General features: G+C 73.2%; 52 protein-coding genes, 1 tRNA gene and 1 pseudogene (1 of these 54 cut by a window edge). 18 read left to right on the top strand and 36 right to left on the bottom strand.

Features of this window, described 5'->3' with window-relative positions:
- Positions 1-121 precede the first annotated feature (121 nt).
- The 4 genes from FVA95_RS03195 to FVA95_RS03205 all read right to left on the bottom strand — a co-directional run bounded on the left by FVA95_RS03195 (position 122) and on the right by FVA95_RS03205 (position 1,201).
- Positions 122-454: a hypothetical protein gene (locus FVA95_RS03195; protein ID WP_161992181.1), complete on the bottom strand. Its 333-nt coding sequence runs from the start codon at positions 452-454 to the stop codon at positions 122-124.
- Positions 454-609, bottom strand: a complete 156-nt coding sequence (locus FVA95_RS30700) for a hypothetical protein (protein ID WP_161992182.1) — start codon at positions 607-609, stop codon at positions 454-456. Before FVA95_RS30700 ends, FVA95_RS03195 begins: the two co-directional genes overlap by 1 nt.
- A 128-nt stretch (positions 610-737) precedes the next feature.
- Entirely contained in the window at positions 738-995 is a 258-nt protein-coding gene (locus tag FVA95_RS03200; protein WP_149662865.1) for a hypothetical protein, read from the bottom strand.
- Positions 992-1,201 (bottom strand): hypothetical protein, encoded by a 210-nt coding sequence (locus FVA95_RS03205; protein WP_149662866.1) that lies wholly within the window; start codon positions 1,199-1,201, stop codon positions 992-994. The genes FVA95_RS03200 and FVA95_RS03205 overlap by 4 nt, the downstream gene beginning before the upstream one ends.
- A 112-nt stretch (positions 1,202-1,313) precedes the next feature.
- Between FVA95_RS03205 and FVA95_RS03210 the strand changes: the two genes are divergently transcribed.
- The 3 genes from FVA95_RS03210 to FVA95_RS03220 all read left to right on the top strand — a co-directional run bounded on the left by FVA95_RS03210 (position 1,314) and on the right by FVA95_RS03220 (position 3,483).
- Positions 1,314-1,655 (top strand): GntR family transcriptional regulator, encoded by a 342-nt coding sequence (locus FVA95_RS03210; RefSeq protein WP_161992183.1) that lies wholly within the window; start codon positions 1,314-1,316, stop codon positions 1,653-1,655.
- A gap of 149 nt (positions 1,656-1,804) precedes the next feature.
- A complete protein-coding gene (locus FVA95_RS03215; protein WP_161992184.1) occupies positions 1,805-2,866 on the top strand; it encodes a helix-turn-helix domain-containing protein in 1,062 nt (353 codons plus the stop codon).
- Positions 2,863-3,483, top strand: coding sequence for an HD family hydrolase (locus tag FVA95_RS03220; RefSeq protein WP_149662869.1), 621 nt, complete (start codon positions 2,863-2,865; stop codon positions 3,481-3,483). The genes FVA95_RS03215 and FVA95_RS03220 overlap by 4 nt, the downstream gene beginning before the upstream one ends.
- A gap of 25 nt (positions 3,484-3,508) precedes the next feature.
- Here the strand turns inward: FVA95_RS03220 and FVA95_RS03225 are convergent, their stop codons facing one another.
- Positions 3,509-4,222: a GNAT family N-acetyltransferase gene (locus tag FVA95_RS03225; RefSeq protein ID WP_161992185.1), complete on the bottom strand. Its 714-nt coding sequence runs from the start codon at positions 4,220-4,222 to the stop codon at positions 3,509-3,511.
- 270 nt (positions 4,223-4,492) lie between these two features.
- Positions 4,493-4,574: transfer RNA gene (locus FVA95_RS03230), tRNA-Tyr, on the bottom strand.
- 96 nt (positions 4,575-4,670) lie between these two features.
- On the opposite strand from FVA95_RS03230, the gene FVA95_RS03235 reads away from it, so the two are divergent.
- Positions 4,671-5,162, top strand: a complete 492-nt coding sequence (locus FVA95_RS03235; protein WP_149662871.1) for a YajQ family cyclic di-GMP-binding protein — start codon at positions 4,671-4,673, stop codon at positions 5,160-5,162.
- Positions 5,163-5,341: 179 nt separating this feature from the next.
- On the opposite strand, the pseudogene FVA95_RS03240 reads toward FVA95_RS03235, so the two are convergent.
- The 3 genes and pseudogenes from FVA95_RS03240 to htpX form a co-directional block, all read right to left on the bottom strand.
- Positions 5,342-6,957 (bottom strand): annotated as a pseudogene (locus FVA95_RS03240) (amidase).
- Positions 6,854-7,768, bottom strand: coding sequence for a hypothetical protein (locus tag FVA95_RS03245; protein WP_149662872.1), 915 nt, complete (start codon positions 7,766-7,768; stop codon positions 6,854-6,856). Before FVA95_RS03245 ends, FVA95_RS03240 begins: the two are co-directional and overlap by 104 nt.
- A gap of 112 nt (positions 7,769-7,880) precedes the next feature.
- Positions 7,881-8,741, bottom strand: coding sequence for a zinc metalloprotease HtpX (gene htpX, locus FVA95_RS03250; RefSeq protein ID WP_149662873.1), 861 nt, complete (start codon positions 8,739-8,741; stop codon positions 7,881-7,883).
- 146 nt (positions 8,742-8,887) lie between these two features.
- Here htpX and FVA95_RS03255 point away from each other — a divergent pair, with 146 nt between their 5' ends.
- From FVA95_RS03255 to FVA95_RS03265, 3 genes are all read left to right on the top strand, one after another.
- Complete coding sequence (locus tag FVA95_RS03255) at positions 8,888-9,661, top strand: enoyl-CoA hydratase (protein WP_149662874.1); 774 nt, start codon at positions 8,888-8,890, stop codon at positions 9,659-9,661.
- Positions 9,662-9,777: 116 nt separating this feature from the next.
- Positions 9,778-11,721, top strand: coding sequence for a 2-oxoacid:acceptor oxidoreductase subunit alpha (locus FVA95_RS03260; protein ID WP_149662875.1), 1,944 nt, complete (start codon positions 9,778-9,780; stop codon positions 11,719-11,721).
- On the top strand, positions 11,718-12,788 hold the full coding sequence (locus FVA95_RS03265; protein ID WP_149662876.1) for a 2-oxoacid:ferredoxin oxidoreductase subunit beta: 1,071 nt from the start codon (positions 11,718-11,720) through the stop codon (positions 12,786-12,788). The genes FVA95_RS03260 and FVA95_RS03265 overlap by 4 nt, the downstream gene beginning before the upstream one ends.
- A gap of 80 nt (positions 12,789-12,868) precedes the next feature.
- On the opposite strand, the gene FVA95_RS03270 is transcribed toward FVA95_RS03265, so the two are convergent.
- Positions 12,869-14,068 carry a hypothetical protein gene (locus FVA95_RS03270; protein ID WP_149662877.1) on the bottom strand — a complete coding sequence of 400 codons (1,200 nt, stop codon included), beginning with the start codon at positions 14,066-14,068 and terminating at the stop codon, positions 12,869-12,871.
- A 143-nt stretch (positions 14,069-14,211) separates the two neighbouring features.
- Between FVA95_RS03270 and rarD the strand changes: the two genes are divergently transcribed.
- A complete protein-coding gene (gene rarD / locus FVA95_RS03275) occupies positions 14,212-15,153 on the top strand; it encodes an EamA family transporter RarD (protein WP_149662878.1) in 942 nt (313 codons plus the stop codon).
- Here rarD and FVA95_RS03280 read toward each other — a convergent pair.
- From FVA95_RS03280 to FVA95_RS03365, 18 genes are all read right to left on the bottom strand, one after another.
- Positions 15,129-16,106, bottom strand: a complete 978-nt coding sequence (locus tag FVA95_RS03280) for a polyprenyl synthetase family protein (protein WP_051050104.1) — start codon at positions 16,104-16,106, stop codon at positions 15,129-15,131. The two genes, rarD and FVA95_RS03280, sit on opposite strands and share 25 nt — an antisense overlap.
- A gap of 48 nt (positions 16,107-16,154) precedes the next feature.
- Complete coding sequence (nuoN, locus tag FVA95_RS03285; protein WP_149662879.1) at positions 16,155-17,768, bottom strand: NADH-quinone oxidoreductase subunit NuoN; 1,614 nt, start codon at positions 17,766-17,768, stop codon at positions 16,155-16,157.
- A complete protein-coding gene (locus FVA95_RS03290; RefSeq protein WP_149662880.1) occupies positions 17,765-19,420 on the bottom strand; it encodes an NADH-quinone oxidoreductase subunit M in 1,656 nt (551 codons plus the stop codon). The genes nuoN and FVA95_RS03290 overlap by 4 nt, the downstream gene beginning before the upstream one ends.
- Complete coding sequence (gene nuoL / locus FVA95_RS03295; protein WP_149662881.1) at positions 19,417-21,366, bottom strand: NADH-quinone oxidoreductase subunit L; 1,950 nt, start codon at positions 21,364-21,366, stop codon at positions 19,417-19,419. Before nuoL ends, FVA95_RS03290 begins: the two co-directional genes overlap by 4 nt.
- A gap of 10 nt (positions 21,367-21,376) precedes the next feature.
- Positions 21,377-21,676 carry an NADH-quinone oxidoreductase subunit NuoK gene (gene nuoK, locus FVA95_RS03300; RefSeq protein ID WP_060710483.1) on the bottom strand — a complete coding sequence of 100 codons (300 nt, stop codon included), beginning with the start codon at positions 21,674-21,676 and terminating at the stop codon, positions 21,377-21,379.
- Complete coding sequence (locus FVA95_RS03305) at positions 21,673-22,524, bottom strand: NADH-quinone oxidoreductase subunit J (protein WP_149662882.1); 852 nt, start codon at positions 22,522-22,524, stop codon at positions 21,673-21,675. Before FVA95_RS03305 ends, nuoK begins: the two co-directional genes overlap by 4 nt.
- Positions 22,521-23,060 (bottom strand): NADH-quinone oxidoreductase subunit NuoI, encoded by a 540-nt coding sequence (nuoI, locus tag FVA95_RS03310; protein WP_149662883.1) that lies wholly within the window; start codon positions 23,058-23,060, stop codon positions 22,521-22,523. Before nuoI ends, FVA95_RS03305 begins: the two co-directional genes overlap by 4 nt.
- Positions 23,061-24,344 carry an NADH-quinone oxidoreductase subunit NuoH gene (gene nuoH, locus FVA95_RS03315; RefSeq protein WP_020623090.1) on the bottom strand — a complete coding sequence of 428 codons (1,284 nt, stop codon included), beginning with the start codon at positions 24,342-24,344 and terminating at the stop codon, positions 23,061-23,063. It abuts the gene before it with no gap.
- Complete coding sequence (locus tag FVA95_RS03320) at positions 24,341-26,782, bottom strand: NADH-quinone oxidoreductase subunit G (RefSeq protein ID WP_149662884.1); 2,442 nt, start codon at positions 26,780-26,782, stop codon at positions 24,341-24,343. Before FVA95_RS03320 ends, nuoH begins: the two co-directional genes overlap by 4 nt.
- Positions 26,779-28,161 carry an NADH-quinone oxidoreductase subunit NuoF gene (gene nuoF, locus FVA95_RS03325; RefSeq protein WP_149662885.1) on the bottom strand — a complete coding sequence of 461 codons (1,383 nt, stop codon included), beginning with the start codon at positions 28,159-28,161 and terminating at the stop codon, positions 26,779-26,781. Before nuoF ends, FVA95_RS03320 begins: the two co-directional genes overlap by 4 nt.
- Before the next feature lie 4 nt (positions 28,162-28,165).
- On the bottom strand, positions 28,166-28,933 hold the full coding sequence (gene nuoE, locus FVA95_RS03330; RefSeq protein WP_149662886.1) for an NADH-quinone oxidoreductase subunit NuoE: 768 nt from the start codon (positions 28,931-28,933) through the stop codon (positions 28,166-28,168).
- Positions 28,930-30,276: an NADH-quinone oxidoreductase subunit D gene (locus tag FVA95_RS03335; protein ID WP_149662924.1), complete on the bottom strand. Its 1,347-nt coding sequence runs from the start codon at positions 30,274-30,276 to the stop codon at positions 28,930-28,932. Before FVA95_RS03335 ends, nuoE begins: the two co-directional genes overlap by 4 nt.
- A gap of 29 nt (positions 30,277-30,305) precedes the next feature.
- Positions 30,306-31,052 carry an NADH-quinone oxidoreductase subunit C gene (locus tag FVA95_RS03340; RefSeq protein ID WP_240051247.1) on the bottom strand — a complete coding sequence of 249 codons (747 nt, stop codon included), beginning with the start codon at positions 31,050-31,052 and terminating at the stop codon, positions 30,306-30,308.
- Between the two features lie 122 nt (positions 31,053-31,174).
- Positions 31,175-31,882 (bottom strand): NADH-quinone oxidoreductase subunit B family protein, encoded by a 708-nt coding sequence (locus FVA95_RS03345; protein ID WP_083695297.1) that lies wholly within the window; start codon positions 31,880-31,882, stop codon positions 31,175-31,177.
- 7 nt (positions 31,883-31,889) lie between these two features.
- Positions 31,890-32,255, bottom strand: coding sequence for an NADH-quinone oxidoreductase subunit A (locus FVA95_RS03350; protein WP_020622119.1), 366 nt, complete (start codon positions 32,253-32,255; stop codon positions 31,890-31,892).
- A gap of 775 nt (positions 32,256-33,030) precedes the next feature.
- Positions 33,031-33,723, bottom strand: a complete 693-nt coding sequence (locus FVA95_RS03355) for a demethylmenaquinone methyltransferase (RefSeq protein ID WP_149662887.1) — start codon at positions 33,721-33,723, stop codon at positions 33,031-33,033.
- A gap of 29 nt (positions 33,724-33,752) precedes the next feature.
- Positions 33,753-34,328: a hypothetical protein gene (locus FVA95_RS03360; protein ID WP_149662888.1), complete on the bottom strand. Its 576-nt coding sequence runs from the start codon at positions 34,326-34,328 to the stop codon at positions 33,753-33,755.
- 75 nt (positions 34,329-34,403) lie between these two features.
- Positions 34,404-35,564: a glycosyltransferase family 1 protein gene (locus tag FVA95_RS03365; RefSeq protein WP_020622122.1), complete on the bottom strand. Its 1,161-nt coding sequence runs from the start codon at positions 35,562-35,564 to the stop codon at positions 34,404-34,406.
- A gap of 167 nt (positions 35,565-35,731) precedes the next feature.
- Between FVA95_RS03365 and FVA95_RS03370 the strand changes: the two genes are divergently transcribed.
- Positions 35,732-36,568: an inositol monophosphatase family protein gene (locus tag FVA95_RS03370; RefSeq protein WP_149662889.1), complete on the top strand. Its 837-nt coding sequence runs from the start codon at positions 35,732-35,734 to the stop codon at positions 36,566-36,568.
- A gap of 26 nt (positions 36,569-36,594) precedes the next feature.
- Here FVA95_RS03370 and FVA95_RS03375 read toward each other — a convergent pair whose 3' ends face one another.
- Entirely contained in the window at positions 36,595-37,089 is a 495-nt protein-coding gene (locus tag FVA95_RS03375; RefSeq protein WP_139318916.1) for a DUF3592 domain-containing protein, read from the bottom strand.
- Positions 37,090-37,185: 96 nt separating this feature from the next.
- Here FVA95_RS03375 and FVA95_RS03380 point away from each other — a divergent pair, with 96 nt between their 5' ends.
- The gene (locus FVA95_RS03380; protein ID WP_149662890.1) at positions 37,186-38,442 is read left to right on the top strand and encodes an isochorismate synthase MenF; all 1,257 of its coding nucleotides are present in this window, start codon (positions 37,186-37,188) and stop codon (positions 38,440-38,442) included.
- Between the two features lie 33 nt (positions 38,443-38,475).
- On the opposite strand, the gene menD is transcribed toward FVA95_RS03380, so the two are convergent.
- Entirely contained in the window at positions 38,476-40,164 is a 1,689-nt protein-coding gene (menD, locus tag FVA95_RS03385) for a 2-succinyl-5-enolpyruvyl-6-hydroxy-3-cyclohexene-1-carboxylic-acid synthase (protein WP_149662891.1), read from the bottom strand.
- A 242-nt stretch (positions 40,165-40,406) separates the two neighbouring features.
- Here menD and FVA95_RS03390 point away from each other — a divergent pair, with 242 nt between their 5' ends.
- The 3 genes from FVA95_RS03390 to FVA95_RS03400 all read left to right on the top strand — a co-directional run bounded on the left by FVA95_RS03390 (position 40,407) and on the right by FVA95_RS03400 (position 44,201).
- Positions 40,407-41,699: an MFS transporter gene (locus FVA95_RS03390; protein ID WP_161992186.1), complete on the top strand. Its 1,293-nt coding sequence runs from the start codon at positions 40,407-40,409 to the stop codon at positions 41,697-41,699.
- A gap of 100 nt (positions 41,700-41,799) precedes the next feature.
- Positions 41,800-42,534 (top strand): dienelactone hydrolase family protein, encoded by a 735-nt coding sequence (locus tag FVA95_RS03395; protein WP_149662893.1) that lies wholly within the window; start codon positions 41,800-41,802, stop codon positions 42,532-42,534.
- A 20-nt stretch (positions 42,535-42,554) separates the two neighbouring features.
- Complete coding sequence (locus tag FVA95_RS03400) at positions 42,555-44,201, top strand: ABC-F family ATP-binding cassette domain-containing protein (protein WP_149662894.1); 1,647 nt, start codon at positions 42,555-42,557, stop codon at positions 44,199-44,201.
- Positions 44,202-44,266: 65 nt separating this feature from the next.
- Here the strand turns inward: FVA95_RS03400 and FVA95_RS03405 are convergent, their stop codons facing one another.
- From FVA95_RS03405 to FVA95_RS03420, 4 genes are all read right to left on the bottom strand, one after another.
- Complete coding sequence (locus FVA95_RS03405; protein ID WP_164514832.1) at positions 44,267-44,584, bottom strand: adhesin; 318 nt, start codon at positions 44,582-44,584, stop codon at positions 44,267-44,269.
- Between the two features lie 187 nt (positions 44,585-44,771).
- The gene (locus FVA95_RS03410; RefSeq protein ID WP_149662896.1) at positions 44,772-45,596 is read right to left on the bottom strand and encodes an aldo/keto reductase; all 825 of its coding nucleotides are present in this window, start codon (positions 45,594-45,596) and stop codon (positions 44,772-44,774) included.
- 76 nt (positions 45,597-45,672) lie between these two features.
- Complete coding sequence (locus tag FVA95_RS03415; RefSeq protein WP_149662897.1) at positions 45,673-46,518, bottom strand: patatin-like phospholipase family protein; 846 nt, start codon at positions 46,516-46,518, stop codon at positions 45,673-45,675.
- A 44-nt stretch (positions 46,519-46,562) separates the two neighbouring features.
- Entirely contained in the window at positions 46,563-49,493 is a 2,931-nt protein-coding gene (locus FVA95_RS03420; RefSeq protein WP_240051242.1) for an FAD-binding and (Fe-S)-binding domain-containing protein, read from the bottom strand.
- Between the two features lie 137 nt (positions 49,494-49,630).
- Between FVA95_RS03420 and FVA95_RS03425 the strand changes: the two genes are divergently transcribed.
- Positions 49,631-50,524, top strand: a complete 894-nt coding sequence (locus tag FVA95_RS03425; protein WP_149662898.1) for an aminoglycoside phosphotransferase family protein — start codon at positions 49,631-49,633, stop codon at positions 50,522-50,524.
- Between the two features lie 17 nt (positions 50,525-50,541).
- The gene (locus tag FVA95_RS03430; RefSeq protein WP_020627403.1) at positions 50,542-51,444 is read left to right on the top strand and encodes a 1,4-dihydroxy-2-naphthoyl-CoA synthase; all 903 of its coding nucleotides are present in this window, start codon (positions 50,542-50,544) and stop codon (positions 51,442-51,444) included.
- 4 nt (positions 51,445-51,448) lie between these two features.
- Here FVA95_RS03430 and FVA95_RS03435 read toward each other — a convergent pair whose 3' ends face one another.
- The gene (locus FVA95_RS03435) at positions 51,449-51,736 is read right to left on the bottom strand and encodes a hypothetical protein (protein WP_149662899.1); all 288 of its coding nucleotides are present in this window, start codon (positions 51,734-51,736) and stop codon (positions 51,449-51,451) included.
- Positions 51,737-51,912: 176 nt separating this feature from the next.
- Here FVA95_RS03435 and menE point away from each other — a divergent pair, with 176 nt between their 5' ends.
- The 3 genes from menE (at position 51,913) to FVA95_RS03450 (ending at position 56,130) form a co-directional block, all read left to right on the top strand.
- A complete protein-coding gene (gene menE, locus FVA95_RS03440) occupies positions 51,913-53,136 on the top strand; it encodes an o-succinylbenzoate--CoA ligase (RefSeq protein ID WP_193564286.1) in 1,224 nt (407 codons plus the stop codon).
- 226 nt (positions 53,137-53,362) lie between these two features.
- Complete coding sequence (locus FVA95_RS03445) at positions 53,363-55,123, top strand: hypothetical protein (protein WP_149662900.1); 1,761 nt, start codon at positions 53,363-53,365, stop codon at positions 55,121-55,123.
- A gap of 134 nt (positions 55,124-55,257) precedes the next feature.
- Positions 55,258-56,130, top strand: a complete 873-nt coding sequence (locus FVA95_RS03450) for a 1,4-dihydroxy-2-naphthoate polyprenyltransferase (RefSeq protein ID WP_149662901.1) — start codon at positions 55,258-55,260, stop codon at positions 56,128-56,130.
- A gap of 171 nt (positions 56,131-56,301) precedes the next feature.
- On the opposite strand, the gene FVA95_RS03455 is transcribed toward FVA95_RS03450, so the two are convergent.
- Positions 56,302-56,335 carry the 3' portion of a DUF4229 domain-containing protein gene (locus FVA95_RS03455; protein ID WP_149662902.1) on the bottom strand. Its footprint extends 476 nt past the window's final position, so 34 of the gene's 510 nt are visible here — the last part of the coding sequence; its start codon lies beyond the right edge, outside the window — the gene reads right to left on this strand; the stop codon is at positions 56,302-56,304.

Below are 56,335 nucleotides of genomic sequence, written 5' to 3' on the forward strand. Positions count from 1 at the left end.
CCCGGGCCCCGCCCCTGGCCGTACTCGACAACCAACCCATCGCCCTGCTCCTCATCTCGTCTGTCCTATGTGGATCATGTGGGTGCGCCCGTCCGGTCCCGACCGGCCCGCACCCGCGGGGTCAGCGCGTAAAGCGCAGGACCCGCTTGACCGACGTCACCCGCACCGTCGAACGAGGGAAGAACCCCTCACCCGGTTTCGCACCGGGCTCGACATCCCCGCGCCGCACAGCGGCCCACCGCTGATCCGCAGTACCCGACTCGTCGAACACCGCCAGCGCACCCGAAGGCACCGACCGCGCCACCTGCACCCGCATCACCGGCTGCCCCGGGTTCAGCCCCAGGAACAGATCCCCCGGCCGCAACCGCGCCATCGCCACCAACTCGCAGTGCGCGGTCACCTTCCGCCCGGCCAATCGCGTCACCACGACCAGCTCGCTCGGCTGCCACGCCATCACCGACCACCCCCGGTGATCCCGACCCGCCGCGCCGTGCCCGCGGTCAGATACGACATCGGCGCCGACCGCTCGGTCTCCACCACACCGGCGCTGCCGTCGAGGTGGCGCAGCCGCACCCGCACCTGCCCCTGCGGCCGCCACTCGATCGCCACGACTTCCGTCCACGCCCCACCTGCGGGTCCGTAGGCGTAGATCCACCACCCGGGCCGAACGAGCCGCACCGGACGTTCCTGCGCCGCCTTCGCCGCCGCACGCTCCACCGACCGATCCAGCCGGGCGCTCACCGCGCACCCACCGGGGGCTCCTCAGCGCCGAGCAGAACCAGCTCCGCCCGCTCCCGCGCCGCCACGACCTCCACCACCGCCGACAGATAAGCGCCGTTCACACGCAGACGACGCCACTCCCGCCACCCCACGACCGCGCCACTCAACGCCTCGGCAGCCTCGACCCCCGCCGCCCCGGCACCGAACCGGTGCCAGAACTCGCCTCGCACCTGGTCCAGCACCCGACGACGGTGCGCACCCACGACCCGCATCACGCCGCCTCACCTCCGATGAGATGCCTGGCGCGGCGGGGCAGGTGGAGAACCTGTGCGGTGGGCAGGCTCGGAACCTCGTGCACCCGAGCGATCTCGTTGCCCAACAGCGCGTCAATGACGTCCGAGGTCAGGCCGTCAGGAGCCCAGCCCTCGGGCGCGCTATCGAGCCGTCGGAGCGCGGCCATGTCGCGGCGTTCGGTGTACATCTGCCATCCTCTCGATTGCATCAGTGCACACTAAGGTGCTCTGTGGTGTTCGATATGTCAAGGGGCGTTTGTGGTGCTGTGCGGTGGCTTAGCTGGCCGCTACCGTGGCTTGGTGGCGGTCGATCAGGGAGGCGCTCAGTCGCTGAGCGCAAAGGTCAGGTCGGACCTCGTCCGACGCATCCGAGCGGGCGAGTTCCCGGTGGGGGCCAAGATTCCGTCCCTGCGGGCACTCGCTGAGCACTACGGCGTCGCCGAGCTGACTGCACACGCCGCAGTGAAGGAGATGCAGCACGCGGGGGTGTTGGAGTCCGCCGCCGGTCGCGGGACGTTCGTCCGGGCACTGCCGGACGACGCTCCCGAGGATCTGCGCAGGATCGTGGCTCGCCTCCAAGGCGAGGTCGCCGAGCTACGCGAGAGGGTCGAGGCGGTCGAGGCGGTCGAGGCCAAGAGATAGCTGCTACTCACGGATTCTCCGATTCATCCCCGTCGCCGGGGCCCAGTGCCTATCGTCTGTCGGACAACCAGAACGGTATTGCCAGGTCAGGGCAGACACCCCTGACCACAAGTACGAGTTCGACGCGGCCGAACGTGAGGAAGCACGGAGTGAAGGACCGAACCCCTACTCCCGGTGCGAGTGAGCTGATCGGGCGACTCGGAGGGGCCGTTCTGGGCGCCATCCGTGGCCGCGTCGGACTCACTCAGGAGGGGTTCGCCGAGCAGCTCGGCGTGGGCGTCAGCACCCTGCAGGCGTGGGAGTCGGGTCGGCGCCCGTTGGTCAATGCGAGCTTCGCGGAGATCCAGCGCGTCAACCGAGGACTCCGGGCCCACAACCCGGACCCTTCGCTCCTCGTCGTATTCGAGAAGGCACTCGTGGCGGACTCGATCTACGGAGAGCTGGCGACTGTCGGGAGCCCTGAGCACCCGCTGTCGGTCATCGTTCCCGACCGCACCCTGACCGAGCTGCTCGCCTGGCCGCTCACCGGCGAGGTCCCCCGGCAGCTCAGCGAGATCCGCACCCGGCTGTACGTGCCCAGCACGGTGCAGGACGCCGTCGCTCAGGACCTGTGTGATGCTGCGGACCAGGCTGGAACCGGCACCGAGCGGACGGCCATGTTGCGTCGGCAGGTGAAGTTCTTGGTCGCGTCGAACAGCTCCACGCAGGGGTGGCTCCGGCAGCAGACGACCAGCGATACCCGAGCCATACCCGACCTGAGCGCGTGGTCCCCGTCATGGGCTGTGGCTCGCTCCCAGGCCGTCGCAAGTGCCCATTCCGGCGACCTGGATCCGCTGCGCCGGTTCATCGACCAGGGACTGGCGAGCGACGACCTCATCGCCGCGAATCTCAATTACTGGGCCTACTGGGTTGGCGAGCACGACACGTATTGGACCGACGATCGAGACATGGTCAGTCAGCGGGCGACGTGGTCCGGGGACCGGCTCCTGGCGTCGCTCGTGACTGGGGTTGCAACGGCCCCTTACCGGGAGCTGTGCGCGCATGCCCTGTGGGCGCTACTGAGGGCACGGCGAGACCTGCTCCGCAGCTCTGAGCAGGCGAGGCACATCGGCCGGGCGGTGGAGATCGCGCTTAGCGACGAGGCTGGTCTGACCGGTAAGGTTCGACAGCGCATGGAGCAGGTGGCCTACCTCGTGGAGAGTGCGATTTGAGCAACGAAATGCACGCTGTCGCCAAGTTCGCATACGAGGCCGGCCAGCTTCAGCGACTCCCCCGCTCCGGGTGGCTGCTCGCAGGAATCAAGAATCCCGAATCGGTAGCCGAGCACAGCTTCCGTGTGGGAATTCTCGCCTACGTCATTGCCACTCTCGAAGGCGCAAACGCAGACCGCGCGGCAGCACTGGGCCTGTTCCACGACATGCCGGAGACCCGGATCGGTGACGTCCCCAGCGTGGGGAAGCCGTACGTGCGGACGCCCCCGGCTCAGGATGTCGCCCACGACCAGGTGGCGGAGCTGCCGCCGGTCCTCGCCGAGCACATCGCCGCCCTGATCGACGAGCACGAGCGTGCGAAGGAACCGACGGCGACGCCAGAGGCACGCTGCTCCCGCGACGCCGACAAGATCGACTGCCTACTCGCCGCACGCGAGTGCCAGGCCCAGGGCAACCAGCAGGTTCAACCGTTCGTTGACTCCATGGCAGCGGCCGTGGTGACCGAGACCGGAAAGCGTCTCGCGGTCGCGGCGCAGGAAGTCCCGCCCGGCGAGTGGTGGGCCAACTTCGCCGCCAACTTCGCGAAGAACAGCGAGGCCGCCCGGGCGGCACGGTGACCCCCCGACGCCACCCCACGCTGTCTCAGCTGTCCCGTGAGGCGTCGATAAGCGCAGATCCGTCGTTAGTGTAAGGCTCTTCGAACGCGGTGATGGAAAAACGGGAGCGTGCCTCGACCAGGAGGCGTCGAGCGATTCCCCGGCGTCGCCAGGCCACTGCAGTCCAGATATGGGCGACGGTCTCGTAATCGCCGTCGTCGTCACGGTCGTGCACGATGACGAAACCGGTGAGACGGCCGCTGAAGACCGAGAAGCCCTCCTCCTCGGCAGCGTAGGCCGAGGCCGGAGCCAGCATCACCAGCCAGATTCCAGCCTTATCCGGCGGGAAGTCCCACTTGCACTCCCGCTTGTAGATGAGCCCGGCCTTACCCAGAGCGCTGTCTGCCCAGCTTCCGTCTTCGCCCTTCAAGGCATCCGCGCCGATGTCGATCTCACCGAAGTCTTGGTACCCACCGCCAAGGTCGACACCGGTTGCGACCAGGTTCCAGCTCTCGTCACAGTCCGGGCCGATCCAGGAAACCCGGGGGCCGATCTGGGCGGTGACGGCAAGTTCGGCCTCTCGAACCAAGTGGGGCCACTGCGAGAGCAGTTCGAGCACGTGGCCGGAGCTATCGAAGTCCGGGGCGGTCGACGGGAGCAACGCGGCCAGGGCCACGGATGCTGACCGGTAGGCGTTCTCGATGTCAGGAGTAGGCGGGAACTTGTAAGTGGTCGGGCTTCCCCACTCTTCTTCTGTCACTCCGTCACTACACCAGCCCTGACCAGCACAAACAAGAAGGACAGTCTGAGTGACAGGCTCGGTGGGGCTGTCACTCTGTCACTCTCCCAGTCCCGGCCGTACCGCGACGGTCCGCCGGGACCCTCGAAGCCATCGACCGCCGTGTGGGCTTGGCCCACGGAGGGCCCACAGACGGCCGCATTCGGCCGTAGATCCCCGGACACACCCGGACAACGAAAAAGACCCCCGGTTCCAGCGTTTCCGCTGGTCGGGGGTCTCTTTCACCTGCTGTGGCTGGTCCAGGATTCGAACCTGGGAAGGCTACGCCGACGGATTTACAGTCCGCTCCCTTTGGCCGCTCGGGCAACCAGCCGGGGTGCATCTCGGTCTCGCTGAGTGCGTAAACGAGGATACGACACGACCTGAACGACCCCGCCGAGGGGTCCCCGACCGACCCGGAGGAGAGACGATGGCCGACCCGTCGTTCGACGTCGTGAGCAAGGTGGACCGCCAGGAGGTCGACAACGCACTGAACCAGGCCGCGAAGGAGCTGTCGCAGCGCTTCGACTTCCGCGGCACCAACACCACGATCGCCTGGGCCGGCGAGGAGGCTCTGACCTTCGAGTCGGAGACCGAGGAGCGGCTGCTCGCCGGGATCGAGGTCTTCAAGGAGAAGCTGATCAAGCGGCAGATCTCCCTGAAGGCGTTCGAGGCCGATGAGCCGCAGATCTCCGGCAAGACCTACAAGGCGAGCGGCAGGATCCTCCAGGGCATCGCGCAGGACAAGGCCAAGGAGATCAGCAAGGCCATCCGCGACGAGAAGCTCAAGGGCGTCCAGGCGCAGATCCAGGGCGACCAGCTGCGCGTCTCGGGCAAGAAGAAGGACGACCTGCAGGCCGTCATCGCGCTGCTCAAGTCCAAGGACTTCGGCATCGCGCTGCAGTTCACCAACTACCGGTGACCAACCGGCCCTGAGCTGCGGAAACCCAGGCTCAGGTCGTGCCGGGTACAGACCGGCACGACCGAGCGCGGAATCCACCAACGTCCGGATCTGGTCGACGGCGTCCGGCCAGTACCCGACGTCGGTGTTCAGGGCGACCGTCGGCGTGGCCTGGCCCACCGTGGCCTGGCCCGGCTCGTCTAGGCCGGAGTCGCCGGCAGCAGGTGCGCCCACGGCCGCGCCCGCTCCAGCTGCGCCGCCAGCGCCAGCAGCAGCGGCTCCGAGCCCGGCCGCCCGACGAACTGCACGCCCAGCGGCAGCCCGGACGCCGTCCGGTACAGCGGCACCGACGACGCGGGCCGCCCGGTCAGGTTCGCCAGCTGGGTGAAGGGCACCGGGGCGAAGTTGGCGTCGACCAGGCTCTCCACCAGCCCGAGCCGTCCGAACAGGCCGGACGCGCCGGTCCGCAGCAGCGCCTGCGCCCCGATCCGGGCCGCGGCCGGCAGCCCCAGCTCCCCGATCGGCCACGGCGGCCGGGCCAGGGTCGGGGTGAGGAGTAGGTCGTAGCGCTCGTGGAACGTGGCCAGTGCGCGGGTGTGGTCCTGGCGGCGGGCGAGCGCGGCGAGGTAGTCCGGCGCCGGGGTGGCACGCCCGATCGCGGCCATCACCCGCGTCTCCGTCTCGAAGGCGTCGTCGCCGCAGCCGGACAGCGCCCGCGCCGAGGCCACCTGGGCCGAGATCGTGGAGAACCAGGTGGTGAGGAAGTCGGTGGCCAGCGCCCGGCCGTCGAGGGCGGGGGCGGACTCCTCCACGACGTGCCCGAGCGAGGTCAACAGCTCGGCGGCGTCGGTGGCCGCAGCCACCGCCTCCGGGTCGACCTCGGTACCCAGCGGCGACGCGGTGGCCAGCCCGATCCGCAGCGGCGCCGGGTCGTCCCGGACGGCGTCGGCGTACGGGCGCTCCGGCGGGCGCACGACGTAGGGACCCTCCGGTTCCGGCCCGGCCGTCACGTCGAGCAGCGCGGCCGAGTCCCGCACGGTCCGCGACAGCACGCCCTGTACCGCCGCGCCGTGGAAGCCCTCCGCGACGTCCGGCCCCGACGGTGTCACGCCGCGGCCGGGCTTGAGCCCGAACAGCCCGCAGGCGGCGGCCGGGATGCGGATGGAGCCACCGCCGTCGCTCGCGCCGGCCGCGGGGACGATCCCGGCGGCGACGGCCGCGGCGGACCCCCCGGAGCTGCCGCCGGGGGTGCGGGCGGGGTCCCACGGGTTGCGGGTCGGCCCGCCGAGCGCGGGCTCGGTGACGGCACGGCCCCGAACTCGGGCGTGGCCGTCCGTCCGAACACCACGAACCCGGCCGCGGTCCAGCGCCGGACCACCGTCGACGTCTCGGGTCGCGGGCGGTCGGCGAGCGGGCGGGAACCGGACGCCGTCGGGACCCCGGCGATGTGCTGGGCGAGGTCCTTCACCAGGAACGGGACACCCGCGAACGGCCCGCTCAGCGGGCCGCGTGCGCGGGAACGGGCGGCGTCGTCGAGCCGCAGCCGGATGGCGTTGATGCCCGGCTCGACGGCGTCGGCGCGGGCGACGGCGGCCTCCAGCAGGTCGGCTGCGCTCACCTCACCCGCGGCGACGAGCGCGGCCAGCCCGACGGCGTCGTGGTTGCGGTAGTCGTCCCAGGAGATCCCCACGGCCGGGATACAAACAGATCGGTCAGGGGGTGGACACCGGGGCGGGCGCCGGCGCAGGGGACGCGTCCGAGGTACCGGTGACCCCGGCGACGATGCCGAGAGCCAGGACGACCGCGGCCGCGGCACCCAGGACGGCCGCCAGCATCGGCCGGGTGCGAGCCGGGAAGTCGGGCAGCCGGAACCCACCGGAGGTCCGGGTCGCGCCACCCTCGGGGAGCGGGGCCTGACGGACCGGCTCGGGAAGCGGTGCCTGGTGGACCGGCTCGGGGTGCCGCGGGGCGGCCTGGGCCGGGGGCCCCGACGGGAACCGCACGGGCGGGCGCCGGCCCGCCGGGTGCCGGCCCGTGAGGGGATGCCGGGCCGTGGGCGGGCGGGCCGGGTGTCGCGGGCCCGCCGGGGCGTACTGACCGGGGACCTGACCGCCCGGGGCCTGGCGGGGCGGAACGTGGCCGGGGACGTAGCCGCCCGGGACCTGCTGTGGCGGGACGTGGCCGGGACGCCGACCGCCGGGACCGGGTGCGTCGCGGGGGCGCGGGACGACGGGCAGCGCGGTGGTCGGTGCGTCGTCGGAGGACCCGCCGCCCGGCGCGGTGTGCGGCGCCACGGGGCGGGAGGAGCGGGGTTCCGGCGGCGTCGTCCCCGCGGCGGGGGTGGGTGCGGCCGGAGCATCGGGGTCCGGGTCCGGGTCCGGGGCCGGGTCGGAGGGGGTCGTGGCGTCCGCATCGGCGACCCTCGGCGCGACCGGGGTGTCGGTGTCCGAGGACGGTCGGGCCGACGGCAGCGCGACCTGCTCGTCCGGGCCGGCCTCGGTGACCACGTCGTCACCCGGGCGGGCCGGTGACGGGACCTCGACCGGGCCACCCTGGAGCGGCACCGACGGGGTCTCACCGGTGTCGGTGAGCGCGTGGCGGGGCTTCTGGGACGGGGTCTCGCTCATGGGTCCTCTTCCGCAGGGGGAGCTCTGCTCTGAGAGCTTCATCGCTCCCGGCACCCCGAACCGTTACGGAACAGCGACCCGGGGTCGCGCAACCTCCCCCGGAACGGTCCGGTCAGCGGCGGGCCATCTGCTGGAGCCGCGCGATCCGGTCCTCGATCGGCGGGTGGGTGGAGAACCACCTCGCCATCTTCTCGCCGGGCCGGAACGGGTTCGCGATCATCAGGTGCGACTGCGCCGTGAGCTGCGGGTCCGGAGGCAGCGGGGCGGCCGCGGTGCCGTACTTGAGCTTGTGCAGCGCCGAGGCCAGGCCCAACGGGTCCCCGGTGAGCTCGGCCCCCGAGGCGTCGGCCTGGTACTCCCGCGACCGGCTGACGGCCATCTGCACCACGCCGGCCGCGATCGGGCCGAGGAGCGCGACCAGGATGATCGCGATCGGGTTCGGGCGGTCCTCGTCGTTGCCGCCGAAGATCGAGGCGAACATCGCGAAGTTCGCGAGGAACGACACCGCCGAGGCGAGCGCTCCGGCGATCGAGGAGATCAGGATGTCGCGGTTGTAGACGTGGCTGAGCTCGTGGCCGATGACCGCGCGCAGCTCGCGCTCGTCGAGGAGGTGCAGCAGACCGGTGGTCACGCACACCGCGGCGTGCCGTGGGTTGCGGCCAGTGGCGAACGCGTTGGGTGCGTCGGTCGGGCTGATGTGCAGCGACGGCATGGGCTGGCGGGCCCGCTGGCTGAGCTCGCGGACGATCCGGAACAGCTGGGGGTACTCGGCCTCGGTGATCGGCTGGGCGTGCATCGACCGCAGCGCCATCTTCGCCGAGTTGAAGTAGGCCCACCCGTTCACCGCGAACGCGACGACCAGGGCGATGACCAGTCCGCCGCGGCCGCCCAGGACCCCGCCGATCGCGAGGATCAGGGCGCTCATCGCGCCGAGGAGGACGGCCGTCTTCAGACCGTTCATGTGGCTGTGCACGCCGGGGTCACCTTTCCGTGCGGTCCTGCGGGGCTCACCTTCCTCAACGGACGAACCGGGCAGCGCGTTCCCGGGTGTGACCCGGGCCCGGCCCGGGGCACCCCGTCACGTGCGGGAGGCCGACCCGGCGTGGAAGAGTCGGGCCCATGAGCGACGGCGATGTCACGACAGAGGTCCGGACCGAGGTCACCGACGGTGTCGCGGTGCTCACCGTCTCGAACCCGGCACGACGCAACGCGCTGAACCTGGACCTGTCGCAGAAGCTCGTCGCCGCCGTCGAGGCCGCGAACGCCGACGACTCGGTCGGCGCGATCGTCGTCACCGGTCGGGCGCCCGCGTTCTGCGCGGGCGGCGACCTCGCGGAGCTGCAGCAGGCCGACCCGGCGACGCTCAAGCGCGTCTACTCCGGGTTCCTCGCCATCGCCTCCTCCCCGCTGCCGACCCTGGCCGCGGTCAACGGCGCCGCCGTCGGCGCGGGGATCAACCTCGCCCTGGCCTGCGACGTCCGGCTGGCCGGCCCGACCGCACGGTTCGACGTCCGCTTCATGCAGCTGGGCCTGCACCCCGGCGGCGGCTACACGTGGATGGCCCAGCGCGCTCTCGGCGCCCAGGGCAGCGCCGCGATGACCCTGTTCGGCGACGTCCTCGACGCCCGCGAGGCCGAGCGCGTCGGTCTGGTCTGGCGTGCCTACGACAGCGACGAGGACCTGATGGCCGGCGCCCGTGAGCTCGCGGGCCGGGCCGCCGCCGCGCCGCGGGACCTGATCGTCACGACCAAGGCGACGATGCGGATCACCTCCCGACTCGACGCGCACGCCGACGCCACCGACATCGAGGTCCGCGCCCAGGCCGAGACCGTGCACTCCGAGGCGTTCGCGGAACGCGTCGCGGCGCTGCAGAAGAAGATCAGCAGGAAGTGACGAACGTAATCCGGGTTATGTGACGTGATCCCGGGTCTCCGGACAGGGGGACGAACCGGGAGTTAACCTCGATGTATCGAGGGACAATTCGACGCCGAACTGGGGACCATCAGCCCATGACGACCAGCGACACTCCCGTCGAGGCACGCGACTCCGAGGTCGTGCAGCGCGACCGGGTGGTCATCCGGTTCGCCGGCGACTCCGGTGACGGCATGCAGCTGACGGGTGACCGCTTCACCTCCGAGACCGCGAACTTCGGCAACGACCTGTCGACGCTGCCGAACTTCCCCGCGGAGATCCGGGCTCCTGCCGGGACGCTGCCGGGGGTGTCGTCGTTCCAGCTGCACTTCGCGAACTACGACATCCTCACTCCGGGGGACCGCCCGGACGTGCTGGTGGCGATGAACCCGGCGGCGTTGAAGGCCAACATCGGCGACCTGCCCCACGGCGGCGTGCTGATCGTGAACACCGACGAGTTCACCAAGCGGAACCTGACCAAGGTCGGGTACGCGGCGAACCCGCTCGAGGACGGCTCACTGGAGCCCTACGCGGTGCACGGGGTCGCGATGGCGACCCTGACCCGGGGCGCCCTGGAGGAGACCGGGCTGTCCAAGAAGGACGCCGAGCGGGCGAAGAACATGTTCGCCCTGGGTCTGCTGTCGTGGATGTACCACCGGCCCTCGGAGTCGACCGAGCGGTTCCTGCGGGAGAAGTTCGCGAAGAAGCCCGACATCGCCGAGGCCAACATCCTGGCCTTCCGCGCCGGGCACGCCTACGGCGAGACGACCGAGGCGTTCGCGGTCACCTACGAGGTCGCCCCGGCCCGGCTGGCGCCGGGGACCTACCGGCAGATCACCGGGAACGTCGCGCTGGCCTACGGGATCATCGCCGCCGGGCGCACGACGAGCCTGCCGGTGTTCCTGGGCACCTACCCGATCACCCCGGCCTCGGACATCCTCCACGAGCTGTCCAAGCACAAGGCCTTCGGCGTGACCACCTTCCAGGCCGAGGACGAGATCTCCGGCGTCGGCGCCGCACTGGGCGCGGCGTTCGGCGGCGCGCTCGGCGTCACCACCACCTCGGGTCCGGGGATCGCGCTCAAGGCCGAGACCATCGGCCTGGCCGTGGCCCTGGAGCTTCCGCTGCTGGTGATCGACGTGCAGCGCGGCGGCCCCTCGACGGGGCTGCCCACCAAGACCGAGCAGGCCGACCTGCTCCAGGCCCTGCACGGGCGCAACGGCGAGGCCCCGCTCCCGGTGATCGCCCCCTGCACCCCTGGCGACTGCTTCATCGCCGCGGTCGAGGCCGCCGCGATGGCGGTGCGCTACCGCACCCCGGTGATGCTGCTGTCCGACGGCGCGCTGGCCAACGGCTCCGAGCCGTGGAAGATCCCCGACGTCGAGACCCTGCCGACGGTGGACCCGGGGTTCGCGACCGAGCCCAACGCCCCCGACGGGTCCGGCGAGTTCTGGCCCTACCTGCGTGACCCCGAGACCCTGGCCCGGCCGTGGGCGATCCCCGGCACCGCGGGTCTGGAGCACCGCGTCGGCGGGCTGGAGAAGGCCGACGGGCGCGGCTCGATCTCCTACGACCCCGACAACCACGACCGCATGGTCCGGCTGCGCCAGGCCAAGATCGAGGGCATCGAGGTGCCCGACCTCGTGGTCGACGACCCCGACGGCGACGCGGACTTCCTCGTCGTCGGCTGGGGGTCGACCTTCGGCCCGATCAACGCCGCGGCGCGGCGGGTGCGCAAGCTCGGCCACTCGGTCGCCACCGTGCACCTGCGCAACCTCAACCCGATGCCGGCCAACCTCGGCGAGATCCTGGGCCGCTACCGCACGGTGCTCTGCCCCGAGATGAACCTCGGCCAGCTCGCCATGCTGCTGCGCGCCCGCCACCTGGTCGACGTCAAGAGCTACACCAAGGTCGCCGGGCTCCCCTTCGGCGCCGAGGAGCTGCAGGACGTGTTCCTGGACTACCTCACCGGCAAGCACCCGGAGTCCGCGGCCGACACCACCCCACGGCCCGCCAACGAGACCACTGGAGCGCAGGCATGACCGCCACCGATCTCGGTCTGCCGTCCATCGGCGGCCTCGACGGGGTCCCGACGACGGACGCGAAGCAGACCGCGAAGGACTACACCTCCGACCAGGAGGTCCGCTGGTGCCCCGGCTGCGGCGACTACGCCGTTCTCGCCGCGGTCCGCCAGTTCCTGCCCACCCTGGGCATCAAGCGCGAGAACACCGTGTTCGTCTCCGGGATCGGCTGCTCGAGCCGCTTCCCGTACTACCTCAACACCTACGGGATGCACTCCATCCACGGCCGCGCCCCGACCATCGCGACCGGGCTGGCGACCTCGCGGGAGGACCTGTCGGTGTGGGTCGTCACCGGTGACGGCGACGCCCTGTCCATCGGCGGCAACCACCTCATCCACGCGCTGCGCCGCAACGTCAACATCAAGATCCTGCTGTTCAACAACCGGATCTACGGCCTGACCAAGGGCCAGTACTCGCCCACCTCCGAGGTCGGGAAGGTCACCAAGTCCACCCCCATGGGCTCGCTCGACCACCCGTTCAACCCGATCTCGCTGGCGCTGGGCGCCGAGGCGTCGTTCGTCGGGCGCGCCCTGGACTCCGACCGCAAGAGCCTCACCGCCGAGCTGCAGGCCGCAGCCGAGCACCGCGGCTCCGCCCTGGTCGAGATCTTCCAGGACTGCCCCATCTTCAACGACGGCAGCTTCGACGTCCTGCGCCGCGGCGACAACGAGAACCGGCTCATCCCCCTCACCCACGGCGAGCCGATCACCTTCGGCGCCCCGGGTGAGGACGGACGCGGCTCGCACGCGGTCGTCCAGGACGGGTTCGGCCTCGCCGTCGTCGAGACCGCGTCGGTCGACCCCGCGACGATCGTGGTCCACGACCAGACCGACCACGAGCTCGCCTTCGCCCTGTCCCGGCTCTCGGACCAGGACCTCACCCACACCGTCACCGGGGTCTTCCGCAACACCGACCGCCCCACCTACGACGACGCCGCACGCGCCCAGGTCCAGGCCGCCAAGGACGCCAAGCCCGACGCCGACCTGCAGGCCCTGCTCAACGGCCGCGACACCTGGACCATCGTCTAGGACCGGCCCGCGACCGACGACGGCCGCGGCACTCCCTCCAGGGAGTACCGGGGCCGTCGTGCGTCCACCGGTGTCCGGGCTCAGCGGGCCCCGGGGCGTTCGTTCCACGCGATGAACCCGGCCGCCCGGGCGGCACCCTCCGCGGTGAAGTAGAGGTCCGCCCGCGTACGGACGTAGTACGGCGACTCGGGCGGATGGAACCGCCGCGACCCGCTGTGCACCTTCACCCGGTGCGTCTCGGGCGGGTCGCCGCCGTCGGCGGGTGCGAGCACCGAGTCCGGGTACGGGCCGGGCCGCACGCCGGGCGGCAGCGGCTCGGACGCCGCCGACGGGCCGATGATCAGGGAGTCGAGCGCCGCCAGCGCCGAGCCACCGGCGGGCTGCCGCGTCCGCGACGGGATCGGCAACGGTGCGGGCGGGCCGTCGTCGTCCGACGCGGGGGCCGGCTCGGGCAACGGGGCCGGTTCGACGTCGTCGCGCAGGGCGTGCCGGCCGGACGGCTCGTCGTCGTCCTCGGCCGACCCGTCCTGCGACGCGGGGTTGCTCTCGGGGCGGGGAAGGGGCACCGCGGGGGCCGTGGCACCGTCCGGTGCTCCGGCGCTGCCGTCCGGTGCCTCCGCGACCGGTGCGGCGGGGGCTGCCGCGCCGTCCTGGGCCGCGTCGCCGTCGGCCGGGCCGTCCTCGGCCGGGGCCTCCTCGGTCGGACCGCTCTCGGCCAGATCACCCTCGGCCTGTTCGTCGTGAGCAGCGCTGTCGTGCCCGTGGGCCAGGTCGTCGTGGGCCGGGGCGTCCTGGGCTATGGCAGCGGCGCCGTCGGTCGCGGGTCCCTCCGTCGCGGGTCCGTCCGTCGCGGGCCCGTCAGCCCCGGTGGGGCCGCTCCCGCCCGCGGCGGCGGTCCCGCCCGCGGCGGCCGGCGAGGGACCGGGCGCCTCGGAGCCGGCCGGCACGTCGCCGGTCACCCCGGGGTGGGCTGCCGGGGGGACGACCTGCTCCCCCGCACCGTCGGCCACGGCGGACGGTGGCGGTGCGCTGTCCGACGGCGGTGTGGTCGCCCTGGTCGCCCCGGCCGCGGCGACCGGGTCGGCCTCCCCGACGGGGTCGAACAGCCCCACGGTCCCGGGTCCGCTCCCCGGGCCGGGCCCGTCGGACGCCTCCACCGTGTCGGGCGCACCCGTGGCCTCCGGACCGCCCTCGACGGCCCCTGCGCGGCGGCGGGACACCAGCACCCCTGCCGCCACGAGTACCACGAGCACCGCCAGCAGTACCCACATCCAGCCCATGCCGGACCTCCGTCCGCCCGGGACCCTCCCGGACCGCTGTCGCCGTGCTTGGTATCACGGATCGTGCCCGCCCCGCCGTCACCGCGCGCGGTGGCACACCCGTACCGGATCATCGTGCCCGTGACCCACCACCCGAAGCGACCATGACCGCTGCCCGTTCCCCCGAACGAACCACACCCGAACGGAGTGAGCGGAACCCCGCCGGGCTCGCCGCGGGCGTCGGCGCGTACGTGCTGTGGGGTCTGTTCCTGGCGTTCTGGCCGCTGCTGGACCCCGCGGCGCCGCTGGAGGTCCTCGCTCACCGCGTGCTGTGGACCGCCGTGCTGATGGCGGTGGTGCTGACCGTGCTGCGCGGCTGGGGCGACGTGCGCGGGCTCGGTCCCCGCGGGTGGCTCGCGACAGCCGCGGCCGCGGTGTTCATCGCGGTGAACTGGGGTCTGTTCATCTGGGGCGTCTCGGTGGGGCTGGTCGTCGAGTCCGCGCTCGGCTACTACATGACCCCGCTGGTCGGGGTGCTGTTCGGCGTCCTCGTCCTGCGGGAACGGCTGCGGCCCGCGCAGTGGGTCGCGCTGGGGCTGGCGGCGACGGCCGTCGTGGTCATCGCCGTCGGCAACGGCACGGTGCCGTGGCTGTCGATGGCCCTGGCCTGCTCGTTCGGGATCTACGGGCTGTTCAAGGCAACCGCGCCGCTGCCCGCCGCGGCCGGGCTGACCGCGGAGGGCCTCGTACTCGTCGTACCCGCCGCGGTGTTCCTCGTCGTCCTGGAGCTCTCCGGCGGCGGCACGTTCACCGGGCACGGGCCGTGGCACCTGCTGCTCATGCTGTCCGCGGGTCCGGTGACGGCGCTGCCGCTGCTGCTCTACGGCGCCGCGGCGCGACGGCTGCCGCTCACGACCCTCGGGGTGCTGCTCTACGTCAACCCCACGCTGCAGTTCCTGTGGGGCGTGCTGGTCGTCGGACAGCCGATGGCCCCGGCCCGCTGGGCGGGGTTCGCCCTCGTCTGGCTGGCGCTGGTGGTGTTCACCGTCGACCTGCTGCGACGGCGACGCCCACCGGCGGCTCAGCCCACCCGCTCCACCGTGTAGTCGGTCAGCGTCCGCAGCGCCTCGATCGCCGGGCACGGCGGCAGCACCGCCAGCTCGGCACGCGCGCGGTCGGCGTACCCGGCGACGGTCTCGCGGGCCTTGACCAGCGCATCACCGGAGCGGAGCAGCTCCAACGCCTCGGCCACCTCGTCGTCGTCGCTGATCGGGGCGGCCAGCAGCTGCCGCAGCCTGCGCGCGTCGGCGGAGTCGTCGCCGTCGCGCAGGGCGTAGAGCATCGGCAGGGTGTGCACGCCCTCGCGCAGGTCGGTGCCGGGCGTCTTGCCCGAGTCGTCCGACGGCGACGCGATGTCGATGATGTCGTCGGAGATCTGGAACGCAGCCCCGATGACCTCACCGAAGGTCCGCAGCGCCTCGACGTGCTCGGTCGGCGCACCGGAGAACATGCCGCCGTAACGGCCCGAGGTCGCGATGAGCGACCCGGTCTTCTCCGCGACCACCCGCAGGTAGTGCTGCACCGGGTCGTCCGACGCCTTGGGGCCCCGGGTCTCGCGCATCTGGCCGGTCACCAGCAGGGCGAACGTCTCGGCGATGATCCGCACCGCGTCCGGGCCGAGGTCGGCGACCAGCCGCGACGCGTGCGCGAACAGGAAGTCCCCGGTCAGGATCGCGACCGAGTTGTCCCAGCGCGAGTTCGCGGACTCCGCGCCCCGCCGCATGGACGCCTCGTCCATCACGTCGTCGTGGTACAGCGTCGCCAGGTGGATCAGCTCCACCACGGCGGCCGCCGTGATCACCTCGTCGCGTTCGGGATGCGGTCCCACCTGGGCCGCGAGCAGCGTGAACAGCGGCCGGAACCGCTTTCCGCCGGCCTCGATGAGGTGCAACGAGGTCTCGGTGACGAACTCGTAGTCGCTGTGCACCTCGCGGTGCAGCAGGTCCTCGACCCGCTTCAGCCCGTCCGCCGTGGCCTCGGCCAGGACCGGATCGGCCATCCGGATCCCGGCCACGCTCTGTGTCTCCACCCCCACAGCGTACGAATCTCAGCCCGCGAACGCGCCGCTGGCGGCCCATTCGAGGACAGGTGTGGGAAGAATCCCGAGAACGAGGGTCGCCAGCGTGCCCAGTGTGATGGCCACGGTGGTGAACGCCCCGGGCACGACGACGGCCGGACCGTCCTCCGCGGGCTCGGAGAAGTACATGAGCACCACGATGCGCAGGTAGAAGAACGCGGCCACCGCGGACGCGACCAGCGCGATCACCACGAGCGGCACCATGCCGTCCGCCGACGCCGCCGAGAACACCGCGAACTTGGCGGTGAAACCGCTGGTCAGCGGGATCCCGGCGAGCGCGAGCAACAGGAACGTCATGATCCCGGCAACGAGCGGGGACCGCTTCGCCAGGCCCGCCCAGGCCGCCAGGTCCGAGGCCTCGCCGTCGCCGGTACGGACCAGCGAGATGATCCCGAAGACCGCGACCGTCGTGAAGCCGTAGGCCAGCAGGTAGAACATCAGGCCCGAGGTGCCCTGCGGGGTCAGCGCCATCGCGCCGAGCAGGATGAACCCGGCGTGCGCGATCGAGGAGTAGGCGATCATGCGCTTCACGTCGGTCTGGGTGAGCCCCAGCACCGCGCCGACGACCATCGACACGACCGCGACCACCCACAGCACGCCGCGCCACTCCCACACGGTGCTGCCGAAGCCGACGTAGAGCACCCGGGCGATCGCGCCGAACGCGGCGACCTTCGTGCAGGCCGCCATGAACGCCGTGACCGGTGTCGGGGCGCCCTGGTAGACGTCCGGGGTCCAGGTGTGGAACGGGGCCACCGAGCCCTTGAACAGCAGCCCCACCAGCAGCAGCGCCAGACCCGCGAACAGCAGCGTGTCCGAGGCCAGGGTGCCCGCGGCGGCCTGCGAGATCGCCGAGAGGCGCACCGAGCCCGCGTAGCCGTAGAGCAGCGCGATGCCGTAGAGGAAGAACGCCGAGCCGAACGCACCCAGCAGGAAGTACTTGACCGCGGACTCCTGCGACAGCAGCCGGCGGCGGCGCGCCAGCCCGCACATCAGGTACAGCGGCAGCGACAGGACCTCGAGCGCGATGAACATCGTCAGCAGGTCGTTCGCCGCGACGAAGGCCATCATGCCGCCGAGCGCGAACAGCACGAACGGGAACGGCTCGGTCTGCATCGTCGGCGCCTCGTCGGGCGCCCCGTAGGAGCGGTCGACGTGCTCACCGCCGACCGGGGTGGCCGGGCCGCCGCCGGAGCGGACCGCGGCCCGCTCGGCGGCCGAGGCGACGAACACCCCGCCCGGCTCCACGGACCGGTCCGCGATCAGCAGCAGGCTGGGGATCGCGAGGACGATCAACGTGCCCCACAGGAACAGCGACGGCGCGTCCACCGACAGGGCGGTGCCGAAGGTCAGCACGGCGGCCGGGGACCCGAGCGCGTACCCGGCCAGCGCGACGAGCGCCGCGACCAGGGTCAGACCGGTCAGCAGAACCTGCACGGGCCAGCGCTGGTGCCGCGGGAGGAACGCCTCCAGCAGCACCGACACGCAGGCACCCGCGAACACGATCCACAGCGGCGCGGTGGCCGCCCAGTCGACCGCGGGCATCTCGATCGGGGCCACCTGGGCGGGGAGAACCAACGAGCTCATCGAGCGATCCCTCCAGCGACGACCGGGTCGGGCAGGCCGAGCTCGGTCATCGTCGCCGTCACCGACGGGTTGATCAGGTCGAGCACCGGGCCCGGGTAGAAGCCGAGCACCACGATCGCGACGATCAGCGGCGCGAGCACGCCGATCTCACGGGCCGTGAGGTCGGGGAAGCCGGAGCCCGTGCGCTGCGCGGCGACCGCCGGGTCGATCATCGACCCCGGGCCGCCCGCGCCACCGCGCTCCAGCGCCGCCATGACCGCGGTGTCGCGCACCGGGCCCTGCATCGTGCGCTGGTAGAACCAGAGCACGTAGAGGGCGGCGAAGATGATGCCGACCGTCGCGATCACGGTGAACACCGGCCGGTTCGGGAACGACCCGACCAGCACCAGGAACTCCGAGACGAACGAGTTCGTGCCGGGCAGCGCCAGCGAGCTCATCCCGGCCAGCAGCAGGCAGCCCGCCATCACCGGCGCGATCTTCGCGACGCCGCCGTAGTCGGCGATCAGGCGCGAGCCGCCGCGGCTGATCAACACGCCGACCATCACGAACAGCATGCCGGTCGAGAGACCGTGGTTGACCATGTACAGCGTCGCGCCGGCGAAGGCCTGGCTGGAGAACGCGAACACCCCGAGCGCGATGAACCCGAAGTGCGCCACCGAGGTGTAGGCGACGAACCGGCCCATGTCGGTCTGGGCGACCGCCAGCAGCGCGGCGTAGACGATCCCGGCGACGGCGAGCACCAGCACCAGCGGCGCGAGGACCTGGCTGGCCTGCGGGAACAGCGGCAGCAGGTAGCGCAGGAAGCCGTAGGTGCCGACCTTGTCGAGCACGCCGACCAGCAGCACCGCACCGACGATCGGTGCCTCGGCACCCGCGTCGGGCAGCCAGGTGTGGAACGGCACCAGCGGCGCCTTGATCGCGAACGCGACGAAGAAGCCGAGGAACAGCCAGATCTGGGTCGACTCCGGCACGCTCGACGCCATCGCCTGCAGCTCGGCCCAGGTGAACGTGCCCTGGCCCAGCTGCTGCTCGCTGACGACGAACAGCCCGATCAGCGACGCCAGCATGATCAGGCCGCCGAGCAGCGAGTACAGGAAGAACTTGACCGCCGCGTACTGCCGTCGCGGCCCACCGAAACGGCCGATCAGGAAGTACATCGGGACCAGCATGGCCTCGAAGAACACGTAGAAGAGGAAGACGTCGGTCGCGGCGAAGACGCCGACCAGCGTCGCCTGGGTCGCCAGCAGCAGCGCGAAGTACCCGGCGGCCGAGCGGCCCTCGGGCAGCTTCTCCGCCCACGCGAACAGCATCAGCCCGGGCACCAGGAACGCGGTGAGCCCGATCAGCGCCAGCGCGATCCCGTCGACGCCGAACGCGATGTGCGTGCCGAAGGCGGGGATCCAGGACATCGAGAACTCGAGCTGGAACCGGGCGCCGGCCTGCGCCGCGGGGATGGAGTAGAGCGCCCACGCGACGACGACGAGCACCAGCTCGAGCAGCGCCGTCGCCATCGCGACCGCCTTGGCGGCCCCGGTGTTGGCACGCAGCGGGTACATGACCAGCGCGCCGAGCACCGGCACCAGCAGCAGGACGATCAGGAACGGGTTGCCCCCGGAGCCGGGGACGATGGGAGCCGTGTCCAGGGGAGTCATGAGACGAACCTCACCGCCAGCATCGCGGCGACGACGATGACCGCCCCGCCGAGCATCGAGAGTGCGTACGACCGGACGAAGCCGGTCTGGAGTCGGCGCAGGCGGCCGGACCCGCCGCCGAACGCCGACGCGGTGCCGTTGACGGCCCCGTCGATGCCGCGGTCGTCGAACCAGGCCAGCAGCCCGGTCAGCGCGATGCCGGGCCGCTCGATGAACGCCTCGTTGAAGGCGTTCGCGCCGAGGTCCGCGCGGGCCGCGGCGACGACCGGCGACACCCGCTGCGGGCGCTGCACCGGCACCGGGGAGCGTCCGACGAACAGGTAGCCCGCCAGCACACCGAGCAGCGAGACGCCGACCACCAGCCACGGGATCACCGCGTGCGGCAGGGCACCGCCCTCGAGCTCGACGCGCTCCCCCACCACCGGGGCGAGCCACTCCGGGATCAGCCCGTAGAGCACGCCACCGCCGAAGACGGAGCCGAAGGCCAGCACGATCATCGGGACGGTCATCGTCGCCGGGGACTCGTGCGGGTGGTAGTCGCGGCCGTCGGTGGACTGCACCGTGCGCCAGCGCTCCGCACCGAAGAACGTCATGATCATCAGGCGGGTCATGTAGAACGCGGTGAGACCGGCCGCGAGCGTCGCGAGCCCGCCGAACACCCAGCCCTGCCAGCCCTCCTGCGCGAACGCGGCCTCGATGATCGCGTCCTTGGAGAAGTAGCCGGACAGGAACGGGAAGCCGATCAGCGCGAGGTAGCCGAGGCCGAAGGTCACGAAGGTGACCGGCATCTTGCGCCACAGGCCGCCGAACCGGCGCATGTCGACGTCGTCGTTCATGGCGTGCATGACCGACCCGGCGCCGAGGAACAGCCCGGCCTTGAAGAAGCCGTGGGTCAGCAGGTGCAGGATGCCCAGTGCGTACCCGGCCGGCCCGAGCCCGACGGCGAGGATCATGTAACCGATCTGGCTGACCGTGGAGTAGGCCAGGACCTTCTTGATGTCGTCGTAGGCACAGCCGATGATCGCGCCGATCATCAGCGTGACGACACCGATCAGCGCGACGACCAGCCGTCCGGTCTCCGACAGGTTGTAGATCGGCGAGGCCCTGGCGATGAGGTAGACGCCCGCGGTGACCATCGTGGCCGCGTGGATGAGGGCCGAGACCGGGGTCGGGCCCTCCATCGCGTCCGGGAGCCAGGACTGCAGCGGGAACTGGCCGGACTTGCCGCAGGCGCCGAGCAGGAGCAGCAGCGTGATCGCCAGGACCGTGCCGCTGCCGACCTCGCCGATGCGCGCGAACACCTCCGCGTACTGCAGCGTCCCGAGCTCCAGCCAGAGCAGGAAGATCGCGATCGCCAGGCCGACGTCGCCGACCCGGTTCATCAGGAACGCCTTCTTCGCCGCCGTCGCCGCCGACGGCCGGTCCTGGTAGAAGCCGATCAGCAGGTACGACGCCAGACCGACGCCCTCCCAGCCGAGGTAGAGCATCACGAAGTTGTTGCCGAGGACCAGCACCAGCATCGCGGCGACGAACAGGTTCAGCTGCGCGAAGAACCGCCGCCGGTTCGGGTCGTGGCTCATGTAGCCCACCGAGTAGAGGTGGATGAGCGCCCCGACCCCGGTGATCAGCAGTACGAACGTCAGCGACAGCGTGTCGATCCGGAGCCCGAAGTCGACCTCCAGCGCGCCGGAGGACATCCAGGACCACAGCGACCGCTCGCGCAGCCGCTCGTCGGCGGGGAGGCCGAGGGTCTGCAGGAAGATCGTCACACCGACGACGAAGGCGCCGACGACGGTCGCGACGCCGAGCCAGTGGCCCCAGGCGTCGGCCCGCCGTCCGGCGAGGAAGAGCACGAGGGCACCGGCTGCGGGGAGCGCGATCAGCAACCAGGCCAGCGAGGCGGCGCCGGTCGCCTGCGGGGCGGCCTGTGCGAGAAGGACGGTCACCTGCGCGCTCCTAGTACTTCAAGAGGTTCGCGTCGTCCACCGACGACGACTGGCGGGTGCGGAAGATGGCCGTGATGATCGCGAGCCCGACGACGACCTCACAGGCGGCGACGACCATCACGAACAGGGCCATCACCTGGCCGTCGAGGTTGCCGTTGATGCGCGAGAACGTGACCAGGGTCAGGTTCACCGCGTTCAGCATGAGCTCGATGCACATGAACACGACCACGGCGTTGCGCCGCACCAGGACGCCGACGGCGCCGATGGTGAACAGCAGCGCCGAGAGCAGCAGGTAGTACTCGGGCCTCATCGGTGCTCCCCGGTCTCGGCGGCCTCACCGGAGGCGGCGGTCCGGTCGGGCGCGGGACGGCCGGTCAGCGCGTGCGCGTCCGGCGTCGTCGTGTCGGGCACGTCGACCGCGACCGACTCGATGATCTCCGACAGCGACTCCGGGGCGATCGAGCCGTCCGGCAGGATCGCCGGGACCGCGACGGAGTTCGCCGTCGCGTAGACGCCGGGGCCGGGCAGCGGGGAGATGCGGGCGTGCTCACCCCGCAGCCGCTTCAGCACCGTCGCCCGCTGGCCGATCTTGGTGTGCTGGCTGCTCTGCGAGCCGGACAGCACCATCGCGCCGAGCGCGGCGACCATCAGCAGGGCCGCGGTCAGCTCGAACGCCAGCAGGTAGTCGGTGAAGATCAGCCGGCCGAGGCCGGGGACGTTGCCGTTCCACCCGAGCCCGCCGGCCGCCAGCCCGGCCGGGGTGACGCTGGTCAGGCCGCGGGCGAGCCCACCGACCAGCAGCGCGGCCAGCGCGACGCCGAACACCAGTGCCGCGGCGCGCTGCCCGCGCAGGACCTCGATGACCGAGTCCTTGGAATCCCGTCCGACCAGCATGAGGACGAACAGGAACAGCATCATCACGGCGCCGGTGTAGACGATGATCTGCACGAACCCGAGGAACGGGGCGGACTGCACCAGGTACAGCACCGCGATCGAGAACATCGTCAGGACCAGCAGCAGCGCGGCGTGCACCGCGTGCCGGGCGAAGACCAGGCCGAGCGCGCCGGCCAGCGCCACCGGTCCGAGGATCCAGAACGCGACCGCCTCGCCGGTGCTCACCTCGCCCGCGGCCTGGGCGAGCACCGCGGTGGTGCTCATCGCGCCTGCTCCTTGGTCTGGTCCTGCGCGCTGACCTTCGCGAGCGTCGGGCCGGAGACGTAGTAGTCCTGCTCGTCGTCGCCGAGGCGCATGGGGTGCGGCGGCTGCTCCATGCCCGGCAGCAGCGGCGCCATCAGCTGCTCCTTGGTGTAGATGAGGTCCTGCCGGTTGTCGTCGGCCAGCTCGTAGAAGTTCGTCATCGTGAGCGACCGCGTCGGGCAGGCCTCGATGCACAGGCCGCAGCCGATGCAGCGCAGGTAGTTGATCTGGTAGATCGCGCCGTAGCGCTCACCCGGCGAGTACCGGGCCTCGTCGGTGTTGTCCCCGCCCTCGACGTAGATGGCGTCGGCCGGGCAGGCCCAGGCGCACAGCTCGCAGCCGACGCACTTCTCCAGCCCGTCCGGGTGCCGGTTGAGCTGGTGGCGGCCGTGGTAGCGCGGTGCCGCCGGCGGGAAGTCCTCGGGGTACTCCTCGGTGACGACCTTCTTGAACATCGTCGAGAAGGTGACGCCGAAACCCTTGAAGAAGTCGAACATCTAGCGCGCGTCCTTTCCGGCCGTGACGGCCTTCCGACGCTTCGGGGGTGAGTCGGGGACTACCAGGTCCAGCGGCGGGACGGGGTAGTCCGACGCCGGTTCGACCGGTGGTGCCTCGGTCTGCCGGTCGGGCAGCAGGAACGCCACCGCCAGCACGACGGCCAGCACGAAGCCGATCAGCGACAGCAGCAGCACGTAGTTGTCCGAGCCGGTGTTGACGAAGGCCCGGATGCCGAAGATCGCGACGATCCAGACCAGCATGACCGGGACCAGGACCTTCCAGCCCAGCTTCATGAACTGGTCGTAGCGGAACCGCGGCAGCGTCCCGCGCAGCCAGATGAACACGAACAGGAACAGCAGCACCTTGATGATGAAGGCGACGAACTGCATCCAGCCGTAGGCGTTGAGGAAGCTCAGGGGCCAGGGCCACATGCCGCCGCCGAGGAACAGCGTCACCGCCATCGCCGAGACGGTCACCATGTTCACGTACTCGGCGAGGAAGAACAGCGCGAACTTCAGCGACGAGTACTCGGTGTGGAACCCGCCGACCAGCTCCGACTCGGCCTCGGGGAGGTCGAACGGGGCCCGGTTGGTCTCGCCGACCATCGCGATCACGAAGACCACGAAGCTCGGCAGCAGCAGCCAGAAGTACCAGCCCGACGCCTGCGCCCCGACGATCGTCGCGGTGGACAGCGAGCCGGAGTAGAGGACGACGCCGACCACGGCCAGGCCCAGCGCGATCTCGTAGGAGATGACCTGGGCGGCCGAGCGCAGCGCGCCCAGCAGCGAGTACGGCGAGCCCGATGCCCAGCCGCCGAGCACGATGCCGTAGACGCCGATCGAGGAGCAGGCCAGCACCACGAGCACGCCGACCGGGACGTCGACGAGCTGGAGCACCGTCGGCTCGCCGAAGATCGTCACCTCGCCGCCGAACGGGATCACCGAGAAGGCGACGAACGCGGGGATCGTCGAGATGACCGGGGCGATGAAGTAGACCTTCTTGTCGGCCATCGCCGGCATGATGTCTTCCTTGAACGCCAGCTTCAGACCGTCGGCGAGGCTCTGCAGCCAGCCGCCCGGGCCGGTCCGGTTCGGGCCCGGACGGTGCTGCATCCGGCCGACGACCTTGCGCTCCCAGTTGATCATGAACAGGGTCAGCACGACGCCGAGCGCGAACAGCCCGACGACCTTGATCAGGATCAGCCAGATCGGGTCGTCGGCGAGCAGCGCCTGGGTGTGCGTGAGCTGGTCCACCGGGGTGGGCGGCACCTGGGACAGGTTCACGACGCGCTTCCGTTCCCGGCCGGGCCGACCGTCACGAGGTCACCGTGGCCCACCCCGAGCGTGGGGCGGACGTGCGAGCCGGGCGAGCAGGCCGGCAGCCAGACGACGCCGTCGGGCAGGTCGGTCAGCGCGACCGGCAGGGTGATCGCCCCGCGGTCGGTGCGGACCGTCGCCTCGGCGCCCTCGACCAGCGCGAGCCGCTCCGCGGTGGCCGCGTTGACCTTGACGTAGGGCCGCCGCGCCGTGCCGGCGAGCGCGGGCTCGTCGACCTGGAGGCTGCCGTCGTCGATCATCTGGCGGGAGGTGGCGAGGACCGCCTGACCGTAGCCGGGACGCCGGGCCCGGCCCGCCGTGTGATCCGGTGCGACGCCGCCGGGGCGGCGCGAGCCGAGCCGCTCCAGCTCCCCCGCCGCGGCGGCCGGGGTCTGGGTGAACAGGTCCGCGTCCATCTCGACGCCGAGGGTGTCGAGCACCCGGCAGTCCGGGAGCACGCCGGTCGCGTCCAGCGCGACGCCGAACTCGCGGCGGCGGCCCTCCCAGTTGACGTAGGCGCCGGAGCGCTGGGCGTCCGGGGCGACCGGGAGAACGACGTCGGCGAGCTCGGTGACCGCCGAGGTGTGGATCTCCAGGCTGACCAGGAAGCCGACCGCCTCCAGGGCGTGGGCCGCGGCCGTCGGGTCGGCCATGTCCGCAGGGTCGACCCCGCCGACCACGAGCGCGGCCAGCTCACCGGACGCGGCAGCGGCGAGGATCGCGTCGCCGTCGCGGCCCGGGGCGGACGGGACGGGGGCGCCCCAGACCTGCTCCAGCTCGGCGCGGGCGGCGGCATCGGTGACGAGCCGGCCGCCGGGCAGCAGGGTGGGCAGCGCGCCCGCCTCGACCGCACCGCGGTCCCCGGCCCGGCGCGGCAGCCAGCCGATCGCCGCACCGGTGCGGGCGGCGAGCGCGGACACCGCCGAGTACAGGCCCGGCGACTCCGCGGCCCGGTCCCCGACCAGGATCACCGCACCCGGCTGCTCCAGCGCGGCGACGACGTCGGCGCCCGGGTCGGCGACGACCGCAGCCTCCGCGCCGGGCACCGCGTGCAGCACGGTGGCGCCGGTCTTCTCCGCGCCGTAGCTGGTGAACGGGCCGACCTGGAAGTGACGCAGGCCCTTCTTCCGGTACGCCTTGCGCAGGCGGAGGAAGACGATGCCCGACTCCTCCTCCGGGTCGGTGCCGACGGTGAGCACGGCCGGGGCGTTCTCGATCGCGGTGAACGTGACCGAGTCCTCGGGCGTCCCGCCGACGACGTGCGCGGCGAGGAACTCCAGCTCCTCGTCCGAGTGCGGCCGGGCACGGAAGTCGATGTCGTTGGTGCCGGCGACGACGCGGGCGAACTTGGCGTAGGCGTAGGCGTCCTCGACGGTCAGCCGTCCCCCGGGCAGGACGCCGATCCCGCCGGCCGAGCGGGCCGCGAGCAGCCCCTCCGCGGCGACGGCCAGCGCCTCGGTCCAGGAGGCCTCGGTCAGGGTGCCGTCCGCGCGCCGGACCAGCGGCCGGGTGATGCGCCCCTGGCTACCGGTGTAGCGGAAGGCGAACCGGCCCTTGTCGCAGAGCCACTCCTCGTTGACCTCCGGGTCGTTGCCGGCGAGGCGGCGCAGCACGGTCCCGCGCCGGGAGTCGGTGCGCATCGAGCAGCCGGAGCTGCAGTGCTCGCAGGTCCCCGCGGTCGAGCGCAGGTCGAACGGGCGCGACCGGAACCGGTAGGCGGCACTGGTCAGCGCGCCGACCGGGCAGATCTGGATCGTGTTGCCCGAGAAGTAGGACTGGAACGGCTGGTCCTCGGCGATCCCGATCTGCTGCTTCGCCCCGCGCTCGAGCAGGTCGATGAACGGGTCGCCGGCGATCTCCTCGGAGAAGCGCGTGCAGCGCTGGCAGAGCACGCAGCGCTCGCGGTCGAGCAGCACCTGGCTGGAGATCGGCAGCGGCTTCGGGAAGGTCCGCTTCTTCTCCACGAACCGCGAGTCCGCCCGGCCGTGCGCCATCGCCTGGTTCTGCAGCGGGCACTCGCCGCCCTTGTCACAGATCGGGCAGTCCAGCGGGTGGTTGATGAGCAGCAGCTCCATCACACCCTGCTGGGCCTTGTCGGCCCGCTCGGAGGTGGCTTGCGTCTTCACCACCATCCCGTCGGCGACGGTCATGGTGCAGCTGGCCTGCGGCTTCGGCATCGGCCGGCCGCCCATCTCCACCTCGACCAGGCACTGGCGGCAGGCGCCTGCCGGGTCGAGGAGCGGGTGGTCGCAGAACCGCGGGATCACGATGCCGAGGCGCTCGCAGGTGCGGATCAGCAGCTCGCCCTTGGGGGCGTCGACGACCTGGCCGTCGATGGTGAGGCGGACGTGGCCCTCGGGGACGGGTGTCTCCTCGGTGGCGTTCCGCTCCGGTGTCAGCGTCATGCGGGGGCTCCGGTCAGTGCTGTTCCGTTGGTCCGTTCCGCGAGCTCCACGTCCGCCAGCTGCTCCGGGCGGTCCACATCGGGCTGCTCCGCGATGAGGTCCAGGAACTCCTGGCGGAAGTACTTGATGGCGCTGGTGATGGGGCTCGTCGCGCCGTCGCCGAGGGCGCAGAAGGAGCGGCCGAGGATGTTGTCGCAGACGTCGAGCAGGGTGTCGATGTCGGTCGAGGTGCCGTCGCCACGCACCATCCGCTGCAGCACCTGGACCAGCCAGTAGGTGCCCTCGCGGCACGGGGTGCACTTGCCGCAGCTCTCGTGGGAGTAGAACTCGGTCCACTTCATGACCGCCCACGGCACCGAGACGGTCTCGTTGAAGACCTGCACCGCGGTCGTCCCCAGCATGGAGCCGGCCTCGGCGGCGCCCTCGAAGTCCAGCGGGACGTCGAGGTGTTCGGCGGTGAACAGCGGTGTCGACGAGCCGCCCGGGGTCCAGAACTTCAGCGGGATCCCGTCCTTCATCCCGCCGGCGAGCTCCAGGAGCTCCCGCAGCGTGATGCCGAGCGGCGCCTCGTACTGGCCGGGCCGCTCGACGTGCCCGGAGACCGAGTAGATCTTCGGGCCGGGTGACTTCTCGCGCCCCATCGAGCGGAACCAGGCCGCCCCGCCGTTGACGATGGCGGGGACGCTGGCGATGGTCTCGACGTTGTTGACGACGGTCGGGCAGGCGTAGAGCCCGGCGGTCGCCGGGAACGGCGGCTTGAGCCGGGGCTGCCCGCGATGACCCTCGAGCGAGTCGAGCAGCGCCGTCTCCTCACCGCAGATGTAGGCGCCCGCGCCGGCGTGCACCACGATCTCCAGGTCGAACCCGGAGCCGAGGATGTCGCGGCCGAGGTAGCCCTTCGACTTCGCCTCGCGGACGGCGGCGCGCAGCCTGCGGATGCAGTGCAGCGCCTCGCCGCGGACGTAGATCGCGCAGAAGTTCGCGCGGATCGCGTAGCTGGTGACGATGCAGCCCTCGATGAGCGCGTGCGGGTCGGCCATCATGGTCGGGATGTCCTTGCAGGTACCCGGCTCGCCCTCGTCGGCGTTGATGACCAGGTACTTCGGCTTCGCGCCGGGTCCCTTTCCGCTGCCGTCGTCCTGCGGGATGAACCCCCACTTCATGCCGGTGGGGAACCCGGCACCGCCGCGGCCGCGCAGCCCGGAGTCCTTGACCAGCTGGATGAGCTGGTCGGGATGGGCGGCGAACGCGGTCCGCAGGGAGGTGTAGCCCTCCAGCTGCTCGTAGGTGTCGATCGACCAGGACCGCGGCGACAGCCAGCGCCTGGTCAGGACGGGCGTGATCGGGTCCGGCTTGCGCACGGGCTCGGTGGTGCTCATGCGATCACTTCTTCTCCGGTAGCGCGGGCATCGCCGGCGGCTCGTCGGGCAGCGCGGGAGCGGTCCAGCCGTTCTCCTGGGCCATCCGGGCCCCGCGCACCGACTCGATCGCGCCGGACGGGCCCTCGACACGGGCCGTCGTGTCGACGGCCGCGGCGTCGTCGGTGAACCCAGCCAGCTCCAGCTCGACGGTCCGCAGGTCGGTCAGCGGCGCGCCGCGGGTGGGCTGCGGGCGCTCCCCGCGACGCAGTGCCTCGACGAGCTCCACAGCGGACTCGACGGTCTGGTTGTCGAAGTACTCGTAGTTGACCTGCAGCACCGGGGCGAGATCGCAGGCCGCGAGGCACTCGGCGTGCTCGAGGGTGATCGACCCGGTGGTGCCGGGCTCTCCCGCGGTCTCCTCGTGACCCAGCGGGCGGTCCTCGGTGCCCAGCTGCGTGCGCAGGCGGGCGTAGATGTCGTCGCCGCCCAGCGCCGCGCAGAGGGTGTTGGTGCAGACGCTCACCAGGTGCTCACCGCAGGGGGAGCGCTTGTACATCGTGTAGAACGTCGCGACCGCGGACACCTCGGCCGTGGTGAGATCGAGGGCCTCGGCGCAGTAGCGGACGCCGTCCGGGCTGACGTAGCCCTCGACCGACTGCACCAGGTGCAGCAGCGGCAGCAGCGCCGACCGGGACTCCGGGTAGAGGGAGATGATCTCCGCCGTGCGCTGCCGGGTCAGCTCGTCGAAGACCGGCGAGACCGGGCTCTTCTCCTGCGGGGGGACCGTCATCGGTCGCAACCTCCCATCACGGGGTCGATCGAGGCGACGGCCGCGATGACGTCGGCGACCTGACCGCCCTCGCTCATCGCGGGCATCGTCTGCAGGTTCACGAAGCTGGGGTCCCGGACGTGGATGCGGACCGGGCGGGTGCCGCCGTCGGACACGGCGTGCACCGCGAGCTCGCCGCGCGGGGACTCGACGGCCGCGTAGGCCTGCCCCGGCGGGACGTGGAAGCCCTCGGTGACCAGCTTGAAGTGGTGGATCAGCGACTCCATCGACTGCCCCATGATCTTGCGGACGTGCTCGAGGGTGGTGCCCATGCCGTCGCTGCCGATCGACAGCTGCGCCGGCCAGGCGACCTTCGGGTCGTCGACCATGACGCGGCCCGGCCCCAGCTCGTCGAGCTTGGTCACCGCCTGCTCCATGATCTTCAGCGACTCGTGGATCTCGGCGACACGCATCCGGTAGCGGGCGAAGCAGTCGGCCTCGGTGGCCGTCGGGACCTCGAAGTCGTACTGGTCGTACACCGAGTACGGCATGTGCTTGCGCAGGTCCCAGGCCAGCCCGGCAGAACGCAGGATCGGGCCGGACGCGCCGAGGGCCAGGCAGCCGTCGACGGGCAGGTAGCCCACGCCCTCCAGGCGCTGGCGCCAGATCGGCTGCCCGGTGAGCAGCCGGTCGTAGTCGGGCAGCCGGGAGTTCGTGACCGCCACGAAGTCGCGGACCTTGTCCTGCCAGCCCTCGGGCATGTCCTGGGCGAGCCCGCCGGGCCGGATGAACGCGTGGTTCATCCGCAGGCCGGTGAGGAACTCCAGCAGGTGGAGCACCTCCTCGCGCTCCCGGAAGCCGGAGGTCATACCGGTCAGCGCGCCCAGCTCCATGCCGCCGGTGGCCAGCGCGACGAGGTGCGAGCCGATCCGGTTCAGCTCCCAGAGCAGCACCCGCAGGTGCTCGGCCCGCTGCGGGACCTCGACGCCCAGCAGCTTCTCGACGGCCATGCAGTAGGCGCCCTCGTTGAACAGCGGGGACAGGTAGTCCGCGCGGGTCACGAAGGTGACGCCCTGGGTCCAGGTCCGGTACTCGCAGTTCTTCTCGATACCGGTGTGCAGGTAGCCGATGACCGCGCGGCCCTGGGTGACGGTCTCGCCCTCCAGCTCCAGGACCAGGCGCAGCACCCCGTGCGTCGACGGGTGCTGCGGGCCCATGTTGATGACGATCCGGTCGTCGTGCTCGACCTCGAGCAGGTCGTCCCAGTCGCCGCCGGTGACGGTGTAGACCGTGCCCTCGGTGGTTTCCCGGCCGGGCGCGGCGTACGGGTCGGTGCCTGTGGTGGGGTCCGCGTCGGTGCCGATGCGCGTCCCGCGTGCGCTGCTCTCGGTGGTCACGAGTAGGCCCTCCGCTCGTCGGGCGGGGGGATCTCCGCGCCCTTGTACTCCACGGGGATGCCACCCAGCGGGTAGCTCTTGCGCTGGGGGTGGCCGTCCCAGTCGTCCGGCATGAGGATCCGGGTCAGCGCCGGGTGGCCGTCGAAGACGACGCCGTACATGTCCCAGGTCTCGCGCTCGTGCCAGTCGGCCGTCGGATAGACGTCGACGACGCTGGACACGGTGGGCGGGTTCGCAGCGTCTCCGATGTCGAGGGCGACCTCCAGGCGCACCCGGCGCCGGTAGGTCATCGACAGCAGGTGGTAGACGACGTGCAGCGGCCGGTCGACCGGCGCACCGTCCGGCGCCGAGTAGTCCACACCGGACACCCCGGAGCAGAACTCGAAGCGCAGGCCCGGGTCGTCGCGCAGGGTGCGGGCGACCTCGTGCAGCCGGGCGGGCTCGACGTAGAGGGTCATCTCGTCGCGGTCGATCGTGACCTGCTCGATCGCCGAACGCGGGATGCTGCGTTCGTCGAGAGCCGAGCCGAGCTCGTCGGCGAACTCGTCGAACCAGCCGCCGAAGGGCCGCTCGGCCGGTGCCGGGGCCCAGCCGGGCAGGCGCAGTCCGCCGTAGCCGGAGGTGTCACCGGAGCCACGGACGCCGAACATGCCCGAGCGCGTACGGGTCTCGGTCATCTTCTGCGCGGGGCGGGCGCCGCCCAGCGCGTCGGACGGGGTGGCCGCGTCCTCGGGGGTGGCCAGGTCGCCGGGGGCCTCGCCGCCCGCCGCCCGCTGTTCCTCGGCCGCGGCGCCGCTCTCCTGCGACGACGAGTGCGCGCCGCCGGTGGGCTCGGTCCCGTCCTTGGAGGTGCCGGTCGGCTCGGTCACGTCGCGTCACCTCCGCGGGCGGCGTCGGCCAGCGACGGCAGCTCCATGGTCTCCCCCGGCGCGAGCGCGTTCGGGGCCGGCTTGGGCTGCGAGCCCGGCTCCAGGTAGTTCGGGACGTCGGGGGTGTGCGTGGTCTTCAGCGCCCCGAGCCGCTTGTGCTTCGGCGCGTACTTGACCGACGACGGCACCATCGGCGTCCGGTACCCGGACTCGGCGAGCTCGGCGGCCCGCTTCGGGCCGAGCGGCTCGTCCATGATCTTGGCGTGGATCTTGAGGATCGCGTCGATCAGCATCTCCGGCCGCGGCGGACAGCCGGGCAGGTACATGTCCACCGGCACGACGTGGTCCACGCCCTGGACGATCGCGTAGTTGTTGAACATGCCGCCGGAGCTGGCACACACGCCCATGGCCAGCACCCAGCGCGGCTCGGGCATCTGGTCGTAGATCTGGCGCAGGACCGGCGCCATCTTGTTGCTCACCCGGCCCGCGACGATCATCAGGTCCGCCTGGCGCGGCGAGGCCCGGAAGACCTCCATGCCGAAACGGGCGAGGTCGTAGCGCGGGGCGCCGGTGGTCATCATCTCGATGGCGCAGCAGGCCAGGCCGAACGTGGCGGGCCAGAGCGACGACTTCCGGGTCCAGTTGACCAGCTTCTCGACGTTGGTCAGCAGGACGCCGCTGGGCAGGTTCTCCTCGAGTCCCATGACGGCCTCAGCTCCACTCGAGCCCGCCGCGACGCCACTCATAGGCGTACGCGAAGGCGATCGTGGCGATGTAGAGCGTGATGGCCACGAACCCGAAGACGCCGACCGCATCGGCGACGACGGCGTACGGGTACATGAACACCAGCTCGATGTCGAACAGGATGAACAGCATCGCCGTGAGGTAGTAGGCGACCGGCACCCGACCGCCACCGACGACCGGCTGCGGCGAGGGCTCGATACCGCACTCGTAGGAGTCCAGCTTGGCCCGGTTGAACCGGCGCGGACCGATCAGCGGCGCGGAGGCGACCGAGAACAGCGCGAAGCCCGCCGCCAACACGAACAGCAGGACGAGCGGGAGATAGGGATCGAGCATTCCTACACCTTCGTTGTCGCGGCGCCACCGTCGTTGGTGGTGATCGACGAGCCGGTCGCGGCGACCCTATGTCCGGCCCCCTGTGACCAAGAACCCAGGCGAGCCTTACCTGTTACGGGGTGCAGGTCACATGTGATCCGCATCCGTGCAGGTCGGCGCGCTGCGGGCCGCGTGACCCCCACCACCCTTGTGAAAAAGTTCACGAACTGCGCGAGCAGTGTAGGACGGCGCCGCGGTGATCGCGTGGGCGGATCGGGCGATGCTCGGGGAGTCCTTGCGGCGCAACGGGGCTCGACGCGGTGTCACCGGGTGGTGACGATCGGTCCGCCCGGCCCGACGAACCCCGGGGCGCCCACCGCGGCCCGGACCCGACGCCCTGCTACCGCGGTAGTCGCTTACCCGGTAAGCGACTACCGGTCCCCTCCTGCCGGGTTCCCCGTCGCGATTCCTCGTCGGGGAGGGGGCGGATCGAGCACGACCGTCGCACGAGGTCCAGGGGGAGGTCCGGGGGCGCGATTCCGTGACGCGACTCGGTCGAGAGTCGGCCTGTGTCGGACCGGGCCCTGGGGCCGAGGGAGTGTCGGGAGAACTCCCTTACCGGGTAAGCGAAATCCGTGGGTCCCGGTCCTCGGAACCTGGCCCCGGGGAGAGCCCGGTTCCAGGGGCCGGCCTGCAGCGGGCAGGACGGCGGAGGGCGGACGGCGAAGGGCGGACGGCGCGGCGGGGCGGGAACGCAGGGCGGGGCGGGGCGACCCGGCGGGCAGGACCGACGGGGTCAGGCCGGCTTGTACGCCCGGTGCAGTGCGACGGCTCCGAAGGTCAGGTTCCGCCAGGCGGGGCGCTCCCAGCCGGCATCGGCGATCTTGGCGGCGAGCGAGGGCTGGTCGGGCCAGTCCCGGATCGACTCGGCCAGGTACAGGTAGGCCTCGGGGTTCGACGAGACCGTCCGGGCGATCGCCGGGAGGGCGTGGCCGAGCACCGCGTTCTGGTAGAGCACGCGGAAGGGGGCCCAGGTCGGCGTCGAGAACTCGCAGACGACCAGGCGGCCGCCGGGGCGGGTCACGCGGGCCATCTCGCGCAGGCCGGCGACGGTGTCGTTCACGTTGCGCAGGCCGAAGGAGATGGTGACGGCGTCGAAGCTGCCGTCGGCGAAGGGCAGGTGCAGCGCGTCGGCGGCGGCCTTCGGGACGTCCCGGCGGGCACCGGCCCGCAGCATGCCGAGGGAGAAGTCCGCGGCGACGCACCAGGCGCCGTCCTTCGCCAGCTCGACGGTCGAGACCGCGGTGCCCGCGGCGAGGTCGAGGACCTTCTCTCCCGGGCGGAGCCCGAGGGCACGGCGGGTCTGGACCCGCCAGTAGCGGTCCTGACCGCCCGACAGCGCGGTGTTGGTCAGATCGTAGCGCCGGGCGACGCCGTCGAACATGCGGGCGACGTCGGTCGGGTTCTTGTCGAGCTCGGCGCGGGACACGGACACAGCTTAGGCGACCCGGCCGACCCTCACCGCTGACCGAACTGCTCGCGCAGCACCTCACGCAGGCCCCTCAGGTACTCCGCACGCACCCGGGCGGCGACGCCGGCCCACTCGGCCGACGGCGTGGCCACCCCGGTGCCGTCGCCGGTGAGGGCGCCCATGCCGTGCAGGGCGATCCAGCGGTGGTCGTAGTCGTGGGGCGCCGCCCGGTCCCAGGCGACGGCGCGGATCGCGGCGCGGCGGACCCGGGCCGGTTCGGCGAAGGCCCACCGGTTCACCGGCTCGCCGAACCGGTCGCGCAACACCGCCAGCGCCTGCGCCGCGGTGGTGTCGGTGCAGCGGCAGGCGTCGTAGCGGGCCCGCAGCTGGCCTGCGTAGAACCAGCGGGCGGCCTCGGCCATCTCACCGTCGGCGACGAGGTTCTCCGACAGGGCGAACAGCACCGGCGGCATCTGCCGGTGCGGGGCGTCGAGGACCTCGGCGCGGGCGGCGGACCGGACCGTGGGCGCGGGGTCGAGCAGGTGGGCCATCAGGCGGACGGCGGCGGAGGTGTCGACCGTGGCGAGCTCGCCACGGGGCGCGACGACGACGGTGCGGCTCATGGGCCCACCGTCGCCGACCTGCCGTGGCCCCGGATCCGCACGACTACGGAGCCGGCCCCGATCAGGCCCCGACGATCAGGCCGCGACACGCTCCGGCGCCGCGGCGCGGAGCACCTCGCCGTAGTGGGCGAGCAGCTCGTCGCCGACCGCGGTCCAGGTGCGGCGCAGCACCGACTGGCGGGCGGCCAGGCCGAACTCCCGGTTGCGCTGCGGCTCGCACAGCGCCGCGACCGCGGCGACCAGCTCACGGTCGGCGGCGTCGGTGGCCGGGTCGCCGGGCGCCCCGCCGTCCGGACGGGGCGCCACGAGGTAGCCGGTGCGGTCGGGCAGCACGAGGTCGCGCGGGCCGCCCGCGTCGGGCGCCACGACCGGGACGCCCGAGGCGAGCGCCTCCTGCACGGCCTGGCAGAACGTCTCGGCCTGTCCGGTATGGACGAACACGTCGAGGCTCGCGTAGATCTGCGCGAGCTCGTCGCCGCCGCGGTGCCCGAGGAACGCCGCCGACGGCAGCCGCTCGCGCAGCCCGTCGGCGCTGGGGCCGTCACCGACGACGACCAGCCGCGTCCCGGGCAGCTCACCCAGCACGGCGAGCCGCTCGACCTGCTTCTCCGGGGCGAGGCGGCCGACGAACCCGATGAGCCGCTCGCCGTTCGGGGCCAGCCGGCCGCGCAGTGCGTCGCTGCGTCGCGACGGGGTGAACCGGCGGGTGTCGACGCCGCGCGCCCACTGGTGCACCCGCGGGACGCCGCGCTCGCGCAGCGCCCCGGTCGCCCAGCTCGACGGCGCGAGGGTCCGGTCGGCCATGCCGTGCAGCCGGCAGGTCCAGCGCCACGCGGCCCGCGCGGTCAGCCCGAGCCCGTAGGCGGAGGCGAACCCGGCGACGTCGGTCTGGTAGATCGCGACCGTCGGCACGCCGAGGCGCCGCGCCGCCGCCAGCCCCCGCGCCCCGACGACGAACGGCGCCGCCAGGTGCACCACGTCGGGCCGGAACCGGCGCAGCGCGGTCAGGATCCGCCTGCTGGGCACCCCGACCGGCATCGAGTTCACCACCGGCAGCTCGACGGCCGGGATCCGCACGACCGGGATCCCCTCGTGGGAGTCCGGCTCGCCGGTGCCCGGCGCGATCACCACGACGTCGTGACCCCCTGCCCGCAGGTGCTCGCACACCCGCAGCACCGAGTTGGTGACGCCGTTGACCACCGGCAGGAAGCATTCCGAGACGATTGCGACGCGCACGGCCGGAACGGTGACGGGGTCGGGACAGCGGGCCGGGTCCCTGGCGTGATCAACCACCCAACCCTGGGCGAACATCGGGTGGGCGGGTCACGAGTTGGCGCGTCCGGCACAAGGTGGACACCCGCGCGTCGTCGCCGGGACATCACCCGCCCGGACACTCGGGTCGCATGACGGCCGTGCCCCACACCCCGCCACACACGGTGCCGCCCCCGGTGCCGTCCCCCCGGCCGGTGGACCCGGCACTGCTCTCCCGTGCCCTCGAGACCGCGGGCCGGCTGGCCAACGACGCCGCCGAGGTGATCACCGCGACGCTGGGTCGCGAGCACACCGGGTCCCTCGACGCCTCCGCCAAGGCCAACCCGTTCGACTGGGTCACCGACACCGACCGCACCCTGGAACGGCACACCCGCCGGGTGCTGGCCGCGGAGTTCCCCGGCTGCCCGGTCGTCGGCGAGGAGTTCGGCGCCGACGCCGGTGCCGACACCGCTCCGCTGCGCTGGGTCGTCGACCCGGTCGACGGGACCGCGAACTACGTCGCGGGCCTGCCCTGGTGCGCCTACAGCCTGGCCCTGGTCGACGGCGACGGCCCGGCCGTGGGCGTCGTCGCCGACCCGGGACGCGGGCAGATCTACGCCGCCGCCCGCGGCCGCGGCTTCCGGGCCAACGGGGTGCCGGCGCGGCGCACCGCCCGGGTCGCCGGGTCGCTGATCTGCGCCGAGGATCCCGAGCCCGGGTTCGTCGAGCGCGCCCGCGCCGCGCACGTCGGCGTGCGGGTGCTCGGCTCCGCCGCGCTGGCGATCACCCAGGTCGCGCTCGGCAACGCCGTCGCCGCGGTGCTGACCCGCTACCACGAGTGGGACATCGCCGGGGCGCTCTGCCTGGCCACCGAGGCCGGCGCGCTGGTGCTGGGCCGCGACGGCCGCTCGACGCCGCTGCCCGAGGGCGGGCTGCTCGTCGTCGCGCCGCAGGTCGCCGCCGAGGTCGGGGCGCTCTGGCAGGGCTGATCCCGACGGAGCCGGGCGCCGAGTCCTCAGACGGTGCCGGTGCGGGCCCGGCGGCGGCGCAGCCACACGTACAGCGGCCCGAGGAGGACCCAGCCGCCCGCGATCAGCCCGGCGATCGGGAGGATCCCGTCGACGGCGGTGCGACCCGCGACACGCACGTGCGTCGGGTCGGCGGTGTCGTACTCCACGTAGATGTTCTCGCCCGGGGTGAGCCCGACCGGGTAGGAGATGCCCGCGGCCGGGGTCTGCAGCCGGCCCTCGTCGTCGACGAAGCTGACCAGGGTGCGCCAGTAGTCCGAGCCCGGCAGGACGGTCGCGGCGGTGGTGCCGCGGTTGCCGTCGATCGCCGCGTCCTCCAGGAACGCGCCGCCCAACGCCACCAGCGCGACCAGCGTCCACACCAGCGCGACGACCAGGACGATCTCGGGCAGGTGGTACCGCGTCCGGCGGAGCAGCCGGGCCGCGACGGCCGAGGTCTCGGTCAGCACATCGCCGGTGGGACGGCCGCTCGGACTGGTCACGGGGCCCGATTCTAGGAGCGCCCCGGCACCCGGGTGTGTCCGGTGCCTCGCCCCCTCACGCCAGCCTCCCCGGCGGAGGTTGCCTACTCTCGAAGGGTGACCGTCGCACCGGCCAGCACCGCGTTGCGCGTCCGGACACGCCCCCTGCGACTCGACGGGCGGCTGCTGGACGTGCTGCCCGCCGACGCCGGGGCGCTGTCCTGGGTGCGCGACGGCGAGGGCGTGGTCGGCTGGGGCGAGGTCGCCCGGTTCACCGCGTCGGGGCCCGAGCGCTTCGCCGAGGCCGACCGCTGGTGGCGCCGTGTGGTCGACCGGCTCGACGCCGGCGCCGGCTACGACGACGTCGGCCTCCCCGGCACCGGCGCCCTCGCGTTCGCCTCGTTCACCTTCGCCGACGGCTGCCCGGGCTCGGTGCTCGTCGTCCCGCGGGTGATCGTGGGACGGCGCGGGCACCGAGCCTGGATCACCGAGATCACCACCGCCGACGCCCCGGAGACTCCCGGCAGGCTGCCGGTCCCGTCGCCGGTGCGTCCCAGCGGACGGCTGCGCTACGCCGACGGCCAGGTCTCCGCGCACCGGTACCGGGCCGCCGTCGCCTCGGCGGTCGGGCGGATGCGCGACGGGGAGCTGGAGAAGGTGGTGCTCGCGCACGACCTGCTCGCCGTCGCCGACCGCCCGCTGGATCCACGGTTCCTGCTCCGCGGGCTGGCCCGGCGCTACCCGACCTGCTGGAGCTACGCGGTCGACGGCCTGGTCGGCGCCACCCCCGAGCTGCTGCTGCGGCTGCGCGGGCGCACCGTGGAGTCGCGGGTGCTGGCGGGCACGATGTGGCCCGGGTCCGGACCGGACGCCGACACCGCGGGCGCGCTGATCGGCTCGTCGAAGGACCGGCGCGAGCACACCTACGCCGTGGACTCCCTCGCCGAGTCGCTGCGCCCGCTGGTGGCCGAGCTGCACGTACCGGACGCGCCGACGGTGCTCACCCTCCCGAACGTCTCGCACCTGTCCAGCGACGTGCACGCCCGCCTCGACCCGAACCGGCCCGCATCGCTGCTGACGCTGGTCGGCGCCGTGCACCCGACCGCCGCCGTCGGCGGCACCCCGACCCCGGACGCGACGGCGCTGATCTCCGAGATCGAGGGTCTCGACCGCGGCCGCTACGCGGGCCCGGTCGGCTGGGTCGACGCCGAGGGCGCCGGCGAGATGGGCATCGCGCTGCGCTGCGCGGAGCTGCAGGGACGCACGGCACGGCTGTTCGCCGGGTGCGGGATCGTCGCCGACTCCGATCCCGACGGCGAGGTGCGCGAGGCCGCCGCCAAGATGCGCGCGGTCCGCGAGTCCCTGGAGGGCTGAGCCCCGACCGGCCGCGACCGGGGCCCGGGGGGCTCAGTCGAGTGCCGCGGCGAGCGTCCGGCGGAGCCCGGCGTGCGCGTCGCGCAGCCCGTCGCGGCGCGCCGCGACCCGGACCAGCCGCCGTCCCGAGCCGGGCCGGGCCGCGAGCTCGCACACGTCGCCACCCCAGTCGGTCGCCGCCCAGCCCACCGCCCGGGCCAGCGCGACGACGTCCACCCCGGTCGGCGTGCCGAAGACGCGCTCGAAGGCGTGGGCGTGCGCCGGGCCGCCCTGTTCGAGCAGGTGGAAGATGCCGCCGCCGTCGTCGTCGAGGACGGTGACGGTCAGGTCCGGGGACGGCTCCCCCGGTCCGACGACCAGCCCGGTGGTGTCGTGCAGCAGCGTGAGGTCGCCGAGCAGCAGCGCCGTCGGGCCCGGGTGCGCGAGCGCCGCGCCGAGGGCCGTCGACACCGTCCCGTCGATGCCCGCGACGCCGCGGTTGGACCGCACCGTGAGCCCGGGGCGAGGCACGGCGGCCAACGCGACGTCGCGCACCGGGTTCGACGAGCCGAGGACGAGCTGTGCGCCGTCGGGCTGGGCGGCGACCAGGTCACGGGCCAGCCGCAGGCCGGGCGCACCCCCGGCGGTGCCGTCGTCGAGCGCGGCGTCGAGGGACGTGGCCGCAACCCGGTCCGCGTCGCGCCAGGACCGCACCCAGTCCTCGGGCGGGGACAGCGCGGGCAGCGCGCCGACGGCCCGGACCGTGCCGGCGACGTCGGTCCAGGGAGCGCCGTCCGGGCCGGGGTCGGCGAACACCGCCACCGACGGGTCGGCCAGCAGCGCGGCGACCCCCCGGTGCAGGGTGGGCCTGCCGAGCACGACGATCTGGGCCGGGCGCAGCCCGGGGCGGCCGAGCAGCCACGGGCCGGTGCGCAGCGCGTGCGGCCACCAGCGCGAGGACGGCTCCGCGACCAGCGGGGCCCCACCGAGCAGCGCGGGGTCCGGCGCGGGCCCGCCCGCCCCGGCGACGACGAGCGTGCGCGCCCCCGGATCCAGCTCCAGCGGCGGCAGCGTGCGGACCGGGCGGGACACCGCGGTCCACGGCGCGCCACCGGGGCGCCCGGCGGGCAGGTCCGCGCCCGGCGGACCGGCGTCGTGCTGCCCGGTGCCCGGCCCGGCCGGGTCGTCGTCGGGCACGAGCGGGTCGGTGTAGGGCAGGTCCAGGTGCACCGGGCCGGGGGCACCCGCGCCGGCACCGGTGGCCGCGGCGAGCATCCGCGCGACGACCGCCCGCCAGCGCCGGGCCTCCGGCTCGGTGCTGCCCAGCGGCACCGGCAGCGCGCCGGCCCAGCGCACCGCACCGCCGTACAGACCGGACTGGTCCACGGTCTGGCTGGCGCCGGTGCCGACCAGCTCCGGCGGCCGGTCCGCGGTCAGGACCAGCAGCGGGACCCCCGAGTGCGACGCCTCCAGGACCGCGGGGTGCAGGTTCGCCGCCGCCGTCCCGGACGTGACGACGACCGGGACCGGGCGGCCGGAGGCCAGCGACAGGCCGAGCGCGAGGAAGCCCGCGGCGCGCTCGTCGATGCGCACGTGCAGCCGGACCGTGCCGCACGCGTCGGCCCGGGCCAGCGCGAACGCGGGCGGCGCGTTGCGGGAACCGGGGCACAGGACCGCGTCGGTGACACCGGCTCGCGCCAGCTCGTCGACGAGGACGCGCGCCTGCGCGGTCGAGCCGTTCACCCCATCACCCCTCGCGACGACGGTACCGGCGCGGTGACCGCGATCCGCACCAGGCCGGTACCGATCCGGCCGGAACCGGTGAAATCACCCCACGAGGGCCCTACCGTGACGCAGGCGCAGAAGTCCGTCGATGGGGAGGGACCGTGTCCGACACGCACGCCGGCGCCACCGCGCCGGGATCACCGACGTCACCGGAGTCCGACCAGCCGCACACCCCGATCGCCAAGGTCGTCGCGGGGAGCATGCTGGGGACGACGGTCGAGTGGTACGATTACTTCCTCTACGGCGTCGCCGCCGCCCTGGTGTTCCCGGCGGTGTTCTTCCCGGAGTCCGACGACGCCACCGGGACCCTGCTGTCGCTCGGCACGTTCGCGGTCGGCTTCGTCGCGCGCCCGGTGGGCGGCCTGGTCTTCGGCCACTACGGCGACAAGATCGGCCGCAAGAAGCTGCTGGTCCTGTCGCTGATGATGATGGGCGTCTCGACGTTCGCGATCGGCCTGCTGCCGGGCTACGCCACGATCGGGATCGCCGCGCCGCTGCTGCTCGTCGTGCTGCGGCTGGTCCAAGGCTTCGCGCTGGGCGGCGAGTGGGGCGGCGCGGTCCTCATCGTGTCCGAGCACGGCAGACCGGGACACCGCGGGTTCTGGGCGAGCTGGCCGCAGGCGGGCGCCCCGGCCGGCCAGCTGCTGGTGAACGGCCTGCTCGCGGTCATGGCGCTGGTCCAGTCCGAGGAGGCGTTCCTGGCCTGGGGCTGGCGGATCCCGTTCCTGCTGTCCGCGGTGCTGGTGCTCATCGGGCTCTACGTCCGCCTCGCCGTCGAGGAGTCGCCGGTGTTCCGGGAGGCGCAGGCCAGGGCGGCCGCACGGGCCGCGGCCGGTGAGAAGGACGGCATGCCGATCCTGGACGTCCTGCGGCTCTACCCGCGCGAGGTCCTGACCGCGATGGGCGCCCGCTTCGCCGAGAACGTCTCCTACTACATCTTCACGATCGTCATCTCGACGTACGTGAAGGAGCAGTTCGGGCTGCCGTCGTCGTTCGTGCTGGGCGCGGTGCTGATCGGCGCCACGGTGCACCTGGTGACCACCCCGATGTGGGGCGCGATCTCCGACCGGGTCGGTCGCAAGCCGGTGTACCTGTTCGGCGCCGCGGGCGTCGGTGTCTGGGCGTTCGTGTTCTTCTTCCTGGTCGACACACAGAGCTTCGCCCTCACCGCCGTCGCCGTGACGGTCGGACTGGTGCTGCACGGTGCGATGTACGGCCCGCAGGCGGCGTTCCTGTCCGAGCTGTTCGGCACGAAGGTGCGCTACTCGGGCATCTCGATCGGCTACCAGCTGGCGTCGGTGTTCGCGGGCGGCCTGGCCCCGCTGATCGCGGCGTCGCTGCTGGTCGCGACGGGCACCGGCTACTCGATCGCGGTGTACATCGCGCTCGCGTCGGTGGTCACGATCATCGCCGTGGCGAGCTACTCCGAGACCCGCACCCGGCGCCTCGACGCCGACGACGCGCTGACCGGGACCGCGCAGCCCAGGACCTGATCCGGTACGTACCGCCCGAACCGCGTCGCGCTCCGGCGGGACGCGGTTCGGGGGCGTAGAACGGGGTCGACCCGTCGCTCACCCCCGGGAGGCCGGAGACGTGCCACGCACCGACTTCACGATCAGCACCCCCGACGGCGACGCCGCCGCCTGGCTGCACACCCCCGACGGCGACGGCCCGTGGCCGGGCGTGCTCCTCTACCCCGACGCCGGCGGTGTGCGGCCGGCCATCCACGACATGGCCGCGCACCTGGCGTCGCTGGGCTACGCGGTGCTGCTGCCCGACGCCTACCACCGGCACGGCGACTGGGCCCCGTTCGACTTCGCCACCGTGTTCTCCGACCGGCCCGAGCGGGAACGGCTGATGGGCATGGTGCGGTCGCTGACGCCCGAGCTCGTGGCGGTCGACGCCGAGGCCTGGGTGACCGCGCTGCTGGCGCGCCCCGAGGTCCACGGCACGGCGATCGGGACCACCGGCTACTGCATGGGCGGGGTGATGAGCCTGCGCACCGCGGCGACCCAGCCGGAGCGGGTCGCGGCCGCGGCGTCGTTCCACGGCGGCAACCTCGCCACCGACGACCCGGCCAGCGTGCACCGGCTCGCCGACCGCATCCGGGCCGAGGTCTACGTGGCCGGCGCGACCGACGACTCCTCCTTCCCCGACGAGCAGAGGCAGCGCCTCGCCGACGCGTTCTCCGCCGCCGGGGTGTCGGCGACCCTGGAGACCTACCCGGCGGCGCACGGTTTCGCGGTGCCGGACGCCCCCACCCACGACGACGACGCCGAGCAGCGGCACTGGGAGGCCCTGCACCGCCTCTTCGGGGCGAACCTGTAGGGGTAGCGTCTGCGCTCGACATGAGCGCGACCCTTCACGTGACGGGCCTGGCCGCGGGCCACGGCGACCGACCCCTGTTCTCCGGGCTGGACCTCGTCGTCGCGCCCGGCGACGTCATCGGGCTGGTCGGTGCCAACGGCGCCGGCAAGTCCACCCTGCTGACGGTGCTGGCCGGCTCGCGGCCCGCGGACGACGGGTCGCTGACCCTGGCCCCGCCCGACGCGACCGTCGGGCACCTGCCGCAGGAGCCCGACCGGCGTCCCGGGGAGACGGTCGCCGGGTTCCTGGCACGCCGGACCGGCGTCGCCGACGCGCAGGCGACGATGGACGCCGAGGCGGAGGGGCTGGCGTCGGGCACCCCCGGTGCCGACGACCGCTACGCCGCCGCGCTGGACCGCTGGCTGGCCCTCGGCGGCGCCGACCTCGACGAGCGCTCCGGCGAGGTGCTGCGCGAGGTGGGCCTGACCGTCGGTCCGGACGCCCCGATGACCGGGCTGTCCGGTGGGCAGGCGGCGCGGGCGAACCTCGCCGCGCTGCTGCTGTCCCGCTACGACCTGCTGCTCCTCGACGAGCCCACCAACGACCTCGACCTCGACGGCCTGGAGCGGCTGGAGCGGTTCGTGGGCGGCCTCGCCCGACAGGGCACGCCGACCGTGCTGGTCAGCCACGACCGGGAGTTCCTGGCACGCACGGTGAACCGGATCGTCGAGCTGGACCTGGTCCAGCAGCGGATCGACGTCTATGACGGCGGTTACGAGTCCTACCTCGCCGAGCGCGAGGTGGCCAGGCGGCACGCCCGCGAGGACTACGAGGAGTACGCGGGCAAGCTCGGGTCCCTCCAGCAGCGCGCCGTCATGCAGCGCAACTGGATGGCCCAGGGCGTGCGCAACGCCCGGCGCAAGACGAAGGACCCGGACAAGAACGTCCGCGCGCAGCGCCAGGAGTCCAGCGAGAAGCAGGCCGCGAAGGCCCGGCAGACCGAGCGGGCGATCGAGCGGCTGGAGGTCGTGGAGGAGCCCCGCAAGGAGTGGGAGCTGCGGATGGAGATCGCCTCCGCGCCCCGGTCCGGGTCGGTCGTCGCGCGGGCCGACGCCGCCGCCGTGCGCCGCGGTGACTTCGTGTTCGGCCCGGCCACCGTGCAGGTGGGCTGGGCGGACCGGGTCGTCGTCACCGGTGCCAACGGGGCGGGCAAGTCGACGCTGCTCGGGCTGCTGCTGGGGCGGATCACCCCGGACTCGGGTTCGGCGGGCCTCGGCTCGGGGGTGCTGGTCGGCGAGATCGACCAGGCCCGCGGGGCGTTCCTCGGGGAGGCGACGCTGCTGCGCGCCTTCGGCGAGCAGGTGCCGGACTGGCCGGAGTCCGAGGTGCGGACGCTGCTCGCGAAGTTCTCCCTGGGCGCCGACCAGGTGCTGCGGACGGCGTCGTCGCTGTCGCCCGGTGAGCGGACCCGCGCCGCACTGGCGTTGCTCCAGGCACGTGGGGTGAACCTGCTGGTGCTCGACGAGCCGACCAACCACCTCGACCTTCCCGCCATCGAGCAGCTGGAACGGGCGGTGGAGGAGTTCGACGGGACCGTCCTGCTGGTGACCCACGACCGACGGATGCTCGACACGGTGCGCGCCACCCGCCGCTGGGACGTGCGCGACGGGACCGTCACCGAACTCTGAGTCGCACGTGGGACGACCGTGGCCCCACCGGTGTCCGGTGGGGCCACGACGCGGTCGGGTGGGGGTCAGGCCTGCGGGGCGTCCGGGGCCTCGGGCTGCTCGACGATCGCGAAGCGCAGCTCCTGCTCGCCCTGCTCGGTCGCCACGGGCTGGACGTCGAGGACCTTGTCGTCCAGCAACTGGGCCGCGGCCGGCTCGAGGAAGACGGTGATGCCCTCCCCTCGCAGCACGGTGTCCTGCGCGTCGCCCGCCTGCGCGAGGGCCAGCTCCAGCCCCTGCGCCGGGTCCGGCGCGGAGATGCGCAGGCCCCCGTCCTCGGGCAGCTCGGCGTCGGTGCTCAAAGTCTTGATCGCCTCGGCGGCGTTCTCGGTGATCGCCAACATCGTCCCCACCGTACGGACGTGTGCGCCCACGTCCACCGGGTCACCCCGGGTCGGGCCCCCGTCGGGTGACGGCCGGCGCCGTGCCCACCGGAAACAGCCAGGGTGACACGCATCACCCTCCCTCGTCACGACGACGGCCCGGCGCCCCTGCGCGAGGGTGCCGGGCCGTGGTGTCGCGGGGCGCGGATCAGCCGAAGTCGTCGGGGTCCGGGCCGATGCGCTTGCCGGTGTGGAGCTTCTCCACCGCGGCGATGTCGTCCTCGCTCAGCGCGAAGTCGAAGATCTCGAAGTTCTCCTTGATGCGCTCCGGGTTGTTCGACTTCGGGAACACGATGTTCCCGAGCTGGATGTGCCAGCGGAGCACGACCTGCGCGGCGGACTTGCCGACCCGCTCGGCGATCTCCGTCAGCTCGGGCGCCTCGAGCAGTCCCTTGCCCTGGCCGATCGGGCTCCACGCCTCCAGCGCGATGTCGTGCTGCTGGAGGTACTCACGCAGCTCGCGCTGCACCAGGCGCGGGTGGAACTCGATCTGGTTGACCGCCGGGACCGTGGAGGTCTCCTTCGCCAGCCGGTCGAGGTGGTCGGTCTGGAAGTTCGAGACGCCGATGGACAGCGCCTTGCCCGCCTTCTGCGCGTCCTCGAGGCCCTGCCAGGTCTCGACGTAGCGGTCCTGCTTCGGCTGCGGCCAGTGGATCAGGTAGAGGTCCACGTGGTCGAGGCCGAGCTTGGTGAGGCTCTCGTCGAGCTTGCGGACCGCGGCCTCGCGGCTGTGCCCGTCGTTGTTCAGCTTGGTGGTGATCCACAGCTCGTCGCGCGGGATGCCGGAGTCGGCGACGGCCTTGCCGACGCCCTCCTCGTTGCCGTACATCTGCGCGGTGTCGATGTGGCGGTAGCCGAGGTCCAGGGCCGCCTTGACCTTGTCCGCGGTGTCACCGGGCTCGATCTGGAAGACACCGAAACCGAGCTGCGGGATCTGCCGGCCGTCGTTCAGCTTGATCGTGGGAACAGTCATGTCCGTCGGCTACCCGCACCGGCGCGCGCTCATACCGGCCCGTGGGATCCGTCTCGGGCGGGAATGCGGGCCCGGCTCAGCGCCAGACCCGTGCGACCTCGGCGGCGACGTCCGCCGCCTGCGCCCGGCCGGCCCGCGCCGACGCGGGACGGCGGGCCGGGTCGAGCGGGTTGCGGCCGAACGCCCGGCGCGAACGCCGGTCCGGCTCGACGACGGCGACCCGGGCCAGCGCGCCGAGCGCCTCGGCCTGCACTCGCGGCGTCCCGGCGCCACCGAGCCCCAGGGAGAGCGGCGCGATGACGACGACGCGGCCGTACCCGGCGGCGAGGTCGGCGTTGGCCGCCGAGCGGGCCCCGCCGTCGATCCAGCGGGTGCCCGCGGCCGTGACCGGCGGCCAGACGCCGGGCACCGCGCAGCTGGCGGCGACCGCGGTGGCGAGCTCGACGCCGTCGTCGCGACCGAAGGCCCGGAACGCGCCGGTGTGGGCGTCGACGGCGGTCACCCGCAGGTCCCGGTCGGCGGGCCAGTCGGCGCCGTCGAGCCGGGACCGGATCACCGCGATCCGCTCGGACTCCGGCACCGTCTCGGCGTCGAGGGCGAGGCGGCCGATCCGGGCCCGCACCCGGGTCGCGTCGCGCGGGCCGGCGAGCGCGGCGAGGCCGTAGCGGACCGCCAGCCGCAGCCCGAGGGCCGCAGCGATCTCCCCGGACGGCGGAGCGAGCTGGGTCTGCGCGAGCGCGGCCGGGTCACGCCCGACCGCCAGGTTGGCGCCCACCACCGACCCCGCCGAGGTCCCGACGACGAGGTCGGCGTCCCGCAGGTCGACGCCGTCGGCGAGGAGCCCGGCCAGCAGCCCGTACATCCAGGCGATGCCGGTCAGCCCGCCGCCGCCCAGCGCCAGCGCCCGTCGGTCGTCGGACATGGGTCCTCCTCGTCGGCGCCCTGCATGATCACTACTCCCGACGATCACCCTCGCAGGGCGCGGTACGCGATCTGGGCCAGGTGCACCGGCTCCCGCTCGCCCGCCTGGCGGACCTGGGTGCGGCAGGAGTAGCCGTCGGCCAGCAGGGCCACGGACTCGTCGGCGGCCCGGACCGCGGGCAGCAGGGCCCGCTCGGCGCACGCCATCGAGACGTCGTAGTGGCCGTCCTCGAACCCGAAGTTGCCGGCCAGGCCGCAGCAGCCGGAGTCGAGCACGGTGGCGTCGACGCCGAGTGCCGCGAGCACGGCACGGTCGGGCTCGGAGCCCAGCTCGGCGTGCTGGTGGCAGTGGATCTGCACCAGCGCCGCGCCGTTGCCCTCGCCCGCGACGGCGGACAGCTCGTCGGCGTGCCGGGCCAGCAGCTCGGCGAAGGTCGACACCTGGTTCTTCAGGGCCTTCACCCGGGGCTCGTCGGGCAGGAGCTCGGCGGCGTCGCTGCGCAGCGCGGCGGTGCAGGACGGCTCCAGCCCGACGACCGGGATCCCGGCGTCGAGCGCCGGGCCGATCGCGCGCAGGCTGCGCGCCAGCACCCGGCGGGCCGCGGTGACCTGGCCGGTGGAAGTCCAGGTCAGGCCGCAGCAGACGTTGCGCGGGGGCAGCTCCACCCGGTACCCGAGCCCGGTGAGCACCGCGACGGCGTCGGCCGCGATCTCCGGGTCGAAGTGGTCGGTGAAGGTGTCGGTCCACAGCAGCAGCGGGCCGCGGCTGCCGGGCGGAACACCGAGGTCCGGCACCGTCGACATGGGCAGCCCGCGGGCGGCCTGGGCGGTGTAGGTCTCCCGGGCGATCGGCGGGATGGCGCGGCGCGCGTCGATGCCGCCCGCCTTCTTCGCGACCGTCGCCAGCAGCGGGACCTGCGCGAGCCGGTTCAGCCCGTCGACCGCCGCGGCCGGCAGCACCCCGACCGCGCGCAGCCAGCGCGGGAGCGCACCCATCGAGTAGTGCGTGCGCGGCCGGATCCGCCGGTGGTAGCGGTTCGCGAGGAACTCGGTCTTGTACGAGGCCATGTCGACCCCGACCGGGCAGTCGGACTTGCAGCCCTTGCAGGACAGGCACAGGTCGAGCGACTCGGCGACCTCGTCGGACTGCCAGCCGTCGGTGATGATCTCGCCGTTCGCCATCTCGAACAGCAGCCGGGCGCGGCCGCGGGTGGAGTGCTTCTCCTCCTTGGTCACGTTCCAGCTGGGGCACATCACCCCGGAGCCGGTGTCGACGGCGCACTTGCCGACACCCAGGCAGCGCCGGGTCGCCCGGTGGAAGCTGCCGCGGTCGTGGCCGAAGGCCAGCTTCGGCTCGTCCGGCATGGTCGGCATGCCGAGCTGGACGCGCAGGTTCTCGTCCATCGTCGCCGGGCGCACGACGCGACCCGGGTTCATCCGGTCGTCCGGGTCCCAGATCCCCTTGAAGTCCTCGAAGGCGGTGATGATCTGCGGCGGGTACATCCGCGGGAGCAGCTCGGCGCGGGCCTGGCCGTCGCCGTGCTCGCCGGACAGCGACCCGCCGTGCGCGACGACGAGGTCCGCGGCCGCGATCATGAAGTCGCGGAAGTTCTGCACACCGGGCTTGGTGAGCAGGTCGAAGTCGATCCGCACGTGCAGGCAGCCGTCGCCGAAGTGGCCGTAGTAGATGCCCTTGCGGCCGTGGGACTCCAGGACCTTGTCGAACTCGCGCAGGTAGGCGCCGAAGCGCTCCGGCGGGACGGCGGCGTCCTCCCAGCCGGGCCAGGCCTCGCCGCCCTCGGGCGAGCGGGTCAGCAACCCGGCGCCCTCCTCGCGCACCTTCCACAGCGCGGCCATCTGCTTCGGCTCACCGACGACGACGGCACCGGTCGTGTAGGCCTTCATCGCGTCGACGACGGCCTGCGCGGCGGCCTCGGCCTCGGCGCGGGTGGCGCCGCCGGTCTCGACGTAGAGCCAGCCCTTGCCCTCGGGCAGCATCCGGCTGGTCGTCTCGTCGGGGCGCAGCGCCCGCAGCGAGGCGATCAGCCCGGCGTCCATGCCCTCGATGGTCAGCGGCTTCTGCTCGCGGACGATCATCACGTTGTCCGCGGCGTGGTAGGCGTCCGGGAAGCCGAGCACGGCCAGCGCGCGGGCGGGCGGGGACTCGACCAGGTCGACGGTCGCGGACAGGATCGTCGCGCAGGTCCCCTCGGTGCCGACCAGTGCCTTCGCCAGGTTCACGTTCCCCGGCACGAGCTGGTCGAGGTTGTAGCCCGACACCCGCCGGGTCAGCTCGGGCACGTGCTTCTCGACGTCGCCGGCGACCCTCGTGCCCAGTGCGCGCAGCGCGTCCGGGATCGCGCCGGTCTCGGTGCCCTCGCCGCCGAGGACGATCCGCTCGCCGCGGTAGGTGAGGACCTCCAGCTCGCGGACGTTGTCGACGGTCTTGCCCCAGGCCACCGAGTGCGAGCCGCAGGCGTTGTTGCCGATCATGCCGCCGATCGAGCAGCGGTTGTGCGTCGACGGGTCCGGGCCGAACGTCAGCCCGTGCGGCTTGCCGGCGTCGCGCACGGCGTCGCAGACGGCGCCGGGCTGCACGGTCGCGGTGCGGGCGTCGGGGTCCACGGACAGGATCGCGTCCAAGTGCGTACGGAAGTCCATCGCGACCGCGGTGTTGACGGCCTGGCCCGCGATCGAGGTGCGGGACCCGACCGGCATGACCGGGACGTCGTGCGCGCGGCACACGGCCATGGCGGCCTCGACGTCGGCGGCGTCGCGCGGGGCGATCACGCCGATCGGCACGCCCCGGTAGTTCGAGGCGTCCGCCGACCACATCGCACGGCTGCCCGCGTCGAACCGGACCTCCCCGCCGATGGCGGCACGCAGGTCGTTCTCCAGGGCGCGGTACGCGGTGGTCGAACGCGATCCGCCTTCGCTCCTCGCGGTGGTGGGACGCGCGGCGCTGTCGGTGGTCACGGGGCTCCTCTCGGCGCAGACTCCGGCCCGTGCGACGGGTCGGGGCTGGGAGCCGACGCTACCCCGCGGTCCCCGGGGCGCTGCCGTCGACGGGAACACGGTTGCGGTGATCCGGATCGCCTCGGCACGCTGCGCCGATGCCCCGTGACGAGCTCGCCGACACCGTGGTGCGTACCTGGGGCCCGGCGGGGGCGACCTGGCTTGCCACCCGGGACCGGCTGCTCGCCGACCTCGCGGGCGAGCTGGACCTGGAGCTCGGCGCGACGCTGCCGCAGACCTTCCACGCGGTGCGCGCGGTGACCTGCGCGGACGGCACCCCGGCCGTGCTGAAGGCCGGCGTGCCCGACGGCCACCTCGACGCCGAGACCGCAGCGCTGCGCGCCTGGGACGGCGACGGCGCGGTCCGGCTGCTGTGGGCCGACCCGGCCCGCGGGGCGCTGCTGCTGGAGCGCGCCGATCCCGGCACCGAGCTCACGGCCGTGCCCGACGACCGGGCCGTCGAGGTGATCGGCGGGCTGCTCGCCCGGCTGCACCGCGCGCCCGTCCCGGCGGGGCTCGACCACGTCGCGGTCGAGCGGGCGGCGTTCGACGCGCACCTGAACCGCCCCGACGCGGTCCTGCCCCGGCCGCTGGTGGAACGGGCGGCGGCCCTGTGGACGCAGCTGTGCGGCTCCGCGGAGCGCGAGGTGCTGCTGCACGGGGACCTGCACCAGCACAACGTCCTCGCCGCGACCCGCGAGCCGTGGCTGGCGATCGACCCGCACGGCCGGGTCGGCGATCCCGGCTACGACTGCGGGCAGCTGCTGTACAACCCCCTGGACGCCGACCCGGCCGAGCTGGCCCGCCGCGCCCCGGACCGGCTGGAACGGCTCGCCGACGCCGTCGGGATCGCGTGGGACCGCGCGGTGGCGTGGGGGTTCGCGGTGTGCGTGCTGTCGGAGGTCTGGGACGCCGACGGCGACGCCGGGTGGACCGGCCCCGGCCCCGCGCTCGCCGTCGCACAGCGGCTGGCGGCGCTCGTCGCGGACTGAGTCCTTACAGTGCGGCCATGACCGTCTCCGAGACCTTCGATCCGGACGCGTGGACGCCGGTCGACGGGTTCGACTTCCGCGACATCACCTACCACCGCGCCCGCGACACCGGCGCGGTCCGGATCGCGTTCGACCGTCCCGAGGTCCTCAACGCCTTCCGGCCGGGCACCGTCGACGAGCTGTACCGCGCCCTGGAGCACGCCCGGACCAGCTCCGACGTCGGCGCGGTCCTGCTGACCGGCAACGGCCCCTCCCCCAAGGACGGCAAGCGCGCCTTCTGCTCCGGCGGCGACCAGCGCATCCGTGGCCGCACCGGCTACCAGTACGCCTCCGGGGACACCGCGGAGACCGTCGAGCAGGGCCGGGCGGGGCGACTGCACATCCTGGAGTGCCAGCGGCTGATCCGCTTCATGCCCAAGGTCGTCATCGCCGTGGTCAACGGCTGGGCCGCCGGGGGCGGGCACTCGCTGCACGCCGTCGCCGACCTCACGATCGCCTCCCGCGAGCACGCACGCTTCAAGCAGACCGACGCCGACGTCGGCTCCTTCGACGGCGGCTACGGCTCGGCCTACCTCGCCCGCCAGGTCGGCCAGAAGTTCGCCCGGGAGATCTTCTTCCTCGGCCGGACCTACAGCGCCGAGCAGATGCACCACATGGGCGCGGTCAACGCCGTGGTCGACCACGCCGAGCTGGAGACCGAGGCCCTGCAGTGGGCCCGGGAGATCAACGGCAAGTCGCCACAGGCCCAGCGGATGCTGAAGTACGCGTTCAACCTCGCCGACGACGGCCTGGTCGGCCAGCAGCTCTTCGCCGGCGAGGCGACCCGGCTGGCCTACATGACCGACGAGGCGGTGGAGGGCCGGGACTCGTTCCTGGAGAAGCGCGACCCGGACTGGTCGCCCTTCCCCTGGCACTACTAGGTCGTCACTCCGCGGTCGGGCGCGGTCGGGGCACGGGGACCGGCCGCGCCGCGCCGCCCCGCGGGCCGCTCTGCTGCGGGACCACGACCGCCGGACGCTGCGGCACCGGGACCCGGACCGGCGCCGGGGTCGAGGCGGGGGCCGGAGGGCCGACCGGGCCGGCGGGCAGGTCGAAGGCCAGTGCCGCGAGCTCGCCGGCGTCCGCACGGTGCCCGGAGCCGGCGGGCCGACGGCAGCGCAGCGAGCGCGGGCTCCCGGTCGGGGACGCGTCGGCGGAGGCGGTGTACGGCATGGTGAGCTCCTTCGAACCCGTGACCGGCGGGCGGGTGCGCCGCCGCTCTCACCCCCTGAGTCGGGCGGGAGGCCGTCCGCGTTGCACGTGCCATACACCGTTCCCCGAATCTGATGAAAGAGGCCGTTCGGACGCTGCTTCCGGTTGCGTGCGTCACGGCAGACAGGGTTGACAGCATGACTGTGCGTGCACTTCCGGTGGACGGCTCCGCGGAGTCGGTGACCAGGCTGGCCGCCGCGCTGCGGGCCGCCCTCGACGGCGCGGGGCCCGCGGTGCTGCCCGTGCGATCCGGGCCCGGTCCGGATGCGGGCGCCGGGCAGGCCGACACTGCGCAGGCCGCCGCGCTGCCGGGGCCGGTGGCGCGGGCGGCAGCCGCCGGGGAGCTGCCCGACGGGCTGGTCGCCGTCGTCGCCACGTCGGGATCGACCGGGGAGCCCAAGTACGTCGCGCTCACCGCGGACGCGCTGCGGGCCTCGGCCGCGGCGACGCACGCCCGTCTCGGCGGCCCGGGGTCGTGGCTGCTCACGCTGCCCGCCCAGCACGTCGCCGGGGTCCAGGTGGTGCTGCGCGCCCTGCTCGCGGACACGGCCTGTGTGGTCCAGGACGTCCGCGACGGCTTCCGGCCCGACGGCCTGGCCCGCGCGACCGGGCGGATGGCGCACGGCACCCGTCGCTACACCAGCCTCGTCCCGACCCAGCTGTCACGGATCCTCGACCACGGCGCCGCCCCGCTGTACGCCCTGGCCGGGTACGACGCCGTACTCGTCGGCGGGGCGGCGCTGGACCCGCGGCTGCGCGAGCGCGCGCTCGCCGCGGGGGTGCGGGTGGTCACCACCTACGGGATGAGCGAGACCTGCGGCGGCTGCGTCTACGACGGCGTCCCGCTCGACGGCGTCGAGGTCACCCTCGACCCGGCCGACGGTCGGGTGGTGCTGGGCGGGCCGGTCGTCGCCGGCGGGTACCTGGGGGCGCCGGAGGCGACCGCGGAGGCCTTCGTGTCCGACGGGGGCGTCCGCCGGTTCCGGACGGGGGACCTCGGCGAGCTCGCGCCGGACGGGACGCTGACCGTCCTGGGCCGGGCCGACGACGTCGTCAACACCGGGGGCGAGAAGGTCGCGCCGGCCGCGGTGGAACGGGCGCTCCTGGCGGTCGACGGCGTCCGCGCGGCGTGTGTCGTCGGCCTCCCCGACGACGAGTGGGGTCAGATCGTGGCCGCGCTCGTGGTGCCCGCCGCGGCCGCTCCGGACGATCACGCACTGCGCGCCGCGGTCCGTGCGGCCTGCGGTCGTGCCGCCGTACCGCGGTTGCTGCTGCGGGCCGACACCGTGCCCGAGCACGGGATCGGCAAGCCCGACCGCACCGCAGTCGCGGAGCTCCTGACGCGGGCACGCTCCACCTGACCGCTCACCCAGCGGAGTTGTCGGTCACGTTCAGCAGTGGGATCGCACCGTTGCGTCACGGTCCCGACCACCCGATCCGCGTACACACCTTGGAGTTGGTTCACACAGAGTGCGTTGCGCGCGCCCCTGAAATCGAGTGTGCTACGACCACTGGCGACTCAGAACCCACACCCATCACAGGGTTCCCCGTCGTCACACGAGTCACAGCTATCAGCGGGGGTTGTCCATGCGCAGCATCACGCGGGCCGGGCTGCGGGCCATCGGTCTGCTCGCCGCGACCGGCGCGCTCTGTGCCGCCGCCACGGTCCCGGCGATGGCCGGCGAGCCGGGCACGACGTGGCAGCCGGAGCTGAGCGAGGGCACCGGGAACGGTGTCGTCGTCTCGCCCGACGGGGCCCGGTTCGACCGGTCGACGGCCTTCGGGGCCCCGGCGGACGAGGGGGACACGGAGTCCTCCCCGGACCCGGCCGAGGTCGTCCCGACCGGGCTGCTGACCCTCGCGCCGCACACCCTGGACACCCCGACCCGCGAGGTCGACTCCCGGCTGGTCGCGGACACCCCTCCCGGTTCGACGGCGTCGGTCGACGTCCGGGGCAAGCGGGCAGGCGGCGGCTGGACCGAGTGGATCCCCGCCGAGGGCTCCCGCACCGAGCTGCCGGAGGCCGTCACCGAGGTGCAGGGACGCCTGGTCCTCACCGCCACCGGCGCGGCCGATCCGACCGTCCGGGAGGTCACCCTCACCGCGACGCCGAGCGCCGGCGCCGAGGGCGAGCCGCTCACCGAAGCCGCTCCGCGCAGCTACTCGGTGTTCGCGACCCGCGAGGGGCTCGTCGGCGGCACCACCGCGAACGGCCACAAGATCGTCAACCGGGACCGCTTCGTCGCGCTGCCGTCGCGTCGGGCGCTCTCGGCCAACGGCAAGACCGACTACTCGGTGAAGGTCTGCGCCCCCAACGGCCGCTGCGCGATCGCCCCGGTGTGGGACATCGGCCCGTGGAACACCAAGGACGACTACTGGAACCCGTCGAACCAGCGCCAGATGTGGAAGGACCTGCCCCAGGGCGTGCCGCAGGCCGCGGCCGCGCGCAACGGGCACAACGGCGGCAAGGACCAGTTCGGCCGCAAGGTCGCCAACCCGGCGGGCATCGACCTGGGCGACGGCATCTTCTGGGACGTCCTGGGGCTGAAGGACAACTCGCAGGTGCAGGTCGACTACCTGTGGACCGGGTCGCAGCGGCTGTCCGCGATCCGCACCGAGGGCGCTCCGGACGTGCAGATCCTCGCCCGGCCCGAGGCCGGCGCGGAGTCGGTCGGGATCGCCGTCGACGCCACCGAGGTGCCGGTGCAGTGCACCTCGGGCGCGTTCGTCCGGATCGGCGACGGCCAGTACCTCCCGACGGCGGAGTTCGCCGGGCTGCCGGGCGACGTCCCGACCTGCGACGCCCCGGCCGAGCCCGCCGCGCCCGCTCCGTCCGGCTCCTCCGCCGCCGGGCCCACGCCCGCTGCGCCGTCCGCGCCCGGCGCCTCCGCTGCCCCTGGTGGATCTGCTGCGCCCGGTGGCTCCGCCGCTCCCACCGCGTCCGGCGGCACCACTGCTCCCGCCGCGTCCGGCGGCACCACTGCTCCCGCCGCGTCCGGCGGCACCGCTGCTCCGACGGCCGCCGGATCCGCTGCTCCGGCAGCGCCCGGCGGGTCCGCGGCCTCCCCCGCGCCCGGCGGGTCCGCGACCTCCCCGGCACCCGCCGGGGCGGCCGGCTCACCTGCTCCGGCCCCGGCCACCCCCTCCGCCCCGGCAGGCACCGCTCCGGCCTCCCCGGCACCGTCGCCCTCCGGGGCGGGCCGGCCGGGCACCGGGGCTCCGGCCGCCGGCGGGGCCCCGGCAGGCACCCCCACGCCAGCACCCACGAGCGAGGTCCCCGACGGCGCCAGCCAGGCCGCCCGCGTGACGCCCGGCTCGGCCCAACGGGCACCCTCCGGCACCCCCTGACCTCCCGGGTCCGCAGCCACACCCCTGGGCCGGTCCTCACACCCGTTGCAGCGGGTGTGGCGACCTGCCCAGGGGTGTGGCTGCGAGTGGGACGGTTCCGGCGGGACGGCGGCGCGGCGAGATAGGTTTCCGGGGTGGCCACCACGGCAGAGTGGGTCGAGGGTGCGCGGCCGCGCACCCTTCCCACCGCGATCTCCCCCGTCCTCGTCGGGACCGGCGCCGCGCTCGGCGCGGGCGCCGTCGCTCCCGGCTCCGCACTGCTCGCCCTCCTGGTGGCGGTCGCGCTGGTGATGGGGGTGAACTTCGCCAACGACTACTCCGACGGCATCCGCGGCACCGACGACGAGCGCGTCGGCCCCCAGCGCCTGGTCGGCTCCCGGGCCGCCGAGCCGGCCACCGTGAAGACCGCGGCGTTCGCCTGCTTCGGGATCGCGGCCGTCGCCGGGCTGGTGCTCACGGCGATCTCGGGTCAGTGGTGGCTGCTGCTCGTCGGGGCCCTGTGCATCGTCGGGGCCTGGTACTACACCGGCGGATCGCGGCCCTACGGCTACGCCGGGCTCGGCGAGGTCGCGGTGTTCGTGTTCTTCGGCCCGGTCGCGGTGCTGGGAACCATGGTGACCCAGGCCGGGCGCGTCGACGCCGTCGCCGTCGGGGCCGCGGTCGGTGCCGGGCTGCTGACCTGCGCCGTGCTGGTCGCGAACAACCTGCGGGACATCCCGGGCGACCGGGTCGTCGGCAAGCGCACCCTCGCGGTGCGACTCGGGGACCGCGGCACCCGGATGCTCTACCTCGCGCTGGTACTGGTGCCGTTCGTCGTCGCGGTCGGTGCCGCGTTCGACCGGCCCGGCGTACTGCTGGCGCTCCTCGCACTGCCCGCGGCCGTGCGGCCGGTGCGGATCGTGCTCGGCGGGGCACAGGGCCCCGCACTCATCCCCGTCCTCAAGGACACCGGCCTGCTCCTGCTGGCCTGGGGCGTGGCCGTGGCGGTCGGGCTCGCGTTCGGCTGAGACCGGTCCCGGCACCGCCGTGGGCGGGTCGATCCGTCCCCCGACCGTGGCGCGCCCCGTCGGGACGTCGGCGTACGGCGGTCGGCCGTACCGGGGCGATCCGTCGCGGGAAGGGGCCCGCGGGCCCACACGTCGGAGCGCAACCGGCCGGTGGGCCGGGGCGTCCGGCCGTCAGCGGGCCGGGCCGTCAGCTCCCGACGGGGCC

The sequence above is a fragment of the Pseudonocardia sp. EV170527-09 genome, assembly GCF_008369905.1.
In the GTDB taxonomy this organism is placed as follows: Bacteria; Actinomycetota; Actinomycetes; order Mycobacteriales; family Pseudonocardiaceae; genus Pseudonocardia.

What these genes read in the sequence shown, in the direction of transcription:
- FVA95_RS03320 (WP_149662884.1), bottom strand. Translation starts at nt 26,782, where the DNA reads ATGACGCTGACACCGGAGCGGAACGCCACCGAGGAGACACCCGTCCCC.
- FVA95_RS03305 (WP_149662882.1), bottom strand. Translation starts at nt 22,524, where the DNA reads ATGAGCACCACCGCGGTGCTCGCCCAGGCCGCGGGCGAGGTGAGCACC.
- FVA95_RS03400 (WP_149662894.1), top strand. Translation starts at nt 42,555, where the DNA reads ATGAGCGCGACCCTTCACGTGACGGGCCTGGCCGCGGGCCACGGCGAC.
- nuoI (WP_149662883.1), bottom strand. Translation starts at nt 23,060, where the DNA reads ATGTTCGACTTCTTCAAGGGTTTCGGCGTCACCTTCTCGACGATGTTC.
- FVA95_RS03425 (WP_149662898.1), top strand. Translation starts at nt 49,631, where the DNA reads ATGCCCCGTGACGAGCTCGCCGACACCGTGGTGCGTACCTGGGGCCCG.
- FVA95_RS03350 (WP_020622119.1), bottom strand. Translation starts at nt 32,255, where the DNA reads ATGCTCGATCCCTATCTCCCGCTCGTCCTGCTGTTCGTGTTGGCGGCG.
- FVA95_RS03270 (WP_149662877.1), bottom strand. Translation starts at nt 14,068, where the DNA reads ATGGGCTGGATGTGGGTACTGCTGGCGGTGCTCGTGGTACTCGTGGCG.
- FVA95_RS03260 (WP_149662875.1), top strand. Translation starts at nt 9,778, where the DNA reads ATGACGACCAGCGACACTCCCGTCGAGGCACGCGACTCCGAGGTCGTG.
- FVA95_RS03195 (WP_161992181.1), bottom strand. Translation starts at nt 454, where the DNA reads ATGGCGTGGCAGCCGAGCGAGCTGGTCGTGGTGACGCGATTGGCCGGG.
- FVA95_RS03370 (WP_149662889.1), top strand. Translation starts at nt 35,732, where the DNA reads ATGACGGCCGTGCCCCACACCCCGCCACACACGGTGCCGCCCCCGGTG.
- nuoK (WP_060710483.1), bottom strand. Translation starts at nt 21,676, where the DNA reads ATGAGGCCCGAGTACTACCTGCTGCTCTCGGCGCTGCTGTTCACCATC.
- FVA95_RS03445 (WP_149662900.1), top strand. Translation starts at nt 53,363, where the DNA reads ATGCGCAGCATCACGCGGGCCGGGCTGCGGGCCATCGGTCTGCTCGCC.
- FVA95_RS03265 (WP_149662876.1), top strand. Translation starts at nt 11,718, where the DNA reads ATGACCGCCACCGATCTCGGTCTGCCGTCCATCGGCGGCCTCGACGGG.
- FVA95_RS03430 (WP_020627403.1), top strand. Translation starts at nt 50,542, where the DNA reads ATGACCGTCTCCGAGACCTTCGATCCGGACGCGTGGACGCCGGTCGAC.
- FVA95_RS03245 (WP_149662872.1), bottom strand. Translation starts at nt 7,768, where the DNA reads ATGAGCGAGACCCCGTCCCAGAAGCCCCGCCACGCGCTCACCGACACC.
- menE (WP_193564286.1), top strand. Translation starts at nt 51,913, where the DNA reads ATGACTGTGCGTGCACTTCCGGTGGACGGCTCCGCGGAGTCGGTGACC.
- FVA95_RS03255 (WP_149662874.1), top strand. Translation starts at nt 8,888, where the DNA reads ATGAGCGACGGCGATGTCACGACAGAGGTCCGGACCGAGGTCACCGAC.
- FVA95_RS03280 (WP_051050104.1), bottom strand. Translation starts at nt 16,106, where the DNA reads ATGGCCGATCCGGTCCTGGCCGAGGCCACGGCGGACGGGCTGAAGCGG.
- FVA95_RS03390 (WP_161992186.1), top strand. Translation starts at nt 40,407, where the DNA reads ATGCTGGGGACGACGGTCGAGTGGTACGATTACTTCCTCTACGGCGTC.
- nuoE (WP_149662886.1), bottom strand. Translation starts at nt 28,933, where the DNA reads ATGACGGTCCCCCCGCAGGAGAAGAGCCCGGTCTCGCCGGTCTTCGAC.
- FVA95_RS03435 (WP_149662899.1), bottom strand. Translation starts at nt 51,736, where the DNA reads ATGCCGTACACCGCCTCCGCCGACGCGTCCCCGACCGGGAGCCCGCGC.
- FVA95_RS03205 (WP_149662866.1), bottom strand. Translation starts at nt 1,201, where the DNA reads ATGTACACCGAACGCCGCGACATGGCCGCGCTCCGACGGCTCGATAGC.
- FVA95_RS03235 (WP_149662871.1), top strand. Translation starts at nt 4,671, where the DNA reads ATGGCCGACCCGTCGTTCGACGTCGTGAGCAAGGTGGACCGCCAGGAG.
- FVA95_RS03360 (WP_149662888.1), bottom strand. Translation starts at nt 34,328, where the DNA reads ATGAGCCGCACCGTCGTCGTCGCGCCCCGTGGCGAGCTCGCCACGGTC.
- FVA95_RS03415 (WP_149662897.1), bottom strand. Translation starts at nt 46,518, where the DNA reads ATGTCCGACGACCGACGGGCGCTGGCGCTGGGCGGCGGCGGGCTGACC.
- nuoN (WP_149662879.1), bottom strand. Translation starts at nt 17,768, where the DNA reads ATGAGCTCGTTGGTTCTCCCCGCCCAGGTGGCCCCGATCGAGATGCCC.
- FVA95_RS03345 (WP_083695297.1), bottom strand. Translation starts at nt 31,882, where the DNA reads ATGGGACTCGAGGAGAACCTGCCCAGCGGCGTCCTGCTGACCAACGTC.
- nuoF (WP_149662885.1), bottom strand. Translation starts at nt 28,161, where the DNA reads ATGAGCACCACCGAGCCCGTGCGCAAGCCGGACCCGATCACGCCCGTC.
- FVA95_RS03405 (WP_164514832.1), bottom strand. Translation starts at nt 44,584, where the DNA reads ATGTTGGCGATCACCGAGAACGCCGCCGAGGCGATCAAGACTTTGAGC.
- FVA95_RS03290 (WP_149662880.1), bottom strand. Translation starts at nt 19,420, where the DNA reads ATGACTCCCCTGGACACGGCTCCCATCGTCCCCGGCTCCGGGGGCAAC.
- FVA95_RS03410 (WP_149662896.1), bottom strand. Translation starts at nt 45,596, where the DNA reads ATGACTGTTCCCACGATCAAGCTGAACGACGGCCGGCAGATCCCGCAG.
- rarD (WP_149662878.1), top strand. Translation starts at nt 14,212, where the DNA reads ATGACCGCTGCCCGTTCCCCCGAACGAACCACACCCGAACGGAGTGAG.